Here is a 52,585-nt window from a genome sequence, read left to right as displayed (position 1 = left end):
AGCTTTTTCTTGCTTAACTGATCGGCATTACGCTAAAAGCGGCGTCTTTATATTTTAGTTTACATTGCTTAGCTTCTAGGCTCAGTTCTAAGACCTAGCAATAAACTCACGCACATAAGTAATAAGACCACGGTAAATGGCAAGCCTGTAGAAACAGCACCGGCTTGCAGTGCCTCCATCGCTTGTGTTCCGCCAATCCACAATAACGTTGCGGCAATTGCACCTTCAATTGATGCCCAAAAAATACGTTGTGGTACTGGCGCATCAACTTTACCACCCGCGGTGATTGAGTCGATAACCAATGAACCGGAATCAGATGAGGTAATAAAGAACACCAAGACTAACACTACAGCAGTGAAAGAGAGTAATTTGGCTAATGGCAGCTCGTCAAACATTTCAAACATGGCAAGGGGGACTTGCGTTAAACCATCTTTACCAAGCTTACCAACACCACTGACTACTTGGTCAATTGCAATACCGCCATAGATAGACATCCAAAGTATCGTAACCAGTGTTGGAATTAATAACACGGCAATTAAGAATTCACGAATTGTACGACCTTCTGATACACGTGCGATGAACATACCAACAAACGGGGACCATGAAATCCACCAAGCCCAATAGAATACAGTCCAACCGTGCATCCAAGTTTCATCTTCACGGCCATGTGGGTTACTTAATGGTACAATGTTTTCAACATAACCCATTATCGTGGTTGGAATATTACCCATTGCAGCAGCAAAGCCAACTAAACAAACAAATGCCATCAAAGCAAAGGCGATTAACATATTAATATTACTTAATAGTTTTACACCACCATCAATTCCACGTACCACAGAAATTATTGCTAATAATGTTACTACAGCAATCACTATAATTTGTAAACCAACACCAGATTCAATACCAAATACATGGTTAATACCGGCAGATGCTTGTTGTGCTCCGAGCCCCAGAGAAGTAGCTAAACCAAATAAGGTGGCCAGTACTGCTAAAATATCAATTAGGTGGCCGGGCCAGCCCCACGTTCTATCACCTAATATAGGATAAAAAATCGAACGTATAGAAAGGGGTAACCCTTTGTTATAAGTAAAAAAGGCAAGAGATAAGGCAACAACAGCATAGATAGCCCATGGATGTAGACCCCAATGGAACATAGTGGCGCCCATCGCCAATTTAGCTGCCTCTGGGGTATTAGGAGTCACATTTAATGGAGTTTCGTACCAGCCGGTAAAGTAAGCAACGGGCTCTGCAACCCCCCAAAACATCAAGCCGATCCCCATACCTGCTGCAAATAGCATTGCCATCCAGGAGAGGCGAGAGTGAGTAGGACGTGCATTTACACCGCCAAGGCGAATTTTACCGTACGGTGAAAAAATAAGGCCGATACAAAATAATAAAAAAATGTTAGCAGACCACATTAAAAAACTATCAAAGTTATTTAATATGCTTAACTTGATCCCATCGAGGCTTGCTTTTGCTGAGTCAGGATCACTCACTAACACCGCAATTAAAAAAATTAAAATTAAGCCAGCGCTAGTGCCAAAAACAGGGTTATGTACGTCAAATCCCCATTTTTGGATATTGTCTTGGCCTACAGTGTAGTCCGTATTATCGATACTATATTTGTCATGATTATCACTCATGAAAAACCTCTTTTGTTGTATTTCCGTTTATTTTAATGGTTTATTCAGCTTTAACCCACCAAGATATTATTTCGATGACTAACTAAAAATTAGTGTTAGGTTACTTGCTAAAGTGTAGAAGCAAACGAAAAATTGTAAATGTAAAGTCGCTAAAGTGCTGAATTATAGCCATTACGGTAGTTAATAGCTTACAGGATCAGTATCTGGCTGTCATGGCAACGCATAAAAATAAATGTATTTAAATCAATAAACATATAAGTCTAATTAATATTTCATCTAAGTGTCACTTCAATGTGTTTTAACTAAAGTTAGACTATAGTAAGTCAATAGGTAAATGAGGGATGATATGACCGCAAACAGTACACAATCATTAATCGCGTACTATAAAAAAGTGAGACAAGATTCTTTATCGCTTATTGCACCATTGAGTGCGGAGGATTGTCAGCTTCAAGCGATGAGTGATGTTAGCCCGATGAAATGGCACCTTGCTCATACCACGTGGTTTTTCGAAACTTTCTTATTGTTACCTCATATGAACAACTACAAGGTGTTTGATGAGTGTTTTTCGGTGCTATTTAATTCTTATTATAATGGCATTGGTGAGCAATTTAGTCGCGCAAATAGAGGGACTCTTTCTCGGCCAAGTTTAGATACAGTACTTGAATATCGAGCGTATGTTGATGATGCAGTACAGACATTATTATCAGTCAATACTACTCTAAATGAACTATTGGAACTTGGCTTAAACCATGAACAGCAGCATCAAGAGTTGATGCTCATGGATATAAAGTATAACTTTTCGATTAATCCATCATTTCCAGCCTATCAACACATCGACTGTAAAATAGTTGAAAGTGCACCTGTAAAAAGCATTCATTATATTGATTTTGAGCAAAGTATTACTGAAATTGGGGCAACACAAGGCTGTGGATTTTCCTACGATAATGAACAGCCAACACATCCAGTTTTACTGCAACCATTTAGTGTGGCTAATCGCTTAGTTACCAATGGTGAATATTTAGCGTTTATCAACGAGCAAGGCTACCAACAGCCTAAATATTGGCTTAGTGATGGATGGGCTTTATTACAAAGCACACATGCAAGATGCCCTTTATACTGGCATTGTATTAATGACAAGTGGTATGAATTTACTTTGTATGGCCTGCAACCCTTAGCGATGGATTTACCTGTCAGCCATGTTAGCTTTTATGAAGCGTCAGCCTATGCCTGTTTTGCCAACGCAAGATTGCCCACCGAGTTTGAATGGGAGCATGCAGCACAACAACATTGCCCAGAATTAGTTCAGTTACATGACAACTGTTGGCAATGGACAAACAGTGCTTATTTACCTTATCCGGGGTTTAAACCGATTGCGGGAGTTGCCGGCGAGTACAACGGTAAATTTATGAATAATCAAATGGTGCTTAGAGGCGGTTGTGCATTAACTCCTAATGGTCATTTACGCACTACATATAGAAATTTTTATTATCCACATCAAGCGTGGATGCAAAGTGGAATTAGGTTAGCGAGGGATAATGTATGAGCCAGTTAAAGGTCGTTAGCGAACAGCATACAACAGATGAAAGCTTTTTAAATGATGTGTTGGATGGCCTAAGTCAACAACAAAAGTCATTGCCGTGTAAATATTTTTATGATGATAGAGGCGCAGCACTATTTGAACAAATTACCGCGTTAAGTGAATATTATGTCACCCGAACTGAGCTTGCTATTTTAGAGCAATATTCCCACGACATTGCGAAAATGTTGCCAGAAAATTTATCAATCATAGAGCCCGGATGTGGTTCAGGTAAAAAGGTTGCATATTTATTAGCGCATTTGGCCAATGTAAAAACATTCGTTCCGTTTGAAATATCAAAAGAAATGCTTAATTACTCGCTCGCGCACTTATCGCCTTTATTTCCTGAATTGGTAATTTCTCCCTTACTGGGGGATTTTACCCATAGTCAAATGGTAAAGCAGTTAGCCAAAGATACTGCTTTAGATAACCAAACCAATCTAGTTTATTTTCCAGGTTCAACTCTTGGAAACTTTGCACCTATTAAAGCGATAGAGATTATGAAAAACTTCCATCGCTTATGTGGTTTAAACGGCTATGTGTTAATAGGCATAGATTTAGTTAAAGAACGTCAGGTACTGTTAGATGCCTATGATGATAAAGCCGAGGTGACGGCGCAGTTTAATAAAAATTTACTACAACGTATTAATAATGAGCTCAATGGCACGTTTAATTTGTCAGGCTTTAACCATCAATCCAGATTTAACGAACAACACAGCCGAATTGAAATGCATTTGGTGAGTCAATGTGAGCAAAGTGTTGTCATCAATAATCATTTGTTTGAATTTGCTCAAGGTGAAAGCATACACACTGAAAATTCACATAAGTACACAGTTGACTCGTTTGCTCAATTAGCTGAACAAGCTAATTTAACACTGGCTCACACGTGGCAAGACTGCAATAATTATTTTGCATTGTGCTTATTACGACCGCAGAATTAATATAGCAGCACACTTTGACAGGTTAAGTGATAGTTTAACCGTGCGCCATTTTTAGATGCTTGAATGATGACGCCTTTATTTTGTGTTGTTAATTGCTTAATGATGGGGGCTATAATGCTAACGGCTGAACCTGTTGCTTGGTCTTCGTCTATACCGTAATAAGGGGCGAAGTATCTAAAATACCATTGCTGTGTTTTGCTATCTTTTTGCAAAACGATAAGAGCCGTTGGAGCCGATAAAATAGGTTTGGTCAATATCGAACGAGTACTCAATGGCTGGCTGTCATCTAAAATGACGGTGGTGTAGCCACCTTCCTCTGCACTTGTGTAGCTGCGTAAAACAGTGCTATTAATTGCCTTTACGACAGCCTTATGCGGGGTAACTTCTTTGCTAGCTATTTGCGCCATACTCAGCCGTAATTGTTTTAATTTATAGGTTATTTTAAAGATTTCACCGCTTAGGCTTATAAATTGGTGAGGGTAATAACCTTGATACTGCTGCAAAAATAATGCTGCCGCTAAGGTCCCATGACCACAGCGTTTAATTTCATTACTTTGATTAAACCAACGAATAGGGCAAAGAACTTGGGTGCTATATTTTACATTTATAAAAACAGTCGCAGATTGCTGTGACGTGCGCGCAATTTGCTGCATCATGTAAGTGCTTAGCCCTGTCTGATGTAACACAATCAGTGCTGATGAGCCCGTTTTCTTAGTGCTAGGATGGGTAAAAACAGTTTGTTGCTGAGCCACCAGTACAAAACGTCTTGTTTTGTACCGGTGTAAATTTAATAGACCGTGAGGTTTATTGTTTTTGTGTATAGGCATCGTTATGGATACCGGCCGCGCGACCAGATGGATCCGCATTATTTTGAAACGATGCATCCCATGCCAGAGCTTCAGGTGTGGAACATGCAACAGATTTACCATGCGGCACACATTTAGCGGCTGCGTCACCCGGGAAGTGTGACTCAAAAATTGAGCGATAAAAATACGCTTCTTTTGAATCTGGTGTATTAATAGGGTACTTAAATTTAGCATTTGCTAATTCTTGGTCACTTACTTGCTCAGCAACATACTCTTTTAAAGTGTCAATCCAGCTGTAACCAACGCCATCAGAGAATTGCTCTTTTTGACGCCAAAGTACCTCATCAGGTAAATAGCCATCAAAACCTTCACGCAGAATGTGTTTTTCAATTTTACCGTCTTTACACATTTTAGCTTCAGGATTGATACGCATGGCCACATCAACAAATTCTTTATCGAGGAATGGTACACGTGCTTCAACACCCCAAGCGGCCATTGATTTATTCGCACGTAAACAGTCAAACATATGCAACTTTGATACTTTGCGGTTTAACTCTTCATGAAATTCCTGTGCATTGGGTGCTTTGTGGAAATACAAATAACCACCAAATAGCTCATCAGCACCCTCCCCAGAGAGTACCATTTTAATACCCATGGCTTTAATTTGGCGTGCCATTAAATACATCGGTGTTGATGCTCTAATAGTTGTCACATCATAGGTTTCGATATGATAAATCACTTCTTTTAACGCATCGATCCCTTCTTGAATAGTAAAGTGAATAGGGTGATGAACTGTGCCTATCATGTCAGCCACTTTTTGTGCTGCTGCTAAATCTGGTGAGCCTTCTAGACCAACAGAAAAAGAATGTAATTTGGGCCACCATGCATCACTTTCGTCATTATCTTCAATACGTTTAGCAGCAAAGTTTTGTGTGATTGCTGAGATAACTGATGAGTCTAGGCCACCAGAGAGTAATACCCCATAAGGGACATCGCACATTAGTTGGCGTTTAACGGCAGCTTCAAGTGCATCTTTCACATCTTGAGCTTGAGCGCTATTATCTTTAACAGCTTCAAATGATTCCCAGTCACGCTTATAATATGGTTTAAGTTCACCATCTTTACTATATAGGTAATGACCAGGAGGAAACTCCTGAATACTTTTACAAATTGGTGATAATGCTTTTAATTCAGAAGCAACATAAAAATTACCGTGCTCATCATGACCCGTATAAAGTGGAATTATACCAATATGATCACGACCTATAAGATACGCATCTTGCTCTTCATCGTATAAACAAAAAGCAAAAATACCATTTAAATCATCTAAAAATTCAGGGCCCTTTTGCTTATAAAGCGCCAGAATGACCTCGCAATCAGACTGCGTTTGAAAGGTAAAATCAGCCTCTAAATTTGCAGCTAACTCTTTGTGATTATAAATTTCACCGTTAACCGCTAAAATATGTGTTTTCTCAGGGTTATAAAGTGGTTGAGCACCGCTTGATACGCCAACAATGGCTAAACGTTCATGCACTAAAATCGCTTTTTCTGATGAATATACACCTGACCAATCAGGCCCTCGGTGACGTAATAACTTTGACATTTCAATTGCTTGACTACGCAACTGTGTGGCATCAGACTTTATGTCTAATACACCGAAAATTGAACACATAGTAACTCCTCATTCCTATCATGTGTGCAATTAGGCAGGCTTTGCCTAATTGCGAACCTTTGTTTTAACAGAAATATTTAACTAAGTCACATAGCTTTTACAATATTTTTAGAATAATTTATGCACCACCATAATCTTCATTGCACCAAGGTGGCCACTAAAGCTTGTTGACGACTTCTTTTAAAGCAATGAAAAACACAAATAACCACTAATCCATTATGTTATAGGGCTAATCCTCACAGGATTAAAGCTTGAGCGTTCCATTTTGGTGCATTAATGTTTTGCATTTTCAAGTGCTAGAGATAGCTGAGCAAGGTGAGCATCTAATTTTGCTTTTGCTTTATTGGCCGTGGCTATATCTACGTATTCAAAGCGAATGCTATCGCCTGGTTTTAATTGTGCAAATAGAAATAGATCAGCTTCAATGACTGTGCCAAGGAGTGGATAACCACCTGTCGTTTGGCCATCATTTAATAATACAATTGGCTCACCATTAGGAGGCAGTTGAATTGACCCCGGTGCAACAGCGAGTGAAGGTAATGAATGGCTGTGTGATAATGACTGTGATTGAGTATTCAAACGAACCCCCATTCGGTTACTCTGTGGCGTTACGTGCCATTTTTTACTGCTAAATTCATTGATAATGTGTTGTGTTAATAATTCTTCATGAATACTTGGGTGTATTCGGATCACTTCACGTTTTGCTGGTGATATAGCACCTAGTTTAGGCCAGTGTTCAGTAAATGGTTTAATTGCGAGTGTGTCATGCTCTTTAAGAGCGCAGCCAGTTGCACCGCCAAATCCTGCTGCTAAATCAGTCGAGCGAGAGTTCATTACTTTTTCACACTGGATCCCGCCTTTACAGGCTAAATAAGCCCTAAACCCATTACGTGCGGCTGCAAAGCGGATGGTTTGCCCCTTTTTGACGGTGTATGTCCAACCAGGGTAAATAGCTGTATCGTCTAAATGAGCCTTCATATCAGTGCCAATCAAAGCAATAACGGTATCGCACTCGAATTTGAGTTGAGCCAACCCTAAGGTAATTTCAATCACTGCATCGTTATCAGCATTGTCAAGTAATCGATTGGCTATTACCATCGCATAGCTATCTATTGCACCAGATTGAGCAACACCTAAATGGCGAAAGCCTGTACGTCCTTTATCTTGGACACTCATTAATAAACCCGGCTTAATAACTGTGATCATGATTAAGACTCCACACTAACAAACGATAAGGTATCACCAGGTTGTATAACACTTGGTGGGTTATTAAGGTAATCAAATAAGTTGAAATCAGTATGACCTATTATGTGCCAGCCGCCAGGGGAGTCAGCAGGGTAGATGCCTGTTTGATTAGCACCTATTGCCACAGACCCTTTTGGCACTTTAGTTCGTGGATTATCTCTACGTGGAGTATGTAATTGCTCAGTTAAGCCATGTAAATATACAAAGCCTGGTTGAAAGCCTAAAAATAGTACTTGATAGCGAGCATTACTATGCAGCTGTATAACGTCATGAGTGGTTAAATTATGTGCTTTCGCAACAAAGTCGAGATCAGGTCCATGTTCACCACCATAATGAGTAATAACTTTATGATGTGTGCCTTGATGTTGCATGGTATCGATGTCTTGCCACCAATTTGTTAGCTCATTTTGCCAACGCACTAGTTCATCCGAGTTGTGTAAATATACGCACAGGGAGTTCATAGCGGGTACTACATCTATAAACGCATTGCTTGCTTTGCACTTAGCAGCTAAAGCCCAGATTTTTTTTTGAATCTTTAGCGTGTCTTCAGATAAATGTGTTGCGTCCAAAAATAGGCTATTGCTACTGAGGGTTACAACTGATGTTGTTGTTTTTAAGTCCATTGACGATTATTATTTTTAGTTATTAATAACGTCAAGCTACCACACTCAATTAAAAATGTTTACACCTATGCGACTAGAATAATAGGCGCTCTATATAAATACAAAGCAAATCTAAGTAGGTGCACAAGTAAACGACTGTACTTATGCACCATATATTTAAGGCTTAATTATAAAAGCTTAATTACTTAACAGCCACTCACTTAAAAGTCGCACACCAAAGCCTGTGCCGCCAGGTGAGATTTCATCTTTGCCTTTAGTCGCAAGTGCATTACCTGCAATATCTATGTGTACCCAACGGGTCTCACCAGCAAAGTGCTCTAAAAAGCTCGCTGCCGTTGTAGCACCTGGTCCGCTTGAACCTAGGTTCTTAAGATCTGCAATGTCAGAACTTAACGTGCTTTTGTAGCCTAAAGGCAGGCGCCATAGGTTTTCGTTTACATGTTTACCCGCTAAGGTAAGTTGTGAAATAAGCGTATCGTCTTGTGAAAAAACGCCAGCGTAATCATTGCCCACAGCTTTGATTTTTGAACCTGTTAAAGTGGCAACATCAATCATGATTTCAGGATTAAAATGTTTACGTGCATACCACATGGCATCACTTAACACTAAGCGTCCTTCAGCATCAGTGTTGACTATTTCAACGCTGAGGCCTTCAGCAGTGCGTACAACATCGCCAGGGGCTACAGCAAATTGTGACACCATATTAGCCGCCATGCCCATAACGGCCACGACATTTTTATCCGCTTTAGCTAAAGCCATTGCTTTAACGGTACCAAGCACCGCGGCGGCGCCCGCCATATCAGATTTCATGCGGGCAATTGATGCGCCAGTTTTGATGCTATAACCACCAGAATCAAAAGTGATCCCTTTACCAACTAATGCAATGGGCGTTGTGTTTGAGCCTTTATAATGTGCTACAACTAATCGTGCACCTTGTTCACTGCCACGGCCAACTGCTTCAAGCGCACCCATACCGAGTTCTTTCAATTCATTTGGTTCTAAAACGGTAATTTCAACACCGAGTGCTTCTAATTCTTTTGCCGCTTTTGCAAACGCAACGGGCGTCATATGTGTTGCTACTTCAGAAGTCAGATCACGGGCTAAAAATACGCCTTGTTCTATGCTTTGTAGCGTAGAGTATGTGTTGTTGGTCTGTTTCTTGTCATCTACATCAAAGTAGTAGTTTACAGTGGCAGTGTTTGGCGTTTGTTTGTATTTCTCGAAGCGGTGATCTCGTAAATTTGCACCGTGGGCAAAATTAGCAGCAAGCTCAGGGTTACTAATAGTACCTTTTACGCTATCAAATACGATGCTTGCAGATTCAACTTTGTTTTGTAGTAGCGTCGCATGAACATTGCCACCCAATTTAGCGATGGTTGATTTGTCTAGTTGTTGTTGCTTGCCTGTACCAACGATGAAAACCCGTTGCTGTTTACGTGAGTTAGTTGTAATAACTTCCAGTATATCGCCGTATTTACCATCAAATTGCTTAATATCAATAGTGTGAGAAAGTTGATTTTTGAACTGTTTATCAACGTCATTAAATGCACTGTTATTGGCATCTTGGCTATAAAAAACCACTAATGTTTGTGCTTTATTGTTAATCTTTGTCGAAAAGTTAATCTCTGCCGCGGTTACTTGCGTACTTATTGCAAGCGCTAAGGCAATTGCAGAAGCTTTAAAAACGTTTTTCATGTTTAACACCCAGTTTTAATATCAAAAGTTAAAATAAAAAGACTTTTTACCTTATCTGGGCTCAAACTTTAAGTTAAACACGACAGATATAAGGTTTGAAGCGTTAAGGCTGAAATTAATACGTCAATTGATAGGTCTAGTAGATTAATAACGCATTTTAGGAGTTTTGTATGTTCAAACAACCGTTATCAATGATGCTTTGCACAGCACTAGTGAGTGCAAGCATTGGTGTATATGCTTTAGCGAGCGATGAAAAAACAGCGAATAAAAATGTTCAAGCCAGCATGCATGTACAAACACTGGTATTAGGTTCTGGGTGTTTTTGGGGAGCTGAAAAGCGCTATGAAGCAATGCCCGGTGTGATAGATGCTGTTTCGGGCTACGCTGATGGCAATGGCTTTAAAGCCACTTATAGAAATATAACAGCCTCATCTAAACGCTTTGACGATAATAATTACGCTGAAGTTGTCAAAGTTACGTTTAACAGTAATGTGTTAACAGCCGATGATCTACTTAAGCGTTATTTTGAAAGCCATGATCCAACGCAGCTTAATCGTCAAGGCAATGATATTGGCACGCAATACCGCTCTATTATATTAACCAGTAATTCAACACAACTTGATATAGCAAAGCAATTAAAAGCACAGTATCAACTTAAATTAACGGCAGCAGGCTTCGACTCAATTAAAACAGTGATAAAACCGCTGGATAAGTTTTACCCCGCTGAGGAATATCATCAGGACTACATAGCAAAAAATCCAAATGGATATTGCCCTGATCACTCTACAGGTGTGGTGTTCTCAACGCAGCCAAAGAGTGAAGTGGATAATAAAGCGCTGTTAGCAGGTAAGCAGATTGTGATCATTGATTCGCATGATTATTGCCCTTACTGTGAAAAGTTAAAAAAAGAAGTGACAAATGACTACAAAGGCACAATACCTTTGAGTTATAGAAAAGCTGATCAACTAACAGGCCTTACTATTAAATCTCCTACGTGGGCAACGCCTACCATCTTATTTTTAGAAAATGGTAAAGAAGTATTTGGCCGCCAAGGGTATGTGACAAATACTGAATTTTATAAAGCGTTGGGGGCATTTAAATTAGGAGATAGTGAAGCGTATCGTGTTGCTTTTAATGCACGCACTGATAGCCCTTTTTGTAAACAATACGATATTTTTAAAAACACACCGGATGGCCAGTTTATCGATAAGCTAAGTGGCGAGCCTTTATTTGACACTCGCGATAGATTTAAATCAGGCACAGGTTGGCTTTCTTTCACACACCCAATTAAAGACAGTGTCACTGAACATGAAGATAACAGCTTTGGTATGCAGCGAATAGAAATCAAATCTAAATCAACGGGGATACATCTGGGGCATATGTTTCCAGGGGAAGGGCCAAATGGTCAAGATAGGTATTGTATAAATGCAACGGTATTAGAATTTGCTGCCAGAGGTGATAGCTAATTAAAGTGAACGACACACAGAACATCTTAAGTGTGCCGCATCAAAAACAACGCATTTATAACGCTAAGTTTTGTTTAGCACGATTTAAGTTATGGTTAACTAAATCATTGTTAAACATTTGGTTAGCTTCATAAAAGTCTGAAATTGCTGCTGTCTCATTGTGTGACATAATACGGGCAACCCCACGGTTACTTAAAGCAAACGAGGTTAGCTCATTACGCTTATAGCTAGGTACTTTACTTGATTTAAGTAAAGTGATTGCCTGAGTACATAGGGTTTCAGCATCAGCGTAGTTGCTTAATTTTACATTCGCAGCACAGCTATTAAAAGGGATCTCATAAGCGCGATTAGGGTCGTTCTTGATAACTCCGTTGTCTTTAGTCAACGCCATCATTTCACCATTTGAAAGTGCGCTCGCAGATACTTCATTATCAATAACCATTAATTTATAGTCTGTTTGATCAGCAAGTACTGCTGAAGATGATGTTAATAGTGTCGCAACTAAAATTCGCTTCGTTAGTATATTTAACATGATAATTTCCTCTGAGTTATTTGGTTGTTCATAATGAACACATTAACTTTAGTCAGAGCTGGCGAGCGGTACAAACGATAAAAAGACACCTTACAAGTGAAATTTATTTACGTATGTAAGACAGTGAACAGCAACTCCAGAGTTGCTGTATAAATAATTATTTTAAATGTTTGTATGTATCTAGCAGCCATTTAATAAAGAGCTCTAGTGAAGCATTAGACTCGCTGGGTTCGTGATGAACCAAGTAATACTTATCTTTAGTTTTTAGCGGTAAGTTTGTGAAGTTAAACAACCACTCTTCTTCGAACCACGTTTGGCTGATAGGCAAGGGGATAAGTGCGATCCCCATTCCTTGCTGTGCGGCGCGTGCTACACCAAACATGCTGTCGACTTGGATTATTTGTTTCGGCGCGAAGTCTTCAATACCTGCATGCTCAGCCCATTGGTGCCAAGCCCATGGGCGTGCCTTATGCAATATTAGAGGTACTTCATTGAGTGCCTGAAATGGTTCATCTTTCCATGCCTCCCAATTCTTTTTGTTACAGGCTGGAGAGTATGACAACGAAAATAGCTCATGCACCACACCTTCAATAGGCTTAGAGGATGATAAAACAATAGAAAGATCACTTTGCTTAGTCAGCTCCTTACGCGTTTTCATGGTGTTTAATTGTAAATTTGTATTTGGATGCTCTGTGGTCCATTCACTGAGTTTAGGCATTAATAGTTCACTGGCAAAGAACTCAGGTAAGGTAATACTTATATTTACATTTTCTTGCAGCTGACTAAATTCGGTTATGGTCTTTTCAAGCGCTTTTATCAAAGGCGATACAGAGTCATAAAAGTTTTTCCCCGCGGACGTTAACCGAATTGAACGCGTTTGGCGCTCAAAAAGCTCAATACCTAGCTGCTCTTCCAATTGTTTAATTTGATGACTCACAGCAGATGGAGTTAGATAAAGCTGGTTAGCGGCTTCTTTAAAGCTTAACGTTCTTGCCGCAAAACAAAACGAACGTAATCCTCTAATAGGTGTTTGCATAGTCGATGTTAGTAATTCTCAATAAGGATAGTTAAGCAATAAACAACCCAATTTGCAAAGACTTAGCTGAAATAGTTCGTCAACTGATTAATTTTTGCTTATATTAATAAAAAATAAACATATTACGCTTATTAAAATTACAATCGCGAATATTTTTGATTAATCATTGTTACAGTTGATTTATTTGCAATATTAGTAGCATAGATAAGATTTCAGCGATTTTACTACTTTGGGGCAACGAAAATGGCTTTGCTATAAAATGGTGCAATTAGTTTTGCGCAAAAAAAATCCCTCTTGCGAGGGATTTTGGGTAACTCAGCGCCATTGGCACTGGGAATGAGGTCGGTACAAGGTGATTTATTGAGAGGTTAAGTTAAAACACCATCTCTGGAACATCACCAGTGACAAGCAATTTGCCTGCCGTTTTGCTAATAATTTCATCGACTGACACGCCTGGCGCGCGCTCTAGTAGATGAAATGCGCCGTCTTTAACTTCTAACACGGCTAAATCTGTCACTATTTTCTTTACACAGTTAACACCAGTTAACGGTAAATTACAACTTTCAAGCAGTTTTGAGTCACCATGTTTACTCGCATGGGTCATAGTAACAATAATATTCTTTGCGCCAGCAACAAGGTCCATCGCGCCGCCCATGCCTTTAATCAGCTTTTTGGGGATCATCCACGAGGCGATGTTTCCGTTCTGGTCAACTTCAAATGCACCTAAGACTGTTAAGTCTACATGACCACCACGGATCATTGCAAAACTATCTGCACTATTAAATATTGCAGCTCCCGTGGCTGCTGTCACGGTTTCTTTACCCGCGTTGATCATATCAGCATCAAGTTCAGCTTTAGTCGGGTAGGGACCCATACCCAGCAAGCCATTTTCAGACTGTAGCATAACTTCAATGCCATCAGGTACATAGTTAGCCACTAAGGTTGGAATTCCGATCCCTAAATTAACGTAGTAACCGTCTTGTAGCTCTTGCGCAACACGCATTGCGACTTGTTCACGTGATAATGCCATGTTGTGTGCTCCTAATCGCGAGTAGTTGTGCGTTCGATGCGTTTTTCAAAGCTGCCTTTAATAACGCGATTCACAAAAATACCAGGGGTATGAATTTGACTCGGTTCAAGCTCTCCTGGTTCTACAATTTCTTCCACTTCGGCAACGGTAATTTTACCTGCAGTGGCGGCCATTGGGTTAAAGTTCATGGCTGTATGGCGAAAAACAAGGTTACCATATCTATCTGCTTTCCACGCTTTAACAATGGCAAACTCACCGGTGATTGATTCTTCTAGAATATAAGGGCGACCATCAAACTCTTTTACTTCTTTACCTTCTGCTACCGGTGTACCGTAACCTGTTGCGGTGTAAAAAGCAGGAATACCAGCACCGCCTGCACGCATTTTTTCAGCGAGTGTACCTTGTGGAGTGAGTACCACATCAATTTCACCGCTCAGTAGTTGCTGTTCAAATAGGGCATTTTCACCGACATACGAGGCGATAATTTTTTTTATTTGCTTGTCATGTAACAAAATCCCTAAACCAAAGTCATCCACGCCGCAGTTATTTGAAACTACAGTTAGGTCTTTAGTTTGTTTACGTTTAATTTCGCTGATTAATCCCTCAGGAATTCCACATAAACCAAATCCACCAGCAATTATTGTATCGCCGTCTTTTAACCCTTCCATTGCAGCTTCATAGCTTGAAACTACTTTATCGAAACCGGCCATGGGCCCACTCCTTAATTATAATTATGATGTAATCAATCTATATTAAATATAGTTTATTGATTCGCTATTTGATTTTTAAGAGCTAAGGAAACCTTGCTCACAGGTTGTTTGTTTAATGCTGTGCAAATTGCCCAACCAGCTTTAGCCAGTCTTTCTAAATCAATTCCATGCTCTATGCCAAGTCCTTGCAGTAAGTAAACTACATCTTCGGTGGCAACATTTCCTGACGCACCCTTCGCGTAAGGGCATCCACCAAGCCCTGCAACTGCACTGTCAACCGTTGCTATGCCACGGTTTAAGGCTGTGTAAATATTTGTGAGCGCTTGGCCGTAAGTGTCATGAAAGTGAACTGCTAATAATGATTTATCAATATGCGCTAACAACACATCCAATAACTCATCTACTTTATTAGCCGTGCCTACGCCTATGGTGTCACCAAGACTTATTTCATAGCAGCCTAACTCTAACAACATCTGGCTCACTTTTAGCACCTGTTGCGGATTTATATCGCCTTCGTAGGGGCAACCTAATACACAGCTTACATAGCCACGTACACGGATATTATGTTGTTTGGCAAATTCCATGACATCGGCAAAGCGAGCAATACTTTGCTCAATTGAGCAGTTGATGTTCTTTTGGCAAAATGACTCACTGGCTGCTGTGAATATGGCAAACTCTTTAATACCTACTTCATGCGCCGCTTGCGCCCCTTTTAAGTTTGGAGTGAGGGCAGTTAAGTTAGTATCTGGTAGAGTTAGGGCGCTTATTACATCGCGCGAATCGGCCATTTGCGGCACCCATTTAGGGGAGACAAACGCGCCCGCTTCGATATAGCTAATACCTGCCGCTGCTAGTGCGTTAATGAGTGATACTTTGTCTTGGGTGCTAACGGCGCTTTCATTTTGCAGGCCATCTCGCGCACCTACTTCAACAATACGTACTTTTGTAGGTAATGTGTTGGCTGATAAGTTACTCATCGGCGGTACCCACATCAGTCGCATTCTCATCAGTTACTATAGCAAGTAGGGCACCATGACTTACCAATTCCCCTTGTGCAAAGCAATAACTTTGTAATATGCCATCGTGTGGTGCGTTGAGGGTATACTCCATTTTCATTGCTTCAATAATAACAACAGCATCACCTTTTTTAATTTGCTGACCTACTTCGACAAGGTGTTTAACCACAGTGCCATTTAAAGGGGCTGCAAGAGGCAGTGCTTCACTTTCATGCTCACTTACATAGTGCTTGTTGGTTAATTCAAACGTAGTCTGTAGCGCTTTATACATCACGGTAATAGAATTAGCTGTATTAACAACATGACAGCGATGCTTATCTCCATTAATAAACAACTGGCACAGGTTATTTTCAATCGAGCCTGTGATTGTATAGTCCACTGAGTCTAGGTGAATGATAAAGCCGTCATTCAACTTAGTTGCCGTGATAGGTCTGTCACTAAAAGGGATAGTAATGACGGACTCACGGTTTAGCATAAAGCCAGACAGCTGATCCCAAGGGCTACTACCATTGCTATTTAAATCTGTTAAGTAGCAAAATGCAGCGATAATTTTACTAACTGCATTTAACGCAGCATCATTTGTGATTAATGCATCACCTTGCTCTTCAATAAAGTGCGTATCCGGTGCGCCTTGTTTGAAGGTTGGATGATTGGCTAAGTTATGTAAAAAGCTAACGTTGCAGCTAAATCCAGATAAATGAAATTGCTCAAGAGCAGTACTTAAACGTGAAAGCGCTGCAGTACGGTTATCATCATGAACAATCAGTTTTGCGATCATAGGGTCATAAAACGGGCTTATTTCATCCCCTTGTTTGATACCTGTATCTATTCGTACAAACTCAGATTCAGCAGGTATATACAAGCCGTCAATCGTGCCTGAACAAGGAATAAAGTCATTACTAGGATCTTCGGCATAAATACGCGCTTCGAAACTATGGCCTTGCAGCACAATATCAGCTTGCTCTAAAGGTAGGGTGTTACCAGCCGCCACATTGATTTGCCAATTGACTAAATCTACACCGGTCACCATTTCTGTTACTGGGTGTTCTACTTGCAGGCGAGTATTCATTTCCATAAAGAAAAACTCATCGCCACACAGTAAAAACTCTACCGTACCAGCACCACGATAATTGATAGCCAAGGCACAGCGCACCGCAGCTTCACCCATTTCTTTGCGCAGTCCATCGCTAAGTCCTGGGGCAGGGGCTTCTTCAATGACTTTTTGGTGACGACGTTGTAAAGAGCAATCGCGGTCGCCTAAATACACGCAGTTACCGTGATTATCTGCAAATACTTGTACTTCAACATGGCGAGGCTTATTCACATAGCGCTCTAGTAATACGAGATCGTTACCAAAACCTGCAATGGCCTCACGTTGAGCACCTTGCAATGCAGTTAAAAAGTCTTTGGCGTGCTGAACAATACGCATGCCTTTACCACCGCCGCCAAATGCTGCTTTGATAAGCACAGGGTAGCCAATTTTTTCAGCCTCAGCTTGTAAAAACTCAGGTTCTTGTTTATCACCGTAATATCCCGGCACCAAAGGGACATTGGCAGCGGCCATGATCTCTTTTGCACGGGTTTTTGAGCCCATAGCTTCAATGCTTGACGCTGGTGGACCAATAAAAGCGATGTTGTGCTGTTCACAGGTTTTGGCAAATTCACTGTTTTCAGATAAAAAACCATAACCTGGGTGGATGCAATCAACATTTGCATCAAGTGCCACCTTGAGGATTTTATCAGCCACTAAATAAGAGTCTTTACTTGGTGCTGCGCCGATATGATAAGCTTCGTCAGCTAATTTAACATGCTGGGCGTGTTTATCGGCATCAGAATAAACCGCCACTGTGGTTAAACCCATCTGTTTCGCAGTACGCATAACGCGACAGGCTATCTCGCCGCGATTGGCAATAAGAATTTTTTGTAATGATTGTGTGCTCATGATGAATCCTATGCTTGCCAACTTGGTGGACGTTTTTCAAAAAAGGCAGTTAAACCTTCTTGGCCTTCTTCAGACACCCGAATATGTGCAATACGTTCAGCCGTTAAGTTTATAATTTGCCCATTGATTTCATGACCTGCAACATCATTTATTAGTTGTTTAGCAGCACGAACCGCAACAGGGCCATTATTAATGAGTGTTTCGAGTAATTGATCAACAGCACAATCAAGTTTGCCTGTAACCTGATGCACTAAACCAAGTTGCTTTGCTGTATGAGCATCAAAAATCTCAGCCGTTAAAAAGTATCTGCGTGCTGCACGCTCACCAATAGCTTTAATAACGTAAGGGCTGATCACCGCAGGAATAAGCCCAAGCTTTACTTCACTTAGGCAAAACTGTGCATTATCTTGGCAAACAGCAATGTCACAACAGGCAATTAAACCCAGTGCACCACCAAATGCAGCACCTTGTACGGCACATACTGTTGGCAGTGGGCTGGTTGCCAGTACATGCATGAGTTTGGCTAGTTGTTTTGAATCAGCGAGGTTTTCACTAAAATCGTTATTTGCCATGGATTTCATCCATGCTAAGTCTGCGCCTGCTGAAAAGTGCTCGCCTTCGGTTTTTAAAACTAAGGCGCGGACATCTAAGCTATTAGCGTGTTCAATACATTGAATTAGCTCTTGAATTACTTGCTCGTTAAAAGCATTACGCTTTTCTGGGCGACTTAAAACGAGTACAGCCACATTTGATTTAGTTATTTGTAGTGTTACTGACATACTCACTTCCTTACATTCTAAAGACGCCAAATTGCGAATCTTGTTTTGGTGCATTTGCAGCTGCGCTTAATGCCAAACCAAGCACATTACGAGTATCAGCAGGGTCGATTATGCCGTCATCCCATAAACGTGCACTTGCGTAATATGGATGACCTTGCTGCTCGTATTGATCAATGATTGGTTTTTTAAATTCATTGATTTGTTCATCAGTCATACTATGACCTTTACGCGCTAAACCATCTTGTTTAACTTGTGCCATTACACCGGCAGCTTGTTCGCCACCCATCACCGATATACGGGCATTAGGCCACATCCACATCATGGTAGGTTCAAATGCACGGCCACACATACCGTAGTTACCAGCGCCATAAGAGCCGCCAATTAATACGGTAAATTTTGGTACGTCAGCACAAGACACGGCCATCACCATTTTGGCGCCATGTTTTGCGATGCCTTCAGATTCGTATTTTTTACCCACCATAAAACCGGTGATGTTTTGTAAAAACACTAAAGGAATATTGCGCTGGGCACATAGCTGTATAAAGTGCGCGCCTTTTTGTGCGGATTCACTAAATAAAATGCCGTTGTTCGCCACAATGCCTACAGGGTGGCCATATATTTTGGCAAAGCCAGTTACTAGTGTGTCACCAAAGTAACGCTTGAATTCATCAAAAGAAGAGTCATCAACGGTACGGGCAATTACTTCGCGCACATCAAATGGCTTTTTAAGATCAGTCCCCACGATGCCATATAGCTCACTTATGTCATAACGAGGCGCTTTAACTTCATCAAGTAAAGGCAGAGTAGGGCGTTGATAATTAATGCGCTCTATACATTGGCGTGCAATTGATAATGCGTGCGCATCATTTTCAGCGTAGTGATCTGCCACACCCGAGGTTTTACAGTGGACATCAGCGCCGCCAAGTTCTTCTGCGGTTACCTCTTCACCTGTCGCGGCTTTAACCAATGGTGGACCTGCTAAAAATATGGTGCCTTGTTCTTTAACGATGATGCTTTCATCAGCCATTGCGGGTACATAGGCACCGCCTGCAGTACATAAACCCATAACCACGGCTATTTGTGGAATACCTTTACCTGACATTCGCGCTTGATTATAAAAGATACGGCCAAAATGCAGTTTATCTGGAAATACATCGTCTTGTTCAGGCAGGTTTGCGCCTCCTGAATCAACTAAATAAATACACGGTAAATGACAACGTTCAGCGATATCTTGTGCGCGTAAATGTTTTTTAACCGTCAGCGGGAAATAACTGCCGCCTTTAACTGTCGCGTCATTAGCGATGATCATACATTCAACGCCTTTAACTCGGCCAATACCTGCAACAACACCTGCGCATGGTATGGCTTGGTCATAAACGCCATGAGCTGCAAATTGTGAAATCTCTAAAAACGGTGAGCCTTCATCTATAAGAGTGCTGATACGGTCACGAACAAACAGTTTACCGCGGCCTTCGTGGCGCTCGATTAATGCAGCGCCGCCACCTTGGCTTATTTGTTTTACTTTGGTGCGTAAATCATCAACCAGCTCAGCCATGTTTTGCTGATTTTGTAGAAACTGCGGATCATGTGGATTAACGCTAGATTTTAAAATAGTCATCGCGTAGGTCCTTATCTGCTTTCAGTGAATAATTCACGACCAATTAGCATACGGCGAATTTCTGATGTGCCGGCACCTATTTCATACAGTTTTGCATCACGTAGAAGGCGACCCGTTGCATATTCATTGATGTAGCCATTACCACCAAGAATTTGAATCGCATCTAGTGCCATTTTGGTTGCAAGCTCTGCTGCATATAAAATAGCGCCTGCGGCATCTTTACGAGTTGTTTCACCGCGATCGCACGCTTTAGCAACAGTGTACACATATGAACGAGCGGCATTCATTTGTGTATACATATCAGCTATTTTACCTTGAATAAGCTGGAACTGGCCGATTGGGCTATCAAATTGTTTACGTTCGTGAATGTAAGGAACAACAATGTCCATACACGCTTGCATAATACCCAGAGGGCCAGCAGCAAGCACTACGCGCTCATAATCAAGGCCACTCATTAGCACCTTAACGCCTTCGTTCAAATTGCCTAGAATATTCTCCTCGGGTACTTCGCAGTTTTCGAAAACTAACTCACAGGTATTTGATCCGCGCATGCCAAGTTTGTCGAGCTTTTGCGCTGTTGAAAAGCCTGGAAAGCTACTTTCTACAATAAACGCGGTAATACCTTTAGCACCGGCGTTTAAATCAGTTTTAGCGTAGATAACTAAAGTGTCTGCGTCTGGACCATTGGTGATCCACATCTTGTTACCATTGAGAATATACTTATCGCCTTTTTTCTCGGCTTTAAGTTTCATCGAAACGACATCAGAGCCTGCATTTGGCTCACTCATTGCTAAAGCACCAATGTGCTCACCACTAATTAATTTAGGGAGGTATTTTTCTTTTTGTGCTTGTGAACCATTACGGTTAATTTGATTTACACACAGGTTTGAATGAGCACCATAACTTAGGCCAATAGAAGCACTGGCTCGGCTTATTTCTTCCATCGCAATGACATGCTCTAAGTAACCGAGACCTGCACCGCCTAACTCTTCTGGTACTGTCATGCCTAATAAGCCCATTTCGCCAAGTTGCGGCCAAAGTTGGTTAGGAAAGGCATTATCAAGATCGGTCTTTTCAGCTAATGGGGCGATTTCTTGACTGGCAAAACTATTAACATGATCACGGATCATATCCGCTGTTTCGCCAAGGCCAAAGTTCATTTCTTTATATAGTGAAATAGTGCTCATGATTCATTCCTGTGTGAGAGTCTGTTAATGATTGTATTTTAGTAATTATTCATCTAATTGATTTAAGGTATCGCGACAACGCCGCTCTGCAGTGACCAGCTCCATTAAGACAACTTTTATATCATCCATCTGCTGGCTCAAATCCGCTTTTTTATCAGCAATTAAGTCAAGCATAGTGACTAGCTGTTTAGCACTTGATTTATCTGCATCGTAAAGTTCAAACAAACGACCCGTTTCAGCTAAGGTAAAACCTAAGCGTTTACCACGTAGAATTAATTTTAAGCGCACTTTATCGCGCTTAGAGTAAATGCGTGTTTGGCCATTACGCTCAGGTGATATCAAACCTTGATCTTCGTAAAAGCGAATAGAGCGGGTAGTAATGTCAAACTCTTTAGCTAATTCACTGATGCTAAAAGTTTGTTCATTACTGGCGGGCTCAGCGGAAGAGCTGGCAAAATTTGTTTGATTATCTTGATTCATAGTGTATCTACCTCATTCGAATAACCCCAATATAAGTGAAGTTTACGTAAAGGTAAAGTGGATTGTGAAAGTTATACTTTAGGCGTACGTCATTAGTCAGTGTTACAGCAGGGTATCTAGTTAAATCAGTCTCTCTAGCGCCATTGTGATAATTTAACTACAGTAAAATAAAGATAAGTTTACACTTTTGTTGAGCGTAAAAACCTTGATTTTAGATTTACGTTGGCGTAAACGTAAATATTATGTATGCTCATATACAGATTAATAAACATATTGTTTGGCGTATCTTAACACACAGTGAGAGTGCCAATGACTAAATGGAGCCTTTTTATGACTACCGAAGCCGTTGTTATTGTAGCAGCAAAACGCACCCCTATGGGTGGTTTTATGGGAGCACTTAGCAGTGCAGACGCAACTGAACTTGGCGCAACAGCAATTGCTGGCGCATTGGCCGATACTGGATTAAATGATAGCGCAATTGATGAAGTGATTATGGGCTGTGTTTTACCCGCTGGTTTAGGTCAAGCTCCTGCTCGCCAAGCGATGTTAAAAGCAGGCCTTGCTCGTTCAACTGGTGCAACAACCATTAATAAAGTGTGTGGTTCTGGTTTGAAAGCAGCGATGCTTGCTCATGATTTAATTAAAGCTGGCTCAATTAATAGTGCGGTTGCCGGTGGTATGGAAAGCATGACTAATTCACCTTACTTTATTCCAAAAGCGCGTGGTGGCATGCGAATGGGTCATGGTGAAATTAAAGATCACATGATGAGTGATGGTCTCGAAGATGCCTATGATAATAAAGCCATGGGGTGTTTTGCCCAAGATACAGCCGATGAATATGGAATAGGCCGCGAGCAGATGGATCAATTCGCTCTTAGCTCATTAGAAAAAGCGAATGCGGCAATAGCAAACGGCTTTTTTGAATCAGAAATTGCCCCACATACTATGAGCAGCCGTAAAGGTGACGTCACGGTCAGTATTGATGAGCAACCAGGTAATGCTCGCCCAGAGAAAATTCCTAGTTTACGTGCAGCATTTAAAAAAGACGGCACCATCACTGCTGCTAATTCTTCATCTATTTCTGATGGTGGTGCTGCACTTGTTTTAATGAGTGAGTCTCACGCGAAAGCCCAAGGGCTAACACCACTTTGTCGCATTGTTGCTCATAGCACCCATTCGCAAAAACCAAGTGAATTTACTCTTGCACCAGTTGGCGCTATGACTAGCTTACTTGAAAAAGCGGGCTGGACTACGGCTGATGTTGATCTGTGGGAGATAAATGAAGCATTCGCCATGGTAACAATGTTAGCAATTAACGAGTTAAAACTTGATGAGAGCAAAGTGAATGTAAACGGTGGTGCCTGTGCTCTTGGACATCCGATTGGTGCGAGCGGTGCGCGTATTTTAGTTACGCTTATCCATGCACTTAAAAACAGAGGCCTGAAAAAAGGCATTGCATCATTATGTATTGGTGGCGGTGAAGCGGTTGCCCTTGCAGTAGAAGCAGTATAAACCAAACTAATTTTAATCTCTCACAGCCGCAGGCTCTTTTAATAATAACTACTGCGGCTTAATCAAATACCCTTTGGGGAGGAGTGCGTTATGCACCAAGTACCATTATTTATCAACGGCGAATTTATTCAATCGACATCAGAGCAACTTATTGATGTTGTTAATCCTGCAAATCAGGAAGTACTAGCCCAAGTACCTTGTACTACAGATGCTGAAATGGATGCTGCCATAGCATCAGCGAGCGAAACATTTAAAACATGGAAAGATGTACCGATCACAGAGCGTGCTCGTATCATGATGAAGTACGCAGCATTGCTTAAAGAGCATCACGATGAGCTTGCAACCATCATTTGCCATGAGCTAGGTAAAACATTCGAAGATGCAAAAGGCGATGTTTGGCGTGGTATTGAAGTGGTTGAGCAAGCAGCAAACGCGCCATCTTTAATGATGGGCGAAACCATGGAAAACGTTGCCCGCAAAATTGATACCTATTCTTACATGCAGCCTCTAGGTGTGTGTGCGGGTATTACGCCGTTTAATTTCCCTGCCATGATCCCATTATGGATGTTTCCGCTTGCTATCGTGTGCGGCAATACCTTTATATTAAAGCCTTCTGAGCAAGACCCACTGACTCCAATGCGTTTAGCTGAACTTTTTGTGGAGGCGGGTGCACCTAAAGGTGTTTTACAAGTTGTACACGGAACTAAACCTCAGGTCGACCGTTTACTTGAAGATGCCGTAGTTCGTGCCATTTCTTTTGTTGGCTCGTGTGGCGTAGGTGAATATATTTATTCAAAAGGCACGGCTAATTTAAAACGTGTTCAAGCCTGTGTTGGTGCAAAAAACCACATGGTTATTATGCCAGATGCAAGTCGCTCACATGTTGTTAATAACCTTGTTGGTGCATCGGTTGGTGCTGCTGGTCAACGTTGTATGGGTATTTCAGTTGCTGTGTTTGTCGGTCAAGCAAAAGATTGGGTTGATGATATTAAAGCGGGTTTTGCTAATGTGCGCCCAGGTGTTTGGGATGATAAAGATGCTGCTTATGGACCGCAAACATCCGCCGCTGCCAAAGCGCGTATTTTATCATTAATTGAAAGTGGTAAAGCCCAAGGTGCAACATGCTTAATTGATGGCTCGGATTTCACTGTTGAGGGTTATGAAAAAGGGAACTGGGTTGGGCCTACACTGTTTAGTGATGTTACAACTGATATGGATCTTTATAACGAAGAAATCTTTGGCCCTGTATTGGCTTGTATGTTTGTCGATTCACTTGATGAAGCAATTGAGCTTATCAATAACTCACCCTATGGTAATGGCACATCATTGTTTACTTCAAGCGGTGCTGTTGCACGTAAATTCCAACACGAAATTGAAGTTGGTCAAGTTGGTATAAATGTTCCAATTCCTGTTCCGCTACCGTTTTTCTCATTTACCGGTTGGAAAGGATCATTTTATGGTGATACGCATACCTACGGTAAGCAAGGTATTCGCTTTTACACTGAGACAAAAACTATCACATCACGTTGGTTTGAAGATGACATTGCCTCAGGTCCAAACATGAGTATTAATCTTAAATAACAATAATAAAAAAGAGGGGCACGAAGGTCACTTCACACACACAATGATGCCTTCGTAGCCCTTCACTAATTTTGACAACACACAATTATAAAGAGGTCTCCTATGGACTTTAACCTAACTGAAGATCAACAAGCATTTGCTGATACAGCACGTCAATTTGCACAGTCAGAGCTTGCTCCCCATGCAGCTAAATGGGACCGTGAACATATTTTCCCTAAAGACACAATCAAAGCCGCAGGTGAACTTGGCTTTTGTGGTTTATATACACCCGAGGATGCAGGTGGTTTAGGTTTATCTCGTTTAGATTCAAGTATTATTTTTGAACAACTTGCAATGGGCTGTACAGCCACGACTGCTATGTTAACTATTCATAATATGGCGACATGGATGATAGCCAGCTTTGGTACAGAGCAAACTAAAGAGCAGTATTGCGATCAGCTTGTAATGGGTGAATTACTTGCCTCTTATTGTTTAACGGAGCCAGGTTCGGGTTCAGATGCCGCATCACTTAAAACCAAAGCTGTTCGCGAGGGTGATGATTATATAATTAATGGCTCAAAAATGTTTATCTCAGGTGCAGGTGAAACTGAAGTACTTGTGGTTATGGCTCGTACTGGTGGCGAAGGCGCTGCGGGTATTTCAGCTTTTGTGGTACCTGCTGATGCCAAAGGCGTTGAGTATGGTAAAGCAGAAGAAAAGATGGGTTGGAATGCCCAGCCAACCCGATTAATTAGTTTTGAAGATGTACGTATTCCAGCGCATAACTTACTAGGTGCTGAAGGCGAAGGCTTTAAGTTTGCGATGCAAGGCCTTGATGGCGGGCGTATTAATATTGCTACCTGCTCAATTGGTACTGCACAAGCAGCTTTAGAAACGGCGCGTGAATACCTACAAGAACGCGAACAATTTGGAAAACCACTGGCTGCGTTTCAAGCACTGCAATTTAAAATTGCTGATATGAACACCGAGCTGGTGGCTGCACGACAAATGGTACGTTTAGCCGCGTTTAAACTTGATAGCGGTGACAGTGAAAAAACCACATATTGCGCGATGGCAAAACGATTCGCTACCGACGTAGGTTTTACAGTGTGTAATGAAGCTCTGCAAATACATGGCGGCTATGGCTACATTAAAGAATACCCGTTAGAGCGCCATGTTAGGGATGTACGCGTACACCAAATTTTAGAAGGCACAAACGAAATCATGCGAGTGATTATTGCTCGTCGAATTTTAGCACAATCAGCAGCTGATATTTTATAAGGAGCACGTCATGTCAAACCCAAGTATTGATTTAACCATTGAAGGTCATGTAGCGATTCTAACGATGTCAAACCCGCCAGCAAATACCTGGACGAAAGACACCTTAATTGCATTAAAAAATACCGTAAATGAGCTCAACGATAATAAAAACATCTATTCATTAGTGATCACCGGCGAAGGCGAGAAGTTTTTTAGTGCCGGTGCTGATTTAAACGTGTTTGCTGATGGTGATAAGGGCATTGCTGCGACAATGTCGCAAGTGTTTGGTGAAGCATTTGAAGCATTAACGGCCTTTCGCGGTGTGTCGATTGCCGCAATTAACGGTTACGCCATGGGCGGCGGTTTAGAAGTGGCTCTTGCTTGTGATATTCGTATTGCAGAAGAGCAAGCACAAATGGCATTACCTGAAGCGAAAGTAGGCTTATTACCGTGTGCTGGTGGCACTCAAAACCTTGCTTGGTTGGTGGGTGAAGGTTGGGCAAAGCGCATGATCTTATGCGGTGAACGTTTAAAAGCCGATAAAGCGCTGCAAATTGGTCTAGTAGAAGAAGTTGTTCCACAAGGTGAAGGTTTTGCCGCTGCTTTAAAACTTGCGACTCAAGTGGCCGATCAAAGCCCTGTTGCAGTAACCGCATGTAAATCACTTATCCAAAAGGGCCGTACACAACCAATGGCGCATGCATTGCCTCTTGAACGTGAACTTTTTGTTGGCTTATTTGATTCTGAAGACCAACGTGAAGGTGTTAATGCCTTTTTAGAAAAACGCAAAGCAAATTGGGTAAACGGCTAATGGTTGAATTAACACTCCTTAATAGTCAAGAAGATGCTGTGGTATTTGAAACCGCAGCGGCTGCCAATGGTGCTTTGATTGGTTTGGCTACGCTCAATGCGCCAAAGTCGTTAAACGCACTTAATTTTGACATGATCCAATTGCTAGAACCGCAGCTAAGAGAGTGGGCAGATGATGCAAATATCGCCATGGTTATTTTAAAAGGTGCTGGTGAAAAAGCATTTTGTGCAGGTGGCGACGTCGTTAGTTTACATACCGCGATGAAAACGGGCGAACCTACTAACCATATCGAAGATTTTTTTACCCAAGAATATCGTTTAGATCACTTAATCCACTGTTATGAGAAACCATTTCTAGTGTGGGGTAACGGAATTGTGATGGGCGGCGGCTTAGGGTTAATGGCAGGTGCCAGCCACCGTGTTGTTACTGAAACATCGCGAATAGCCATGCCTGAACTCACGATTGGCTTATACCCTGATGTAGGTGGCAGTTACTTTTTACATAAAATGCCCGAGCAGGTCGGTTTATTTTTAGGCCTGACAGCAGCATCTATCAATTGTGATGATGCGATGTTTGTCTCTTTAGCCGATCACTTTGTTAAAGCTGAAAAATATGACAGCTTGATTGAGCAACTCGTAAATACTAAGTGGGGTAAAACTGCGTCTTTAAATCATGAAAAACTAACGGTATTGCTTACTGAGCTTGATAACCACTCAGGTCGTATGCCAAAGGGCAATGTAAAAGCTAATTTAGCAACCATTCAAAAGTTAGGTGAATTTAATAGCTTGCAAGATAAAGTCGCTTATATTTTAAACTTAGATACTGACGATAAATGGTTAGCGCGCGCACAAAAAGCCTTAAGGCATGGCTGTCCACTAAGTTGTGCTTTGGTAGAGCACCAACTTGCTAAATCAAAAGGTAAGAGCTTGGGCGAATGCTTCCAAATGGAGTTAGGCATGTCTGTACGATGTGGCGAAGTGGGTGAATTTCAAGAGGGCGTACGTGCCTTATTGATTGACAAAGATGGTGCGCCTAATTGGCAGTTTAAATCAATCGATGAATTACCCGAACAGCTAATTGAAAGCTTTTTTACTTCCCGCTGGACTGCTGACTCGCATCCATTAACACACCTTACAAAAGGATAATGTTATGTCTCTTTCTATTGGATTTATAGGTTTAGGAAATATGGGCGGCCCAATGGCTGCAAACTTGGTTAAAGCTGGGCATAAGGTAAATGTTTTTGATTTAAACCAGTCGGTCGTAAATCAACTCGCTGATCAAGGCGCTACTGCAGCAATAGACGCCAAGCAATGTGCAACAAACGTAGATGTATTGATCAGCATGTTACCTGCTAGCAAGCACGTTAAGTCACTGTACTTGGGTGAATCAGGGCTTATCAATATTTTAGCTAAATCTACACTGGTTATTGATTGTTCAACGATTGATGCGGCGTCTGCTCGTGAGGTGGGTGCTGAACTTGCAGAGCGAGGTATCGCGTTTGTAGATGCGCCTGTATCTGGCGGGGTTGCAGGGGCAACAGCAGGCACATTAACTTTTATTGTTGGTGGCGCACAAACAGATTTTGCCAAAGCGCAATCTGTACTTGCTGATATGGGTAAAAACATATTTCATGCTGGCGATATTGGTGCTGGTCAAGTAGCAAAAATTTGTAACAACATGCTGTTAAGTATTTTAATGGCAGGCACCAGTGAAGCAATTCAAATGGGTATTAATAACGGGCTAGATGCAAAAGTATTGAGTGATATTATGACAGCAAGCTCGGGTCGCAACTGGACACTCGAATTATATAACCCATGCCCAGGTGTGATGGACACAGCCCCAGCGAGTAATAACTATAAGCCAGGCTTTATGGTTGACTTAATGGCAAAAGATTTAGGGCTTGCGATGGAAGCCGCGCAGCAAAGCAACTCTTCAACCCCTATGGGGTCAATGGCGAAAAATCTTTATACCATGCTACAGCACCAAGATGCGGGCAGTGATGATTTTAGCGCCATTTTTAAATTGTTTTCAAAGGAGTAACAGGTGGAAATTAAAAATAATACAATCGTTATCACCGGCGGTGCGCAAGGCTTAGGTTTCGCTATGGCGCATAAGCTTGCCGAACTTGGTGCTAATATCGCATTAGTTGATATGCAACAAGAACTATTAGATGCTGCGGTTAAAGAGTTAGCCAATTATGGTGTTACAGTAAAAGGCTATGTTGCTAACGTGACGGACGAACAGGCAGTTGAGAGCACTTTTGATAATATTAATAGTGATTTTGGTCATATTGGTATTTTGATAAACAATGCCGGTATTCTACGTGACGGCATGTTTATTAAAGCCAAAGAGGGAAAAGTGGTTGCTAAGATGGCGCTTGATCAATTTAAGTCAGTGATTGATGTAAACTTAACTGGCGTGTTTTTAGCCGGTCGTGAAGCGGCTGCGCATATGATTGAATCGGGCAAAGGTGGCGTGATCATTAATATGTCAAGTGTTGCTCGTGCAGGTAATATCGGCCAAACTAATTATGCCGCATCTAAAGCGGGTGTTGTCGCCATGACCACAGGTTGGGCTAAAGAGCTAGGGCGTTTTGGTATTCGTGTTGGCGCTATTGCACCGGGTGTTATTCGTACTAACATGACCGACGCCATGAAGCCAGAAGCTAAGCAACGTATGCTTGCAGTTACCCCAGTCGGGCGCTTCGGTGAAGCTGATGAAATTGCACATACGGCGCAATACATCATCGAAAACGACTTCTTCACAGGCCGTGTGGTTGAAATTGACGGCGGCATTCGTCTGTAACTTTTAGGTATTGTTTAGTTAAATAACAAAAAACACCAATACTGTATTTATGTACAGTATTGGTGTTTTACCTTTAACAAAACTATTTTATTTCCTATATAAACATGTTAAAAATAATGTGTGAGATTTGTTATTAGTTGATATTAAAGGAAATAAGATGACAACAAATGAAAATGTAGAAGTGTCAGTAAACAAAGGGATGTTATTCAAGTTTAACTTCAATAATAAACTCATCACTTATGACTGCTCACCTGTATCGGGCAAAGAAGTTGTAATGGTTGATGGGGAGGTTGTCAGTGAATCAAAAAACTATAAAGTGTCAACGAGCCATGAGTTTGTACTTGATGGCCAAGCCGCAAAAATATACTTAAGCCTCAAAGGGTTCACAAAGAACGTAACAGTATGTGAGTTTTTTGTTGCGGGTGAACTGATAAATGCGTACCAACTTACCTATGGCACCAAAGGCAATATACCGTTAATGGCAAAATTTATTACGCTTACAGTTGCAGCAATGGTAGGTTGGTTTTATGCTGCACAAGTTATTGATACGTGGTTAGCAATTGCTATAGTCTTAATACCCAGTGTAGCGATTATGTTTAAATTTGAACAACCCAATTGGACATGTGAAGATTTACTAAAGAGTGAATGATTGTCACATTAACGTGTAACTTAGTTTTGAAGAATGATCAAACGGTTGGCGTATGTTGCCAGCCGTTTTTTATTTACCCTCAGTGAGAATGCAGTGAAAGCCAAAGAAATCCGCAATTTTTACATCAACGAAGAGCAGTCAGTTTATTTGCTTTCGCATCACGATGCTAAAAAGCACCGCCAGTGGCTTAATATCTGTATAAAAAAACTAACGAATTTAGGTTACTCCGACGTTGAAATGATTGGCTCAGGTGCTTTTGGTTTTGTATTTGCAGGGCTTGATGAACATAACCAACCTTGGGTGTTTAAGTTTTCGCGGATCACTTTAGCACAAAGCGTACGAGACAGATTAGAAGATGAAGCTTATATGCTGTCTCAAGTTAATAACCCTTTAGTGCCGAAATTTTATGGCTTTGAGCGAATAAAAAAGCAGGGGATTTTGATGATGGCCCGTGCTCTAGGTGAAGACCTAGAGAAAGTGTCACTCAAAAGAGGGCGTTTTAGTGCATCTGCAATCATGAATCTAGCGCTTAAATTACGTAACGTATTAATTGACTTACGTAATCATAAAAACGGGATCAGCCCACAGCCGATAGTACATGGCGATATTAAACCATCAAACTTGGTCTGGAATGAAGCCACACAAGGGCTATCTTTAGTAGATTGGGGCAGTTCGGTATATGCTCAAATAGACAGTGATGGTGACCCTGTTACCAGCAATTTTATGGATTTAATGTCAGGTGATTTGAGCAGCACTAATGCCCGAATGGGGGATGTTTATTTTATTGGTGATGAGCAAATGTCTGGCGCAAAATCATCCCCGCGTTTTGATGAACAAGGTGTAGCCTCTACACTTTATGCACTTGCCTCAGCACAGTCTTGTCGCTTTGGTGCACAAGTTATTCCGGCCAGTTCGCTTGGACTACCTATGGAATTGGCAAAAGTAATTGATGGCATGTTATCTAAGGAAAAACACATAAGAGATGGTGCAGGGGATTATTTTATGCGTAATATGCCTACCATGGCAAAAGCTTACTTGCCTCAGCTAAATATCCATAAAAATATAAAAGCGCATATTCCCTTTTGGTTTGGTACAGATACTGAGTTACCAGACACAGTTGTATACAGTTCCCGCAAACAGTTTTTACGCCAGGCTGATCATAAGCAGCAACTGCTTGATGTAAACGATGCACAACTTGATCGTTATTATAAAGAGTTTTTATTTGATACTGGCGATACAGAAAAAGCCTTCTTAGCTTCAATAAGCCGTTTAGCTAAATATCCCGTTGTTGGCGGGTTAAGCTTTCATTGGAAAGAAGAATCACTGTACGTAGAGTCGTCTTTAATTATGCATGATGAAAGTTTGGCTGATGCATTTACTCAAGCGGTAAATAATACAGTGATGTTGGCACAAGGAATTAATCAAAAAGGGCTGTTCAAATGTTGCTTATTTGATGCTCGTAAAACAATTCAGTTAGAGCGAGATGGTACAGGGGCATTTAAATTTGAGCAGTTACCCGAACTCGAATACGAAGTGATGAATTTAAAAAGCAGCGATGTAACCCGACCCCATTCATACTTTGAAGATGGTAAAGACCCGGATGAACAACTACAACTTCCTAAAAAAGTGATAAAATGTGTATTTGAGTTAAACCAAATTCATCATACCGGATGTATTATTTTTGAAGCACTCCCTGATAGAATGAAAATTCACCACTATTATCGTTTGCTTGATGCAAATAAAGAGGACGAATTTAAACGATTGCTTAATAAGCTAATGCAATACGCTGTGAGTATAACTGATGTCGGTGTAGCTGGGTTTATGAAACTGCCTTATAAAAACACCCGAGAATTCTCACTCTGTGAAAAACAAGCCGATTTTTTCTACCCTAAAGATCCAAAGCGCTTTGAAGCTTAAAGCTTTGGTAAACAGTATGAGGTTAAAGCGAGTTAATTAAATAATGCGTAATAGGAATATCAATAATGGCAAAAATTAAACCATTAGTATCAATGCAAAGCTATGGTATTTATACTCAATGGGACTCATCGTCAAAAGAATTGCCACAGATACAATCGTTCACGACCAAAGTACCCGCAAAGCTTGATATTGAATTTGGTTTCATCATTAATATCAAAAAAGCGAAGGGGGAAAAAATTCATTTTTGTATTTACCACCCAGATATCCCCGATGATGATGGTATCGCCATGGCTCCATTTGAAGGTACTGAATATATAAAAAATAATGACTGGCACTTTTACCTAGGCGACACTCTATGGCAGCCTATAAATAATAAAATAGGTGACTGGCGGATGACCATTGAATTGAACTCAAAAATTATTGCAGATAAAACTTTTTCAGTATATGAACAAGAGGCGATGTCTGAAATTGAGTTTTGGCAAAAGCGAGGTTATTAGTTTTTACGCTAGTATTATTAAAGCGTTTTATTTATTAATAAACAGCTCTCGAGATACACCCTAAACTATGGTTATAATATAGCATTACTAAAAAGGCTAAAAGTATCACGATTATGAATCAAACACATGAAAGTGTATCAGACACAGGCTTGAGGCCTGAAGAATCAACCTGTACAAATACAAGCTGTTGTCCTCCTCCACAGAGTCCACAAGTACGAACTGCCCCAAAAATTTGCCGTAACGATCCATGTGTTTGCGGTAATGGACGCAAGTATAAAAAATGCTGTGGTAAAAACGCATAGAGTCAGTTTTATTAAGTAACGAGTTAACTAAATAGTCACTTATTGTTATTTTAAGCGTTAAAAACACAGGAAGAACACATCATACATTATTTCTTTAGTTAAATAATATAATCGCATCGGTGAATAAATTAAAAGTTTTGAACAAAGTGGGGGATTTTCTCACAATAGTGCTAGTTTGTTGGTCAATATTCTTAACATCGTTTCGGGTTTAGGGTGTGTTTCATTTAAACCGCTAAGCAGAGTCATAAAATAACAATCCATCATTACGGTAGCTTTTACTTCATCATATTGAGGTTGTTCACTAAAGAGCATTTTTTTAAATTCGTTGAGCTGAAAATTAAAAAAATCTGCTTGCCAAATTATATCGCTGATTAACACTTTACTAAATTCTTTATTTTCACAATAAAATGTAAATAAGGGCAGTGCATAATGGCGTAACTTCAAACGAGGAGAGTGTTGTTTATCAGTTAAAGCTGCTGTAGTTATGATGTTATCTATTTGCAATAACATACCAGCTTTAAGTAAATCAATTTTGTTTTCAAAATGGCTAAAAACCGTTCCTGCTGCAACACCTGCATTATTTGCAATTGATCTGGTTGAGGTTGATTCATAGCCCAGCTCTATAAATAGCTCCCAAGCTGCGGCTAAAATTTTATTTCGTGTTATTTCTTTTTTACTCATATTTCAATGCTTTAATTTTTATATCACTTAAAAAGTTTGAATTGCCTTGCTTTATTGAGCGCGCTCAATTAAATTTATGAGCGCGCTCACTTTTAAAAGGAAAATACACAATGAATATCATTAAACGCGTTATAGGCTTCGTTTTATTTATACCTTTTATCTTTTTTTATTCTTACATGCTTGGGCCTATTCTAAAAGCGATATTAGTTCCCGGGGGCATAATATTATTATGGCTTATTTTAGGTCCGAGGGAGGGTTATAAAGCAATAAAAAAAGCGTTTATTGAGAAGAGATAAAGAGAGTGTTGCTAGTTGAACTAAAGTAACGAGCAACATTTCATTTTATAATACGTAGTGGAAGCCGATTGCAATACCATCATCTTCTGATAAGCTCATTTGTTCTTCTTGCTGTTTGTCTGCACTTGAGAAGTCACTAAAATCTTTTCTTGCTTCGATATAAACAAGGGTACTGTTATCAAATAAGTAATGAACCCCTAACACGCTAAATTGTCGTTTAAAGGTGTCATTTGGATCAGCATTAAAGTTTGGTTGAATAACATAGTCATCACCCGCATCAAATACGTTGTATGCTAAAAATGTGCGAATGTTGTTGTCGAATCTATACGAAACAAGAGATTCTAGTCCAACAGCTTCTTTAATTAACCTGCCTAAGTTATCTGTATCATGGTTTTTGTTTTTATTTAAATTTGCAGCAGCATAGAACCCTTTTGCATCAAAATTACCATAAGTAATACCTGCACCATAAACTAAGTCGACCGCTGTTTTCATCGTGGCATCAGTGCCATAAACGATATTAAATTCACCGCGGTTAAAACCTGTTGTAAGTGTCAATTTATCAGTTAACGTATAGGTAAGTGCTGCACCGTATGTAGAATTAAACTCAACTTTTTGCGCTAAGTTACTTTGGTTATTAAATAGTGTTTCGCAATCAGATTCTGAGATTGCTTCTACATCACATGTATAAAAGTCGTTATTTTTAAACTGTACTTGAGCTGCAATACTCAAATCACCGTAATTATTACGGTATTGGAGTAATTTATCACCACGGCCTGTGCCATTTATTGCACCGTCATCTTTATTATAGGTATAGACACCTGCAGCATTACCGTCCCATACTAGGCTGTAGTTAGTACTGTATACTACGTCGTACCACACACCCCATTGTTTGCCTATCGTCAGTTGACCATATTGATCGTGGGCAATGCCTACATAACCTAAACGATTATATAAAAATTCATCTTGAATTGATTCAAATCGGTTGTTGTAAATGATATCGCTACTACCAACAGGATTAACTCCCCATTCGAGCATGGCTACAGCTGACCAATGTTCTTTTAATTGCCTTTTAAAATCAAAATTTATACGCGAGGCACCATTTACTATTTCAGTTTGTCCTTGAGTGTGGATGACCCTTGCATCAATAAACCCACCAATTGTTAGTGAATTAGTCGAATCATTATAGATTTCAAGCGCTTGGGCACTGCAAGAGCTGAAAATCGTAGCGGTTAAAAGTACAGATAGTCCTTTGTTCATTAACTAGGCCTTTATATATTGTGTGTGTTGTTATAAACGCGCAATCCTAACAAAGGTACGCCATGGGTAAAGTGAAAAAATATCATTAAATTAGTATAGAGGAAATTTAAAATGTAAAGACTAAATTAATCCTTATTTTGTTGGGGCTTAAGCTAGGTAATTAGTACTGTAAAAGCATTAAATTAGCTATTTAGTTCAGAAATATTCCATAGAAAAAACACCTGTTTTGGTTTAAACTCCAGCCAATTTAATTTCTATGATTTCCCCTTGGAGGGTAGCGCTATTATTAGTACAGCTAACATCACCATGCAATTTGGTGCTAAACCATTATTTGAAAACATTTCTGCAAAGTTTGGCGAAGGAAACCGTTATGGTTTAATAGGCGCTAATGGCTGCGGAAAATCGACTTTTATGAAGATTTTAAGCGGTGAGTTAGAGCCTTCATCTGGTAATGTTAGTACTGATCCAAATGAGCGTGTAGCTAAGTTAAACCAAGACCAGTTTGCATATGAAGAATATTCAGTTGTTGATACTGTGATCATGGGCCATAAAGAGCTATGGGAAATCAAACAAGAACGTGACCGCATCTATAGCTTGCCTGAAATGAGTGAAGAAGATGGCATGCGTGTTGCCGATCTTGAGACTGAATTTGCAGAAATGGATGGTTACTCAGCTGAGTCAAAAGCAGGTGAATTATTAATGGGCGTGGGTATTGATACTGCGCAGCATTATGGTCCTATGTCAGAAATTGCACCGGGTTTTAAACTACGTGTTTTATTAGCTCAGGTTCTATTTTCAGACCCAGATATTATGCTGCTGGATGAGCCGACCAATAACTTAGATATTTATACGATAAAATGGCTTGAAGATGTATTGAATCAACGTGATTGCACTATGATCATTATTTCTCATGACCGTCATTTCTTAAACTCTGTGTGTACACACATGGCCGATATAGATTATGGTGAGTTACGCCTGTACCCAGGTAATTATGATGAATATATGTTTGCGGCTGAGCAAGCACGTGAACGTTTGTTAAGTGAAAATGCGAAAAAGAAAAGCCAAATAGCTGAATTACAGCAATTTGTATCTCGCTTCTCGGCGAACGCATCAAAAGCAAAACAGGCAACATCTCGCGCTAAACAAATTGACAAAATCCAACTTGATGAAGTTAAAGCGTCATCTCGTCAAACGCCATTTATTCGTTTTGAACAAGAAAAACAATTGTTTCGTAATGCACTAGAACTTAATAATCTAGGTCAAGGATTTGAAGAAATGCTTTTCACTGGGCTTGAAGGCTTAGTTGAAGTGGGTGAGAGAATAGCCATCATCGGTGAAAATGGGGTTGGTAAAACAACACTATTAAACATATTAGCAGGTCGCCTTGCACCAAAACAAGGTGAGTTTAAGTGGTCTGAAAATGCAAATATTGGCTATTATGCACAAGATCACGCCGATGAGTTTGAGCAAGATATGAACTTATTCCAATGGATGGAGCAATGGCAACAAGAGGGCGATGACGAACAGGTCGTTCGTAGCTTTTTAGGCCGTATGTTGTTCTCACAAAATGATATTAAAAAATCAGTCAAAGTTATTTCAGGTGGTGAACAAGGCCGCATGTTATTTGGTAAAATTATGATGCATAAGCCAAATATATTGTTAATGGATGAACCAACCAACCATATGGATATGGAGTCGATTGAAGCTTTAAACTTAGCCCTTGAAGCCTACGAAGGTACATTACTATTTGTATCACATGATCGCCAGTTTGTATCGTCACTTGCTACTCGCATTTGGGAAGTTAAAGATTCTCAGATTATTGACTTTAGAGGCACATACTCTGAGTATTTAGCCAGTAAAGAAGCATAACGCTGTATTTTAATAGTTATACCCAAACCACCTCAAGATGCAGAATTCAGCGCTTCACAGGGGCTTAATATCAAGGCGTTACTTTGCAAGAATGGCAGTCCCTTTTAATAAGTAACAACGATGAGAGTAAGTTCCTGTGAAACGCCCAACGGGTTGGTTTAAAAGCGATTTATACTGCGTTATTGATTTTAACAATAGAACCACTATTATTTGCAATCAATGCCTTGTCTAAATCGTTTTTAATTCCAACTGAAACTCGCATCTTGAGGTGGCTTGGGTATAAAAGCCATGCATGTCATGGCTTTTTTTATTGGCTGTTTATCGCGATTTTATATTTAATACGTGTATAATGACCGCCTTAAAATGAGGACATAAGTCCGCTATTAGTTCGATAATTAGTTTACTGAGGAGTATTTATGACTGTTGGCATTATTATGGGTTCCAAATCAGATTGGCCAACTATGGAACACGCAGCGATTATGCTTGATAAATTTGGCATCGCTTATGAAACAAAAGTTGTTTCTGCACATAGAACTCCTCAATTACTTGCTGATTATGCAAGTTCAGCCGCAGATCGTGGTATTAAAGTTATTATTGCTGGTGCCGGTGGTGCAGCACATTTACCAGGAATGGCCGCTGCGTTTACATCGCTACCTGTATTAGGTGTGCCAGTTAAGTCTAAAACCCTAAACGGTGTTGACTCATTATTATCTATTTGCCAAATGCCTAAAGGCGTTGCTGTTGGCACACTTGCAATAGGTGATGCTGGAGCTGCAAATGCTGGCTTATTAGCAGCGCAAATTTTAGGCTGCCAACAGCCTGAGATCTTCGCAAAAGTTGAAGCATTCCGCAAAGAACAAACAGAGACTATTTTAGCCAACCCTAATCCTGCAGAGTAATATGAAAATTTTAATTTTAGGTGCCGGTCAGCTTGCTCGAATGATGAGTTTAGCGGGAGCACCATTGAATTTAAATGTTGTTGCTTATGATGTTGGCAGCAAAAAAATTGTTCACCCTTTAACTAATGAAGTTTACAGCACTACCTTAGAGCAAAGCATTGCTGAGGTTGATGCAATTACTGCTGAGTTTGAACACATACCAGATGATGTGCTTACATTATGTTGTGCCAGTAATAAATTCTATCCAGGTAAAGCGGCCATTAAAACCGGTGGTGATCGTGCAATTGAAAAAGCACTGTTAAGTAAAACTGAAGTCGCTTGTGCACCTTATAAACTCATTACTGAAAAAGCACACCTTGTTGAGGCAGTAACAGCACTTGGTAAACCGCTCGTTATCAAAACTTGCCAAGCAGGCTATGATGGTAAAGGGCAGTGGCGTTTAAAGTCAGATGATCAAATCGACCAAATCTGGTCTGAAATGGCTGACTTTATTGCATCGGGTTCTGAGCAAATGCCGCATACAATTATTGCTGAGAAAATGATCCCATTTGACCGTGAAGTGTCAATTATTGGGGCTCGTGATAAATCAGGAAACACTGTTATTTATCCATTAACAGAAAACCAACATACCAATGGCGTACTTACACTGTCAGTAGCGGGTAAAGAAAAATCAGCTATTCAGCAACAAGCAGAGGATGCATTTAACAAAATAGCCAATGAGCTTAACTATATAGGCGTGTTAGCTATTGAGTTTTTTGATGTTGATGGACAATTGTTAGTGAACGAATTAGCACCACGCGTGCATAATTCTGGGCATTGGACACAGCAGGGCGTGCATTGTTCTCAGTTTGAGAATCATATGCGGGCAGTTGCAGGTTTACCACTTGGTAGCACAGAACTTAAACAAGTCAGTGCGATGATCAATGTTCTTGGTCAGTCTGCTATCCCACACGATGTTTTGAAAGTGAGCGATGTAACAAGCCATTGGTACGGAAAAACACCAAAGCCTGGGCGCAAAATGGGGCATATAAATGTATCAGCTTCAAGTTTACATGAACTTGGAGAGCGTTTAGCTGAACTTGCTGAATACCTACCCGAAGAGCAATACCCTGGCGTACTTGCAACCAGTACCTCTCTTATATTGAATTAATAATAAGCAAGCCGAGCAATAAGCTCGGCTTTATTATTTCTGTACTATCCATCTACCGCTTTTTCTTTTTTTATCCAATCGTTTATGTCAGTCTATACTTAAATTCAGATAATAAATCATACGAAAAGTATTATTTAGGAATATTATGCCTGCGACGATTCACTTTCATAAGCTAGCTTATTTACTGTTATTAGGTTTATGCCTTACTCCTTTAATTGGTGCCGGTTCTGCTCTTATTATGGGTGCTGTATTTGCAATTATTATTGGAAACCCGTTTGCTGAGCTTTCTCAAACCGCGAGTAAATGGATGCTAAAAGCAGCCGTAGTAGGCTTGGGCTTTGCTGTCGACATTAACCAAGTAATTGAAGTAGGCCGCAGCTCGTTAGTACTGACAATTGTTAGCATTACTGCGATTATCGGTTTGGGTGAAATACTTACTCAAGTATTTAAGTTAAACAGAAACACTGGTGTGTTAATTTCATTTGGTACAGCAATATGTGGCGGTAGTGCTATTGCCGCCATGGCTCCGGTTATTAAAGCCAAAGATCATGAAGTAGCGGTAGCGTTAGGCGTTGTATTTTTACTAAATGGCGTAGGCTTATTGCTATTTCCTGCAATAGGTCATTATTTAAATTTAAGCCAAGAGCAATTTGGAATGTGGGCAGCTCTAGCTATTCATGACACCAGTAGTGTTGTTGGCGCATCAGCAACTTATGGCGCCGTTGCGCTGAGTATTGCAACAACCGTTAAATTAACTCGTGCGATGTGGATTATCCCTTATACCACGTTAGCGGGGGTATTTTGGCGCTCAGAAGAAAAAGCCAGTATTCCGTTGTTTATTGTAGGCTTTTTAGCAGCAGCATTAATAAACACGTATTTGCCAGATTATTCTTCAACGTGGTCATTTTTAAACAGTGCTGCTAAACAGTTATTAGTGATGACTTTATTTTTAATTGGCAGTGGTTTATCCATCAATGTTTTAAAGCAAGCGGGTGTTAAGCCATTTTTAATGGCAATCCTTTTGTGGGTTGTTGTCAGTAGTGTAATTTTAATATTAATTTTAGACGGGTTTATTTAATGAATATAAAATTGATTGTTGCCGCTGTTGCTAGCATGTGTGTGACGTGCACTTTAGTAAATAACGCAAAAGCAGCAGGCAATATAAGAGTGGCGACCTTTAACGTAAGTATGGATGCCACTAATTACACTGCACAGGGTGAAAGTGTTAACCCAAATGCGCTAGTGAATGCGTTAAAAAGTGACCATCAACAGATAAAAAACATTGCAGAAATTATCCAGCGTGTCCGCCCTGATATCTTGCTCTTGAATGAGTTCGATTATGTGAATAAATCCCAAGGCATTGATTATTTTATACAGAATTACTTAAAAGTAAGTCAAAATAAACAACCTGCTATTAACTACCCTTATACATATATAGGCCCTGTTAATACAGGAGTTGCGTCAGAATTTGACTTTGACAATGATGGCAAAAAAACGGGTAAGCTTGGTGATGCTTATGGTTTTGGGTTTTTCCCAGGTCACTATGGCATGGCTGTGCTTTCTCGCTACCCAATTGATTTTGATAAAGTACGTTCATTGCAAAAATTTAAATACAAAGATATGCCAGATGCGCAAATGCCAATTGATCCTGAGACAAAACAGGATTGGTACAATAATGATGAATGGCAAGCAATGCGCTTGAGTTCAAAATCTTTTTGGGATCTCCCCATCGATGTCAAAGGTAAAACGGTTCATTTACTTGCATCGCACCCAACTCCGCCAGTGTTTGATGGCGAAGAAGACAGAAATGGTAAACGTAACCACGATGAAGTTAGGTTAGTTAAAGATTATATTGAAAACGCAAGTTACCTTTATGATGATAAAGGGGTTAAAGGCGGGCTAAAAAGTAATTCTCGATTTGTTATTGTTGGTGACTTAAATGCAGCACCAGAGGGCGATAAAAAGCGCCCAAACACAACAAACCAACTCTTAGCAAACCCGCTAATTAATAGTCAATTTGTGCCGGTGAGTAAAGGGGCTGCAACAAGTTATACCGATAAGTATGCCGCTGCTTATACCGCACATTGGCAAGCCCGTGTTGATTATGTTTTGCCATCAACTTATGGTCTTTCGGTTCAAGACGGCGGCGTTTTTTGGCCAACTAAAAATAGTGAACTGTATCGTTTGATAAAGGATAGAAATGCGTCTTCTGATCATCGTATGGTTTGGTTAGATATACTAGTTAAATAGCGAGGGCGTGTTTATCTTTCGAGGTTAAATTTGCAGCTGCGTGTTTGGTGTTTAGGCAAGGCAGAGCCAATGTAGTGTGGTTGCTCCCCATAAGTAGGCGATAACGCAGCATCAATACCAAACACGCGCTGCCCTTCGGGTTCTGTCTAGGGAAGATTAACTCTTTGTTGCTCAATTTTTACTTAGCCCACTAGGTTACAAATTTCGCGCCGCGATTAAATCCTCCCTAGTTTGAACAAATTTCAACCCTGAAAGGTCAACACGCCCAATACTTAACGGTAAACTTTGGCTGTTTATCCTAAATAATTGCAATACCTATGGTGCTTCTGCTTAAATTGGAGGAATTATAATAATCTTCCTCTATTTAAGCAGAAGCACTATGAACTTAAAAACAGCAAATAGAACCTTAGTAGCCATGGCGATTGCATCAAGCTTTGTGCTTGCTGGTTGTCAAACTACCACCGCAACTTCTTCTGAAGAAGTTGCAAATACCCCCGTTGCAAGTGTTATAGCAACGCCTGCAGATTTTGGCAGCAGTGAAATCACTCTCGAACAAGCTATGGCGCATCCTGATTGGTTAGGACGTCAAGCGGAGCGAGCGTTTTGGGCTGCGGATTCAAGCACTATTGTATACGCTCAAAAGCAACAAGGAAATGAGTTAAGGGATTTGTATGTACAAGGGGTCAATAGCCAATCGGCAAGTAAAGTTGCGTTGAATAAACTCCATACTTTAGGTGCAAGCAATGCCGTTTATTCTGCAAACCGTTTGCTTCAAGCTTATGTGTATGAAGGAAATATATTTATAAAAAATATAAAAATAAATGAAATTACACAAATAACTCACGACAGTGCTAAACAATCTAACCCACAATTTTTAACAGATGGTAATTTAGCTTTTCGCCAAGGAAATACTTTTTATAAAGTAAACCTAACAACAGGTTTGCAAACTGAGCTTGCAAATTTACATTTAAATGATGCGCCAAAAGGCGTTATTGAACCTCAAACGTATATTGCCAAAGAACAGCATAAACTAATTGACTACATTGCCTTAACGCATAAAAATAAGCTTGATAAACAAACACGTAAAGAGCAATTAAAGAGTCAAAATGCAAGTATTGCGAATGCACAATTTTATTTAGGGAAAGGAAATAAAATCTCTGATGTTCAATTATCACCAAGTGGTAAAGCATTAATTGCAGTAGTAACGGATAACCGCTCATGGCGTGAAGACAGTGATATAATGCCAAACTATATTACTGATGATGCGGGGGTAAAAGCTGAAAAAGTCCGTCGCCGCGTTGCCGATGCAAAACCACAAACATCTAAAGTTATCTATATTGATTTAGAAGAAAACACGCAAAAAACACTCGCTTTTGATACGTTACCGGGTTTCGATGAAGACGTACTTGCTACAGTAAAAAAAGAAAATTATGCACGTGAAGGCAAAACATACGAATCGAAAAAAGAACCTCGTGCAATTAACTTGATTATGGACTGGGGCTGGTCACAAAGTGCTATTGTATGGAATCATGATGGCTCACAAGTAGCGCTAATGCTTGAAGCATGGGATAACAAAGACCGTTGGATTGCATCTGTTGATTTTGAAAACAACACATTAGTTTCTCAACACCGTTTACATGATGATGCATGGGTTAACTATACATACAATGATTTTGGGTGGCTCAATAATTCAGACACACTTTATTATTTATCTGAAGAGTCGGGTTACAGCCATATTTATAAAAAACCATTAAACGGTAAAGCAACCCAACTTACGAAAGGCCAGTTTGTTGTATCTAACTTAACCCTCAGCGATGACAATAGTGCTATTTACTATAAAGCTAACGTTGAGCACCCTGGATTGTATGAGATTTACCGCGTCGATCCACAAACTGCTCAATCTGAGCAAATCACAAACTTAGATGGCATGACTGACTACCAACTTAGTCCTGATCAAACCAAGTTATTATTAACACATTCTAAAATAATGGCTCCGCCAGAGCTTTATGTAGCAGACGCAAAAGCAAATGCCAGTGCAAAGCAGCTTACAAATATGGTATCGAGTGAATTTTTAGCAAAACAACTGATAGCCCCTAAAATTGTTGCTGTACCATCAAGCCATACTGAGCAGCCTATTTACGCAAAAGTTTACTACCCAGCCGATTATGTTGAAGGTGAAAGTGGTAACGAGCGTAAAGCCGTTATTTTTAATCACGGCGCAGGTTACTTACAAAACTCGCATATGGGTTGGTCAGGTTATTTCCGTGAGTTTATGTTTCATTCCTTATTAGCCTCTGAGGGTTATGTAGTAATGGACATGGACTACCGTGCATCAAAAGGCTATGGTCGCGATTGGCGTACTGCAATTTATCGTCAAATGGGAACGCCTGAAACCCAAGATTTAATGGATGGTGTAAGTTGGATGGCCGAGAATGCGAATGTTGATACCGGTGCTGTAGGCACTTACGGTGGCTCATACGGTGGCTTTATGACGTTTATGGCGTTGTTTACACAGCCTGATTTATTCCAATCAGGTGCTGCACTTCGCCCGGTTACAGATTGGGCTCACTATAATGCGCCTTATACATCTAATATTTTGAACCACCCAGACGTTGACCCGATTGCTTACGAAAAAAGCTCTCCGATCTACTATGCAGAAGGCTTGAAAAACCACTTACTGATTAACGCACCAATGGTTGACAATAATGTATTTTTCCAAGATTCAGTACGTTTAGTACAACGTTTAATTGAGCTTGAAAAAGAAAACTTTGAGACTGCAATATTTCCTGTAGAGCCGCATGGCTTTGTGCAGCCTTCGAGCTGGTTAGATGAATACCGTCGTATCTATAAGTTATTTAAAGAAACACTGTAATTTTAGTTAAAAAAAACGCCAAACTTAGTTTGGCGTTTTTTTTATCATTTTAATAATAACTGGTGTTGCTAGCACTATACCACCAATCGCACCAATTAAATGTGCGTCAATAGCCACCCGTGAGGCAATTAGTTGACCGACTTCAGCACTAGGGCCAGTATATTGTTCATGGGCTACCTTGAGCCAGACTCCTATAAATAATAAACTGCCAGTTCTCATACCTACACTAATATCTTTTATAGCTCCCCAAACAATCACGCCATGTAATAGGGCGCTTAACCCTGTGTAAATTTTTATATCAGGACAAAAGAAGTAAATACCTAAGCCACACCAAATACCCAAAACTAATGAGTTGAGTGCATATTGACTCGGTGTAGTGTGCTCGGCATGCAGTAACCAAATAAGCAATATACCCGCACAGTTTAAACCTAAATGTGCCCAATTAGCATGCACATATTGGCTGCTGAGTAATCGCCATACTTCACCTTGACTTATTAGCTGGCGATTGAACTCTAAAAAATCGTTCAAATTTAGCATGGCAAAGAGTGAGCTAATTACGATTAAACACAGTGGTGGTAGAACGTAACGGGGTTGGAGAGGTAAATTAACCATTTTTTTCTTATTTTTACAGCAAACTTTTGCATATTGTGCACGTTTAACTTTAAGATGCCAAACACCTAGGCGCAATAAAGTTATTTTATGTTTTTAACGTTTCCAAAAGCACTGGCATTAACTGCCTCATTATTATGTATTCCTTCTTTAGCCGTTAGCGCAACAACGCCGCGCGAAACTCGCGAACCAGAAGCTGCCACAGGCCATCAACTTAAACAACAGGTCGTTGGCGCTAATTTTATGATTGCTGCTGCAAATCCCTATGCTGTTAAAGCAGGTCAACAAATTCTTGCCAAAGGCGGTAGTGCAGTTGATGCTGCTATTGCTACACAACTTGTTTTAACATTGGTAGAACCACAATCGTCAGGTATAGGGGGTGGTACATTTATGATGTATTACGATAAAAAAACCGACACGCTGACAAGTTTTGATGGGCGTGAAACCGCGCCTGAAAATGCAGACGAAACTTTATTTTTAGATAAACATGGTAAAGCGGCAAAATGGATTGATGCAGTGGTAGGAGGTCGTTCAGTCGGTGTGCCAGGCATTTTACATGCACTTGCAAATGCTCATAAGCAATACGGTAAACTTGATTGGCACACACTATTTAGCCCGGCGATAGAGCTTGCAGAGCAAGGGTTTGTTGTCTCCCCTCGACTGCATGCATTACTTGCTAAGAAAATTAACCCTGGCGTTACTAAACTTGATGTCATTAGCGATTATTTTTTTCAGGATGGTAAGCCTGTAGCAGTGGGTACAGTAAAGAAAAACCAACCATTAGCAAATCTATATAAAGACATAGCTGCAAAGGGCATTGATGCCTTTTACAAAGGTGATAATGCCAAGCAGATGGTGGAAGCTGTTCAGCAAAGTAAGGTGGCACCGGGTACGTTAACCCTTAACGATCTGGCTGAGTATAAAAGTGTACAGCGTGACGCTGTGTGCGCGCCATACCATGATTATAAAATCTGCTCTATGGCACCACCAAGTAGTGGTGGGGTTGCAGTAATACAAATATTAGCATTACTAGAAAGTAAAAACATGGCCCAGTTCACGCCTAATTCGGAGCAAGCCATTCATTACTTTACCCAAGCATCACGTTTAGCATTTGCTGATCGTGATGTGTACATGGGCGACCCCGATTTTGCCTATATTCCTACTCAAGAACTGCTAGAGCCAGACTATATCAAACAACGCTCAGCCCTAATTACTGAAAAAGACACCCCAGCTGTTGCCGGAGAGCCTAAAGTCAAATTAGCTTATGCACAAGATGATGCTTATGAATTACCTTCGACTACTCATGTATCTGTTGTAGATAGTGCAGGAAATGCGGTTTCGATGACTAGTTCAATTGAAATGGCGTTTGGTTCGACAGTTATGGTCAATGGTTATATATTGAATAACCAATTAACTGATTTTGCCTTATCACCAAAAAAAGATGGCAAACTATTAGCTAACCGAGTTGAGGCAGGCAAACGCCCACGAAGCTCTATGTCGCCGGTGATGGTATTCAACAAAGATGGAAGCTTACGCTTAGTGGTTGGTTCACCGGGTGGCAGTCGTATAATAAATTACGTAGCACAGGTATTAATTGGGGTATTGGATTGGGATTTAACAGCCCAACAAGCCATTAATTTAGGCCGAGTAACAAATAGAAATCGTTATACCAGCTTAGAAAAAGGGGCTGACATTGCTGCATTAAAATCGCAGTTAGTTAAACGCGGTCACACTGTAAAAGTTGTCGATTTGAACTCAGGACTACACGCTGTTGAAATTAAAAAGGGTGTTTTATACGGAGCAGCAGATCCACGACGTGAAGGGATCGCCCTTGGCGATAAATAGTATTGTGCTTAATGAGCATAAATAGCCCTTATTTCAATTAATAAGATACTGTACAATATGCTGTAAGTACGGCATATTCCGTACATTTCTCTTACTGTAAATGGTCTGACAAGATTGAATGTCATTGCTTTTTAACATTCAATCGTAATAATGGCAGATCACAATTAAAGACATCGCTAAGCTTGGAATTATGACTACAAATACCGATCCAAATTATCTTTATATTCATCACTCAGGTCCAGGCCTGATCGAAACTCCTCTGCTAAATAAAGGTAGTGCATTTACACAAAAAGAGCGTGAAAGTTTCAACCTAGCGGGTTTATTACCACCTCGTTATGAAACAATCGAAGAACAGGTTGAACGCTGTTATCAACAATATTCAAGCTTTAACGATAACCTTAATAAACACATTTATTTACGCGCAATTCAAGATAATAACGAAACACTTTATTACCGTTTAGTACGTGATCATCTTGAAGAGATGCTGCCAATTATTTATACCCCAACGGTGGGTGATGCCTGTGAAAAATTCTCAGATATTTACCGAAGTGCTCGTGGCTTGTTTATTTCGTACGAAGATCGTTATCAAATTGACGACATCTTGCGTAATGCAACCAAAGGAAAGGTAAAGGTTATTGTTGTAACCGACGGTGAACGTATCTTAGGTTTAGGCGACCAAGGCATTGGTGGCATGGGTATTCCAATTGGTAAGCTTTCGCTGTATACCGCTTGTGGCGGGATCAGCCCAGCTTATACATTACCAGTCATGCTTGATGTTGGTACTAATAACGAAAAGTTACTTAATGATCCAATGTACATGGGGGCACGTCATAAACGCATAGCCCAAGATGAATATGATGAATTTTTAGATCTATTTATTAAAGCGGTTAAGCGTCGTTGGCCAAATGTATTATTACAGTTTGAAGATTTTGCCCAACCTAATGCAATGCCTTTATTAAAGCGTTACCGTGATGAAATCTGTAGCTTTAACGATGATATTCAAGGTACTGCAGCCGTTACTGTCGGCTCTTTACTTGCCGCATGTCGCGTTAAGAATGCAAAGTTATCTGAGCAAAAAGTGGTATTTGTAGGTGCTGGCTCTGCCGGTTGTGGTATTGCTGAACAAATCATAAGCCAGATGGTTTCGGAAGGTATCTCAGATACGCAAGCACGCAGCCAAATATTTATGGTTGATCGTTTTGGTTTGTTAACCCAAGGTATGCAAGGCCTTCGTGATTTCCAACAAGCGCTTGCGCAACAAACCGATGACTTAGCACAATGGACTTACAGTGGTGAATACGCCTCGTTACTTGATGTTATGCATTGTGCAGAGCCTGATATTCTAATTGGAGTATCTGGTCAGCCAGGATTATTTACTGAGCAAGTTATTCGAGCGATGCATAGTAATTGCGCACAGCCGATTATCTTTCCATTAAGTAACCCATCAAAACAAGTAGAAGCTTTGCCTGCTGATGTGATTAATTGGACTCAAGGCAACGCAATTGTTGCAACCGGTAGCCCATTTGATCCTGTTGTATATGAAGGCCAAACTTATACTATTCCGCAGTGTAATAATAGCTATATCTTCCCGGGTATTGGTTTAGGTGTGATTGCAGCAAAAGCGACGAGAATTACCGATGCTATGCTGATGGTCTCAAGTGAAATATTAGCTGAGTCATCACCGCGTGCAAATACTGGGCAAGGCAGCTTGTTACCAGCGCTTACAGAGATTGAAACGTTAAGTAAACGCATTGCATTTGCCGTTGCTAAAAAAGCAATCGAAGAGGGCGCTGCACTTGAAATAAGTGATGATAGACTTTGGGCTGCTATTGATTCCAACTATTGGTTACCAAAATACCGAAACTATAAACGCGTTAGTATCTAATTAAGAATGTTAATAAAAACAGGCTACGGCCTGTTTTTTTATGCTTGTTCATTTTAAATTAACCAGCTAGGGTATCTAATAAGCCTAATTCACTTAATGAGGAACATTATGCGTTACTTACCTTTACTTGCAGCCGCCATGACTTTCAATGTGTTTGCCCAAAGCACACCAAGTGCACCGCATATATATATTCAAGGTCAAGCTAAAATCACAACAGCTGCAGACAGTGTTTTGCTTAATGTCGGCATACTCGAAGTTGACAAAAACCTTATGGCAGCAAAAGATAAAGCTGATAAAACCATGGCAAAAGCAATTAAACTTTCTAAACAAGCGGGTGTGTTAGCTAAAGATATAAATGCAGGACAAATCAGTATTCACCGTGAGACACAGTATAATAGAGAGACTAACAAGCAAGAGTTTGTAGGTTTTAGGGTGTCTCGTAGTTTATCTTTAACGCTTAACGATGTTGATAAATACCCTACGCTTTTACAAAATCTCGTTAACGGCGGTATAAACCAAGTTAATCAAACTCAGTTTGTATCTAGCAAATATAATGAACTGCATAATCAAGCTCAAAAATTAGCAATTAAAGACGCTAAAAAAGCAGCATCAGAGTTTGCAAGTGATTATGGCGTTGAAGTTAAAGGCCTTTACAGTGCATCCATGAAGCCGATGGACACTGGTGTACAGCCTTATGTAAGAGCTAAAATGGCAATGTCAGCAGATGTGGAATCTGGCTCAGTAACCCCTGATTCTTATCATGCCGGTGAAATCACGATTTCAGCTTCAAGTTATGCTATTTATTTGATTGAAAATTAATAAACTCATTTTATATCAAAGGGTAATACTTATAAGAAGTCTCCAGCTGGAGACTTTTTAAATTTAACCAGCCAATAGCCATTTACTTTGGCTGCTCAAATCTCTTAAGCAAAACATCGCCACGCTTAGGTGAGATCCTAGTAATTGAATTTAGCATATTAATAACTTCTGTACGGTCATATAAATTAGTCGTGTGTTCATTTATATCATCTACTATTGCAGCAAGATAATTGAATAACTTTTCAGTAGCATCTTCGTTGTCATTTGCGACGAACAAAATATTCTTAAATGCCTCTAACACATTTGTCATTACATACGCATCGGCTTTGGCGTAATTACGAAGTGGGGTGAAGTTATCATGTAATAGCTCCTCAAATGAGGTTTCATGAATGTATAAAAGTGGCGTATCTTGTGCGTGTTTTAGCGAATAATTGATATCACTAATTTTTAAGCGTTCAATTAGTAAGATACTCAACATATCAATTGCTTTAACGGCAGTACCGGGATCATTAATTCCTGGGCTCATCGCTTTAACTGCAATTTCAGAAATTTGCGTTAAGCCATAACGATAATGGTCGCTAATGTATTCTTCTACATAAAAAATAAAACAGTCTAATAATTTTTCAATGAGTTCAGGGTTATTAGTAAGATCTTTATCTGACTTAAGAAAAGGGTAACCTTTAACAGTAAAATACCCTTGGTTAACGGCAATAAAGAGCTTTATATCTTCTTGGGCTAGAATGTCACATAATTTATCGGAATGAACCCCTTTGAAATAGCCTTCGGTTTTACTTTTAATTGAATACCAGTCAGAAAAATCGGGGAACTGGCTTATATTATGCTCCTCTTGACGGCTGATTATCGACTTAATAACACCTTTGGTGTCTTTAAATAAGTCATTAAGCACATTATCGACTTGAATAGCTTTTGAAATTGAATGAATAAAGTAAACAAATAGAGCGAGTGATATCAAACCAAATACTAATGAAAAAAACACCCCTAGTGCAGGAATTGAAACATCCCCTCCAGAGGTTTGTTTGATATTGATAAGCATGATTATTGAATAAATAATACTGCCTAAATAAAAGCCTAAAACTAGTTGATGGGATTTACGAGTGATCAAACCAGGGATCACCCTGGGTGATAAACTTGCACTTGCGGTATTTAAAACAATCATTACCATTGAAAAGCTAAACACGGTTAAAGAAATTATACTTCCAGCTAAGGTACTTAATATGGTTCGTGCATTTTCTTCGCTATCAACTAATAAAAAAGCAATAAGCTCTTTTAACTTAATGATAGGCGCGGTGTACTCTACCGACATAGTGATAATGGCAAAAAGCAGAAATCCCACAGACAACATTGAAGGATAAAAGCCAATGCTGTTGATCATTTCTCGATAATTATCAGCAACTTTACGTGGAACAAACATATATATCCTATTAATCAGCTATTTTAGTACGTTATCATAAAAAGCTAGCTTGTAACTATTTCATGTTTAAACTTGTGGTATCATTAAAAAAAATTATAGGAACTAACGCGTGATTATTTCATTTTATGCGGCCGTATTGGCTTTTATGTATATTTATTTAAGTATGAATGTGGTTAAAGTGCGTAAAGCAAACCAGGTATCTCTTGGTACTGATAATAACGAAGCGCTGATCAGAGCAACGCGTGCTCATGGAAACTTTATTGAGTATGTACCATTTGCTTTAATATTAATATTTTTAGCAGAATTCCAAGGTCTTAGCAGTCACTATTGTCATATTCTTGGTTCATTATTGGTATTTGGTCGTATTTGCCATAGTATCGCAATCAAAGACGGAACTTTTAAATTAAGAGTTATTGGCATGATATCAACTTTTGCAACCTTGGCATTAGCAGGATTCGTATTAATTTTCAGTCGGCTTTTCTAATATGAAATTACGGTTGCTTTGTGTGCCTTTTGCGCTTTCGTATCCAGCAGCCGTTTATTATTTTGTAAACTCCAAAAAACGCCCATATATATGCTAAGCAGCAATACAGTTAGGGCTTGAAAAAACCGTTATCCATCTAAAAAGCACTCACATGTTAAAGTAAATACCACTTGAAAATAAACAACTTTGGTTTAATCCAAACGAACAATTATAATGACAGAAAATAAAATCTTTATTATCGGCTTACCTCGCACAGGCACAACCAGTGTATGCCATAGCTTTTTGCAACTTGGCTACAGTTGTGCGCACACGGCTTATACAAAAAAATGTTTTAAAGATGCACAAGTAATTGCTGACACGCCCATTTTTAATGATTACCAATATCTTGATAAAGCATACCCTGACTCAAGGTTTATATATCTTGAGCGGGAAACGTCATTATGGCTACCTTCAATTCGTCAACTTTTAACGCGAATGTTTAAAAATTTAACTCGTGAAAATGGTGGATTCAATCCACATATAAAGCGTTGCTACTTAAATACGTTTTCAAATTTAAATTTAGAAAACCTTGAGTGTGATGATTTCCTACGCCAGATATATAAACAACACAGAGATGAAGCGCGCCACTATTTTTCAGCAAGAGAGAGTGACTTTTTAAAAATCGACATTAGCGAGTCTGAAAGCTTCAATTCATTATGTGATTTTTTAAAATGTTCAGCTCCTAATACTATACATGATTTCGAAAGAATGAATATTGGCGGCAAAGTAACAGCCTGGAATAACATTAAACATCCACTGAAAATAGCGTCTACCGCCAATGGAAAAATCGACAGGGTACTCTATTAACTACTGCTCAAAGCAAGATTTTATAAGTTAATTACGATAAAATTGCGACATTGAATCTCTTCGGGTTTATTCCCCGCCGCT

Annotated in this window: 46 protein-coding genes; 26 read left to right on the top strand and 20 right to left on the bottom strand. The window is 40.0% G+C overall.

Going from position 1 to position 52,585, the window contains the following annotated elements:
• Positions 1–68: 68 nt before the first annotated feature.
• Positions 69–1,643, bottom strand: coding sequence for a BCCT family transporter (locus B5G52_RS18190; RefSeq protein ID WP_087534067.1), 1,575 nt, complete (start codon positions 1,641–1,643; stop codon positions 69–71).
• A 334-nt stretch (positions 1,644–1,977) separates the two neighbouring features.
• Between B5G52_RS18190 and egtB the strand changes: the two genes are divergently transcribed.
• Positions 1,978–3,186, top strand: a complete 1,209-nt coding sequence (gene egtB, locus B5G52_RS18185) for an ergothioneine biosynthesis protein EgtB (protein WP_087534066.1) — start codon at positions 1,978–1,980, stop codon at positions 3,184–3,186.
• A complete protein-coding gene (egtD, locus tag B5G52_RS18180; protein WP_087534065.1) occupies positions 3,183–4,160 on the top strand; it encodes an L-histidine N(alpha)-methyltransferase in 978 nt (325 codons plus the stop codon). Before egtB ends, egtD begins: the two co-directional genes overlap by 4 nt.
• On the opposite strand, the gene B5G52_RS18175 is transcribed toward egtD, so the two are convergent.
• The 5 genes from B5G52_RS18175 to B5G52_RS18155 all read right to left on the bottom strand — a co-directional run bounded on the left by B5G52_RS18175 (position 4,157) and on the right by B5G52_RS18155 (position 10,201).
• On the bottom strand, positions 4,157–4,912 hold the full coding sequence (locus B5G52_RS18175; protein WP_176372579.1) for a PhzF family phenazine biosynthesis protein: 756 nt from the start codon (positions 4,910–4,912) through the stop codon (positions 4,157–4,159). The genes egtD and B5G52_RS18175 overlap by 4 nt on opposite strands.
• Positions 4,913–4,964: 52 nt before the next feature.
• A complete protein-coding gene (gene asnB, locus B5G52_RS18170) occupies positions 4,965–6,638 on the bottom strand; it encodes an asparagine synthase B (RefSeq protein WP_087534063.1) in 1,674 nt (557 codons plus the stop codon).
• 273 nt (positions 6,639–6,911) lie between these two features.
• Positions 6,912–7,844, bottom strand: coding sequence for a biotin-dependent carboxyltransferase family protein (locus B5G52_RS18165; RefSeq protein ID WP_087534062.1), 933 nt, complete (start codon positions 7,842–7,844; stop codon positions 6,912–6,914).
• A gap of 2 nt (positions 7,845–7,846) precedes the next feature.
• The gene (gene pxpB / locus B5G52_RS18160; RefSeq protein WP_087534061.1) at positions 7,847–8,506 is read right to left on the bottom strand and encodes a 5-oxoprolinase subunit PxpB; all 660 of its coding nucleotides are present in this window, start codon (positions 8,504–8,506) and stop codon (positions 7,847–7,849) included.
• Between the two features lie 177 nt (positions 8,507–8,683).
• Positions 8,684–10,201, bottom strand: coding sequence for a leucyl aminopeptidase (locus tag B5G52_RS18155; protein WP_087534060.1), 1,518 nt, complete (start codon positions 10,199–10,201; stop codon positions 8,684–8,686).
• A gap of 170 nt (positions 10,202–10,371) precedes the next feature.
• On the opposite strand from B5G52_RS18155, the gene msrA reads away from it, so the two are divergent.
• On the top strand, positions 10,372–11,667 hold the full coding sequence (gene msrA / locus B5G52_RS18150; protein WP_087534059.1) for a peptide-methionine (S)-S-oxide reductase MsrA: 1,296 nt from the start codon (positions 10,372–10,374) through the stop codon (positions 11,665–11,667).
• Between the two features lie 55 nt (positions 11,668–11,722).
• Here msrA and B5G52_RS18145 read toward each other — a convergent pair whose 3' ends face one another.
• The 10 genes from B5G52_RS18145 to B5G52_RS18100 all read right to left on the bottom strand — a co-directional run bounded on the left by B5G52_RS18145 (position 11,723) and on the right by B5G52_RS18100 (position 21,997).
• Positions 11,723–12,199: a hypothetical protein gene (locus B5G52_RS18145; RefSeq protein WP_087534058.1), complete on the bottom strand. Its 477-nt coding sequence runs from the start codon at positions 12,197–12,199 to the stop codon at positions 11,723–11,725.
• A gap of 157 nt (positions 12,200–12,356) precedes the next feature.
• Positions 12,357–13,235 carry a LysR family transcriptional regulator gene (locus B5G52_RS18140; protein ID WP_087534057.1) on the bottom strand — a complete coding sequence of 293 codons (879 nt, stop codon included), beginning with the start codon at positions 13,233–13,235 and terminating at the stop codon, positions 12,357–12,359.
• Between the two features lie 373 nt (positions 13,236–13,608).
• Complete coding sequence (locus B5G52_RS18135; protein ID WP_087534056.1) at positions 13,609–14,265, bottom strand: CoA transferase subunit B; 657 nt, start codon at positions 14,263–14,265, stop codon at positions 13,609–13,611.
• Between the two features lie 11 nt (positions 14,266–14,276).
• Positions 14,277–14,975, bottom strand: a complete 699-nt coding sequence (locus tag B5G52_RS18130) for a CoA transferase subunit A (RefSeq protein WP_087534055.1) — start codon at positions 14,973–14,975, stop codon at positions 14,277–14,279.
• Positions 14,976–15,028: 53 nt separating this feature from the next.
• Entirely contained in the window at positions 15,029–15,952 is a 924-nt protein-coding gene (locus B5G52_RS18125) for a hydroxymethylglutaryl-CoA lyase (protein ID WP_087534054.1), read from the bottom strand.
• On the bottom strand, positions 15,945–17,933 hold the full coding sequence (locus B5G52_RS18120; RefSeq protein ID WP_087534053.1) for an acetyl-CoA carboxylase biotin carboxylase subunit: 1,989 nt from the start codon (positions 17,931–17,933) through the stop codon (positions 15,945–15,947). The genes B5G52_RS18125 and B5G52_RS18120 overlap by 8 nt, the downstream gene beginning before the upstream one ends.
• An 8-nt stretch (positions 17,934–17,941) precedes the next feature.
• Positions 17,942–18,712 carry an enoyl-CoA hydratase/isomerase family protein gene (locus tag B5G52_RS18115; protein WP_087534052.1) on the bottom strand — a complete coding sequence of 257 codons (771 nt, stop codon included), beginning with the start codon at positions 18,710–18,712 and terminating at the stop codon, positions 17,942–17,944.
• Positions 18,713–18,722: 10 nt separating this feature from the next.
• Positions 18,723–20,330 (bottom strand): carboxyl transferase domain-containing protein, encoded by a 1,608-nt coding sequence (locus B5G52_RS18110; protein WP_087534051.1) that lies wholly within the window; start codon positions 20,328–20,330, stop codon positions 18,723–18,725.
• An 11-nt stretch (positions 20,331–20,341) separates the two neighbouring features.
• Positions 20,342–21,517 (bottom strand): isovaleryl-CoA dehydrogenase, encoded by a 1,176-nt coding sequence (locus B5G52_RS18105; RefSeq protein ID WP_087534050.1) that lies wholly within the window; start codon positions 21,515–21,517, stop codon positions 20,342–20,344.
• Between the two features lie 45 nt (positions 21,518–21,562).
• The gene (locus tag B5G52_RS18100; protein WP_087534049.1) at positions 21,563–21,997 is read right to left on the bottom strand and encodes a MerR family DNA-binding transcriptional regulator; all 435 of its coding nucleotides are present in this window, start codon (positions 21,995–21,997) and stop codon (positions 21,563–21,565) included.
• 330 nt (positions 21,998–22,327) lie between these two features.
• On the opposite strand from B5G52_RS18100, the gene B5G52_RS18095 reads away from it, so the two are divergent.
• The 11 genes from B5G52_RS18095 to B5G52_RS22565 all read left to right on the top strand — a co-directional run bounded on the left by B5G52_RS18095 (position 22,328) and on the right by B5G52_RS22565 (position 33,310).
• Positions 22,328–23,509: an acetyl-CoA C-acyltransferase gene (locus B5G52_RS18095; RefSeq protein ID WP_087534048.1), complete on the top strand. Its 1,182-nt coding sequence runs from the start codon at positions 22,328–22,330 to the stop codon at positions 23,507–23,509.
• A gap of 90 nt (positions 23,510–23,599) precedes the next feature.
• Positions 23,600–25,090 (top strand): CoA-acylating methylmalonate-semialdehyde dehydrogenase, encoded by a 1,491-nt coding sequence (locus B5G52_RS18090; protein ID WP_087534047.1) that lies wholly within the window; start codon positions 23,600–23,602, stop codon positions 25,088–25,090.
• A 102-nt stretch (positions 25,091–25,192) separates the two neighbouring features.
• A complete protein-coding gene (locus B5G52_RS18085) occupies positions 25,193–26,350 on the top strand; it encodes an acyl-CoA dehydrogenase family protein (protein WP_087534046.1) in 1,158 nt (385 codons plus the stop codon).
• Positions 26,351–26,360: 10 nt separating this feature from the next.
• The gene (locus B5G52_RS18080; RefSeq protein WP_087534045.1) at positions 26,361–27,140 is read left to right on the top strand and encodes an enoyl-CoA hydratase; all 780 of its coding nucleotides are present in this window, start codon (positions 26,361–26,363) and stop codon (positions 27,138–27,140) included.
• Positions 27,140–28,285, top strand: coding sequence for an enoyl-CoA hydratase/isomerase family protein (locus B5G52_RS18075; protein ID WP_087534044.1), 1,146 nt, complete (start codon positions 27,140–27,142; stop codon positions 28,283–28,285). The genes B5G52_RS18080 and B5G52_RS18075 overlap by 1 nt, the downstream gene beginning before the upstream one ends.
• Before the next feature lie 4 nt (positions 28,286–28,289).
• Positions 28,290–29,180, top strand: a complete 891-nt coding sequence (gene mmsB, locus B5G52_RS18070; protein ID WP_087534043.1) for a 3-hydroxyisobutyrate dehydrogenase — start codon at positions 28,290–28,292, stop codon at positions 29,178–29,180.
• 3 nt (positions 29,181–29,183) lie between these two features.
• Positions 29,184–29,945: an SDR family oxidoreductase gene (locus tag B5G52_RS18065; protein WP_087534042.1), complete on the top strand. Its 762-nt coding sequence runs from the start codon at positions 29,184–29,186 to the stop codon at positions 29,943–29,945.
• Between the two features lie 157 nt (positions 29,946–30,102).
• Entirely contained in the window at positions 30,103–30,594 is a 492-nt protein-coding gene (locus B5G52_RS18060) for a hypothetical protein (RefSeq protein WP_087534041.1), read from the top strand.
• Positions 30,595–30,687: 93 nt separating this feature from the next.
• Complete coding sequence (locus tag B5G52_RS18055) at positions 30,688–32,511, top strand: serine/threonine protein kinase (RefSeq protein ID WP_087534070.1); 1,824 nt, start codon at positions 30,688–30,690, stop codon at positions 32,509–32,511.
• Positions 32,512–32,576: 65 nt separating this feature from the next.
• The gene (locus B5G52_RS18050; protein WP_087534040.1) at positions 32,577–33,008 is read left to right on the top strand and encodes a DUF3859 domain-containing protein; all 432 of its coding nucleotides are present in this window, start codon (positions 32,577–32,579) and stop codon (positions 33,006–33,008) included.
• Between the two features lie 113 nt (positions 33,009–33,121).
• A complete protein-coding gene (locus B5G52_RS22565) occupies positions 33,122–33,310 on the top strand; it encodes an SEC-C metal-binding domain-containing protein (RefSeq protein WP_087534039.1) in 189 nt (62 codons plus the stop codon).
• A gap of 159 nt (positions 33,311–33,469) precedes the next feature.
• Here the strand turns inward: B5G52_RS22565 and B5G52_RS18040 are convergent, their stop codons facing one another.
• Positions 33,470–33,991, bottom strand: a complete 522-nt coding sequence (locus B5G52_RS18040) for a TetR/AcrR family transcriptional regulator (protein WP_087534038.1) — start codon at positions 33,989–33,991, stop codon at positions 33,470–33,472.
• Positions 33,992–34,101: 110 nt separating this feature from the next.
• Here B5G52_RS18040 and B5G52_RS22415 point away from each other — a divergent pair, with 110 nt between their 5' ends.
• Entirely contained in the window at positions 34,102–34,287 is a 186-nt protein-coding gene (locus tag B5G52_RS22415) for a hypothetical protein (RefSeq protein WP_087534037.1), read from the top strand.
• A 45-nt stretch (positions 34,288–34,332) separates the two neighbouring features.
• Here B5G52_RS22415 and B5G52_RS18030 read toward each other — a convergent pair whose 3' ends face one another.
• Complete coding sequence (locus B5G52_RS18030) at positions 34,333–35,544, bottom strand: porin (RefSeq protein WP_087534036.1); 1,212 nt, start codon at positions 35,542–35,544, stop codon at positions 34,333–34,335.
• A gap of 282 nt (positions 35,545–35,826) precedes the next feature.
• On the opposite strand from B5G52_RS18030, the gene B5G52_RS18025 reads away from it, so the two are divergent.
• The 6 genes from B5G52_RS18025 (at position 35,827) to B5G52_RS18000 (ending at position 44,584) form a co-directional block, all read left to right on the top strand.
• Complete coding sequence (locus B5G52_RS18025) at positions 35,827–37,413, top strand: ABC-F family ATPase (protein WP_087534069.1); 1,587 nt, start codon at positions 35,827–35,829, stop codon at positions 37,411–37,413.
• A gap of 416 nt (positions 37,414–37,829) precedes the next feature.
• Entirely contained in the window at positions 37,830–38,312 is a 483-nt protein-coding gene (purE, locus tag B5G52_RS18020; protein ID WP_087534035.1) for a 5-(carboxyamino)imidazole ribonucleotide mutase, read from the top strand.
• Between the two features lies 1 nt (position 38,313).
• A complete protein-coding gene (locus B5G52_RS18015) occupies positions 38,314–39,462 on the top strand; it encodes a 5-(carboxyamino)imidazole ribonucleotide synthase (RefSeq protein ID WP_087534034.1) in 1,149 nt (382 codons plus the stop codon).
• Between the two features lie 145 nt (positions 39,463–39,607).
• Entirely contained in the window at positions 39,608–40,540 is a 933-nt protein-coding gene (locus B5G52_RS18010) for a YeiH family protein (protein ID WP_087534033.1), read from the top strand.
• Positions 40,541–40,575: 35 nt separating this feature from the next.
• Positions 40,576–41,712: an endonuclease/exonuclease/phosphatase family protein gene (locus B5G52_RS18005; RefSeq protein ID WP_254911243.1), complete on the top strand. Its 1,137-nt coding sequence runs from the start codon at positions 40,576–40,578 to the stop codon at positions 41,710–41,712.
• Between the two features lie 379 nt (positions 41,713–42,091).
• Entirely contained in the window at positions 42,092–44,584 is a 2,493-nt protein-coding gene (locus tag B5G52_RS18000) for a prolyl oligopeptidase family serine peptidase (protein WP_087534031.1), read from the top strand.
• A gap of 24 nt (positions 44,585–44,608) precedes the next feature.
• On the opposite strand, the gene rrtA is transcribed toward B5G52_RS18000, so the two are convergent.
• Positions 44,609–45,196 (bottom strand): rhombosortase, encoded by a 588-nt coding sequence (gene rrtA, locus B5G52_RS17995; RefSeq protein WP_087534068.1) that lies wholly within the window; start codon positions 45,194–45,196, stop codon positions 44,609–44,611.
• 87 nt (positions 45,197–45,283) lie between these two features.
• Between rrtA and ggt the strand changes: the two genes are divergently transcribed.
• The 3 genes from ggt to B5G52_RS17980 all read left to right on the top strand — a co-directional run bounded on the left by ggt (position 45,284) and on the right by B5G52_RS17980 (position 49,742).
• On the top strand, positions 45,284–47,038 hold the full coding sequence (ggt, locus tag B5G52_RS17990) for a gamma-glutamyltransferase (protein WP_087534030.1): 1,755 nt from the start codon (positions 45,284–45,286) through the stop codon (positions 47,036–47,038).
• Between the two features lie 190 nt (positions 47,039–47,228).
• Complete coding sequence (locus B5G52_RS17985) at positions 47,229–48,923, top strand: NAD-dependent malic enzyme (protein ID WP_087534029.1); 1,695 nt, start codon at positions 47,229–47,231, stop codon at positions 48,921–48,923.
• Between the two features lie 108 nt (positions 48,924–49,031).
• Positions 49,032–49,742 carry an SIMPL domain-containing protein gene (locus tag B5G52_RS17980; protein ID WP_087534028.1) on the top strand — a complete coding sequence of 237 codons (711 nt, stop codon included), beginning with the start codon at positions 49,032–49,034 and terminating at the stop codon, positions 49,740–49,742.
• An 82-nt stretch (positions 49,743–49,824) separates the two neighbouring features.
• Here the strand turns inward: B5G52_RS17980 and B5G52_RS17975 are convergent, their stop codons facing one another.
• Positions 49,825–51,174, bottom strand: coding sequence for a DUF2254 domain-containing protein (locus B5G52_RS17975; protein ID WP_087534027.1), 1,350 nt, complete (start codon positions 51,172–51,174; stop codon positions 49,825–49,827).
• A gap of 109 nt (positions 51,175–51,283) precedes the next feature.
• Between B5G52_RS17975 and B5G52_RS17970 the strand changes: the two genes are divergently transcribed.
• Together B5G52_RS17970 and B5G52_RS17965 are read left to right on the top strand one after the other, a co-directional pair.
• Complete coding sequence (locus B5G52_RS17970) at positions 51,284–51,658, top strand: MAPEG family protein (RefSeq protein ID WP_087534026.1); 375 nt, start codon at positions 51,284–51,286, stop codon at positions 51,656–51,658.
• A 213-nt stretch (positions 51,659–51,871) separates the two neighbouring features.
• Positions 51,872–52,504 (top strand): sulfotransferase, encoded by a 633-nt coding sequence (locus tag B5G52_RS17965; RefSeq protein WP_087534025.1) that lies wholly within the window; start codon positions 51,872–51,874, stop codon positions 52,502–52,504.
• Positions 52,505–52,585 lie beyond the last annotated feature (81 nt).

Source organism: Pseudoalteromonas sp. A601 (assembly GCF_002165575.1).
Taxonomy (GTDB): Bacteria; Pseudomonadota; Gammaproteobacteria; order Enterobacterales; family Alteromonadaceae; genus Pseudoalteromonas.
Note: the sequence above shows the minus strand (reverse complement) of the source record. Positions and strands in the feature narration are given on the sequence as shown.

Coding starts and splice junctions, on each gene's coding strand:
- B5G52_RS18190 (WP_087534067.1), bottom strand. CDS start 1,643: ATGAGTGATAATCATGACAAATATAGTATCGATAATACGGACTACACT.
- egtB (WP_087534066.1), top strand. CDS start 1,978: ATGAGGGATGATATGACCGCAAACAGTACACAATCATTAATCGCGTAC.
- egtD (WP_087534065.1), top strand. CDS start 3,183: ATGAGCCAGTTAAAGGTCGTTAGCGAACAGCATACAACAGATGAAAGC.
- asnB (WP_087534063.1), bottom strand. CDS start 6,638: ATGTGTTCAATTTTCGGTGTATTAGACATAAAGTCTGATGCCACACAG.
- B5G52_RS18165 (WP_087534062.1), bottom strand. CDS start 7,844: ATGATCACAGTTATTAAGCCGGGTTTATTAATGAGTGTCCAAGATAAA.
- pxpB (WP_087534061.1), bottom strand. CDS start 8,506: ATGGACTTAAAAACAACAACATCAGTTGTAACCCTCAGTAGCAATAGC.
- B5G52_RS18155 (WP_087534060.1), bottom strand. CDS start 10,201: ATGAAAAACGTTTTTAAAGCTTCTGCAATTGCCTTAGCGCTTGCAATA.
- msrA (WP_087534059.1), top strand. CDS start 10,372: ATGTTCAAACAACCGTTATCAATGATGCTTTGCACAGCACTAGTGAGT.
- B5G52_RS18145 (WP_087534058.1), bottom strand. CDS start 12,199: ATGTTAAATATACTAACGAAGCGAATTTTAGTTGCGACACTATTAACA.
- B5G52_RS18140 (WP_087534057.1), bottom strand. CDS start 13,235: ATGCAAACACCTATTAGAGGATTACGTTCGTTTTGTTTTGCGGCAAGA.
- B5G52_RS18135 (WP_087534056.1), bottom strand. CDS start 14,265: ATGGCATTATCACGTGAACAAGTCGCAATGCGTGTTGCGCAAGAGCTA.
- B5G52_RS18130 (WP_087534055.1), bottom strand. CDS start 14,975: ATGGCCGGTTTCGATAAAGTAGTTTCAAGCTATGAAGCTGCAATGGAA.
- B5G52_RS18125 (WP_087534054.1), bottom strand. CDS start 15,952: ATGAGTAACTTATCAGCCAACACATTACCTACAAAAGTACGTATTGTT.
- B5G52_RS18120 (WP_087534053.1), bottom strand. CDS start 17,933: ATGAGCACACAATCATTACAAAAAATTCTTATTGCCAATCGCGGCGAG.
- B5G52_RS18115 (WP_087534052.1), bottom strand. CDS start 18,712: ATGTCAGTAACACTACAAATAACTAAATCAAATGTGGCTGTACTCGTT.
- B5G52_RS18110 (WP_087534051.1), bottom strand. CDS start 20,330: ATGACTATTTTAAAATCTAGCGTTAATCCACATGATCCGCAGTTTCTA.
- B5G52_RS18105 (WP_087534050.1), bottom strand. CDS start 21,517: ATGAGCACTATTTCACTATATAAAGAAATGAACTTTGGCCTTGGCGAA.
- B5G52_RS18100 (WP_087534049.1), bottom strand. CDS start 21,997: ATGAATCAAGATAATCAAACAAATTTTGCCAGCTCTTCCGCTGAGCCC.
- B5G52_RS18095 (WP_087534048.1), top strand. CDS start 22,328: ATGACTACCGAAGCCGTTGTTATTGTAGCAGCAAAACGCACCCCTATG.
- B5G52_RS18090 (WP_087534047.1), top strand. CDS start 23,600: ATGCACCAAGTACCATTATTTATCAACGGCGAATTTATTCAATCGACA.
- B5G52_RS18085 (WP_087534046.1), top strand. CDS start 25,193: ATGGACTTTAACCTAACTGAAGATCAACAAGCATTTGCTGATACAGCA.
- B5G52_RS18080 (WP_087534045.1), top strand. CDS start 26,361: ATGTCAAACCCAAGTATTGATTTAACCATTGAAGGTCATGTAGCGATT.
- B5G52_RS18075 (WP_087534044.1), top strand. CDS start 27,140: ATGGTTGAATTAACACTCCTTAATAGTCAAGAAGATGCTGTGGTATTT.
- mmsB (WP_087534043.1), top strand. CDS start 28,290: ATGTCTCTTTCTATTGGATTTATAGGTTTAGGAAATATGGGCGGCCCA.
- B5G52_RS18060 (WP_087534041.1), top strand. CDS start 30,103: ATGACAACAAATGAAAATGTAGAAGTGTCAGTAAACAAAGGGATGTTA.
- B5G52_RS18050 (WP_087534040.1), top strand. CDS start 32,577: ATGGCAAAAATTAAACCATTAGTATCAATGCAAAGCTATGGTATTTAT.
- B5G52_RS22565 (WP_087534039.1), top strand. CDS start 33,122: ATGAATCAAACACATGAAAGTGTATCAGACACAGGCTTGAGGCCTGAA.
- B5G52_RS18040 (WP_087534038.1), bottom strand. CDS start 33,991: ATGAGTAAAAAAGAAATAACACGAAATAAAATTTTAGCCGCAGCTTGG.
- B5G52_RS22415 (WP_087534037.1), top strand. CDS start 34,102: ATGAATATCATTAAACGCGTTATAGGCTTCGTTTTATTTATACCTTTT.
- B5G52_RS18030 (WP_087534036.1), bottom strand. CDS start 35,544: ATGAACAAAGGACTATCTGTACTTTTAACCGCTACGATTTTCAGCTCT.
- purE (WP_087534035.1), top strand. CDS start 37,830: ATGACTGTTGGCATTATTATGGGTTCCAAATCAGATTGGCCAACTATG.
- B5G52_RS18015 (WP_087534034.1), top strand. CDS start 38,314: ATGAAAATTTTAATTTTAGGTGCCGGTCAGCTTGCTCGAATGATGAGT.
- B5G52_RS18010 (WP_087534033.1), top strand. CDS start 39,608: ATGCCTGCGACGATTCACTTTCATAAGCTAGCTTATTTACTGTTATTA.
- B5G52_RS18005 (WP_254911243.1), top strand. CDS start 40,576: ATGTGTGTGACGTGCACTTTAGTAAATAACGCAAAAGCAGCAGGCAAT.
- B5G52_RS18000 (WP_087534031.1), top strand. CDS start 42,092: ATGAACTTAAAAACAGCAAATAGAACCTTAGTAGCCATGGCGATTGCA.
- rrtA (WP_087534068.1), bottom strand. CDS start 45,196: ATGGTTAATTTACCTCTCCAACCCCGTTACGTTCTACCACCACTGTGT.
- ggt (WP_087534030.1), top strand. CDS start 45,284: ATGTTTTTAACGTTTCCAAAAGCACTGGCATTAACTGCCTCATTATTA.
- B5G52_RS17985 (WP_087534029.1), top strand. CDS start 47,229: ATGACTACAAATACCGATCCAAATTATCTTTATATTCATCACTCAGGT.
- B5G52_RS17980 (WP_087534028.1), top strand. CDS start 49,032: ATGCGTTACTTACCTTTACTTGCAGCCGCCATGACTTTCAATGTGTTT.
- B5G52_RS17975 (WP_087534027.1), bottom strand. CDS start 51,174: ATGTTTGTTCCACGTAAAGTTGCTGATAATTATCGAGAAATGATCAAC.
- B5G52_RS17965 (WP_087534025.1), top strand. CDS start 51,872: ATGACAGAAAATAAAATCTTTATTATCGGCTTACCTCGCACAGGCACA.